Source organism: Aquimarina amphilecti, from assembly GCF_900109375.1.
Classification (GTDB): Bacteria; Bacteroidota; Bacteroidia; order Flavobacteriales; family Flavobacteriaceae; genus Aquimarina; species Aquimarina amphilecti.
In genome coordinates this window covers 57,672-115,342 of record NZ_FOAB01000004.1, presented here as the reverse complement: position 1 = coordinate 115,342, position 57,671 = coordinate 57,672, and the positions used below count along the sequence as shown (strand labels likewise).

Sequence of the window (57,671 nt, the reverse complement as noted above, 5' to 3'; positions counted from 1 at the left end):
CTAAGAGTCACTTTGAAATGTATTTGGATGCAATGAAACAGATTAAAGCTGATACAAATGAAATTAACAATTTTATAAAAAAGATTGAATCAGGACATTCTGTTTTATACGCATTGAATGAAATCAACATTGACAAAAGAGTTACAGATTTTGTAAAATTCTCATTCTCCATTATTCACACCGATAAGCCTCATCTTGTTGCTTCTGCTTTTACATTTGGTCGAGAAGATCTTATCCCAGACATGTTTATAGAAATACTAAAACAGTCTGATTCTGAAAACAAAACGTACAATAAACTTAAATACTATCTTGAACGACATATCGAACTTGATGGCGATGAACATGGGCCTCTATCCCTTCAAATGGTAGAAGAACTATGTGGAACAGATGAGCAAAAATGGAATGAAACATTACTAGTGGCAAAACAATCTCTAGAAAAAAGAATCTCACTTTGGGATGCTATAAGTGATTTAATTACTCAAGAAAAACCTGTTTATACAATTTGAGAAATGGAGATCATACTTGCAAAAGGTAAAAACAGAAATATGCTGACTTGTGTAAGAGAAGATGGAACCTCTACCTCTGTAAATCTTGGTCCAGATATTCCAAATCATGATATAGCTCATTATGTCATTGAAAAAAGATTCAATTTAAGAGATGGGTTTTATGGGAAAGTAAAATCAGGAATGACCATAGAAACATTATCTGATAAAAACGTAATTAAAAATTTAGGCCCAGAAACCTGGTTATCCGAAATTATGGCTAGAAACTTACAGTCAATAGGTTCTGGAGCTGCAAAAACTAAAGAATTCATTGAATTAATAAACTGGGAAGCTGAAAAAATTGATGGAATTAAAATCCCAAAAATGAATCTAACAGATATTGAAAAAATAAAAGAAGATTTTGATCAACTCTGCAAAGAATGGGATTTAATCCCTGAGAACGGCGAATTAAAACTTACATTTAAATAAAAATTTAATTGATTATTTGTATTGAAATTCTTCAAAAACATATCTAAAATTTTCAATAGAAAACTAACCACTAGAAGCTTATTTTGTGGAATAGGGAATTCTGAAATTCAGGAAAACGCTATATGGCTTTACAAATACCCCTTTGAGCCTTCTATTATCTACCCAGAAAAATTAATCCTTGCAGATGAAATCGAATCCATATGTATTGAATTTGGAACTATAAAAGTTATTCTAAAAAATGATATCGTTTTTATATCGGCGGAGAAAAAAAATGAACTAAAAGCATTTGCAGACAGAAATCTCATTTCTCTATCTTCTTATAATTGGAACTGGGATTGGATTCTAGAACCTTATTTAGACACTGAATTAACCAAGGAAAATGAAGAAAGAATCATGATGAGACTTCAAGAAAACGGTTTTGATGAGACTGAAATTATTGAAATACGAAATGAAGTAGAGAAATCAATGTATTCTTATAATTTTGACACTTTACTATGGGAATGGAATAGTTTATCCCTATTAGATGTCCTTTCAGCTATGAGAGTTACTTACAATAAAAAAGACGATTTTAGAAAATTTTATAAAAAAGCAATAGAAATCGAAAACCGTAAAAGGCAAGATTAATTTTCTTAAAAAATCACCAATCATTTGTTTTTATACCTTACCCAAAATATCACGTATAATTTTTAGATGATGTTTGGTATGTATCTTCAAGAAACGTTTTGTTTGTTTTTTGTTTAACTGACCAAAAACAGGATGGACAAAATTGACATTTTGATCTAACTTTTCTAGATCCGACAAGTTCTCTCTAGCTTCTTCTAATTGAGATAATATATCTTCTGTTTTTATTTCTTTTGGAGGTAAAACAGCTGCAGGAGACTTTGCCCTTCCTCTTGGAATATATCCAAAAGTAAATGAAAAGGCGCGTGCGAGACTAAAACGCTTTTCGTATACAGTAGGATCAGAACTTCGCAGTATATTATGAATTCTGTTAACCACCTTAAGAGTATGATCCAAATGCCACGCGACTGGCGATTTAGAAACATTAGCATTTAGACTATCTCTAAACTGAATCAAATATGCGATATCGTATAACTGGCTATCCATAGGACCTTTCTTAACATCATTACTATCTCCTTGTCCATACCCCCCAGAAAGCCAAGTTCCAAATAATAAACAACGTTAATAAAGGTCTCTGCATTGTGTCTACTTTGATTTTTTTATGTTAAAATTCAAAACGATACCCGAAATCAGGAAAAAACCCTATCTGATTTACCTCATCAATATCATTGGTTAATCGATTATAACGTCTCGCAAAAAGATTTTCATTAGCAGTAACATTCTGTAAATCAACATAAAATTGATGCGAGGTTTTCTTTTTGCTACTATTAATTTTATATCCAAATTTAACATCCCATCTAAAATATCCGTCATTTTGTTCACTAAAAGCGAAATCTTCTAGTAGCACTTCAAAACCAGCTGCTTGCGATGCTGTTAAATCGACAGGTGTATAATATCTTCCTCCAGAAAAGGTTACTCTAGTATCGAAAAACAATACGTCTTTTTTGGTTTTACCCATAGCGAATTCTTTCCCAGCCAATAAATTAATCACATATCCATTATTAAATGGAGTATTCCGCTCTATTCCATCACTGCCTTCATATTTACTCTCAAACAAAGATGTCGTAAGTAGTCCATAATATCCTTTGCTAAAAAATCTTTCTAATGTAAGCTCAATTCCTTGATTATAACCAGTCCCTTCATTAAGTAATGAAATACGATCATTATCAAATCCAAAATCTGCTCCTTCTGTTAATGATGAATAACTAGATGGAAATGATTCTACTGCAGCATTATCTATATCCTGATAATAGATTTCTACCTTTCCTCTCCAACTAACACCTAACTTTATATCATATCCTAGCACATAATGATTACTTCTTACAAAATCTAAGTTTTTATTAGTTTGTAGCAGCTCTCCATTTACTTCTTCGTTTAAGAACAACAGAGGTAATGGAATAGGTTGATGATGCAAACCATACCCAAAGCTGAGACGATGGTTTTGAGATATTTTATAATTTAATCCTGCTCTAGGTTCTATTACAAACTGATCATTAAGTGAACTATATTGACCATGAATTCCAGCATTTAAAGTCAATTTTTCGGTTAATCTAAATTGCCCCTGAAGATATGGCTGAATAATAGTAAGATTTTCATCTATATCCCTAAACGTAAATAAATCAGGATCTCCATCAGTATTTAAATCTGGTTGTTCTGTTCTATCACTTAATAATGATGCCACTCCTATATTTTCCAATAGAATTCCAGTTCTTATAGTACTTCTGCTACTAAGCTTAGCATTATAAAGAGTAGAAAAAGTATACCTGTTTTCGGTATTATCTGCTTCTGTATATCGTATGATCCTTTCTTGCTGTGTGTCTTTATCAACAAAACGATCAACTAAGAAATCGTTGCCCGTAAATGATCCTGAGATAATCGTTTTCAAATATGATTTATCTGTAATGTTAATTCTATGCTTTAATCCTATCACTCCAAATCTAGATTCTACAAAAGTGTTTTCATCCTCTGCAGCGAACAAGTCATCTTCATCGATATCATCTCCAAGGAAATCAATATCAGAAACCCCTATAATACCAAATAAAGAAAAATTACCAAGTTTAGTTTTTCCGAAATCCAGATTAAAAGAAATATCGCTATAATTTGGAGCCGCAGAAGTTCCTCCTGCTCCAACTCCTAATAGACCAACAAGTGAATATCTTCCTGCTACTAAAAAAGAACCATTATTCTTTCCTAATGGACCTTCTGCCATTGCTTCTATTCCAGTAAAAATTCCTACTTGAGCAGTGTATTCGTAATCGTCTTTATTTCCATTTCTAAAACCCAGATCGAAAACCCCTCCGATTGCATTACCATATTCTGCAGGAAAAGCTGATGTAATAAAATCTGAATTCTTTAATAAATTAGGGTTTAATGCAGATACAGGACCTCCTGTTGTACCCAATGTACTATAATGATTAGGACTAGGAATGGGAACACCTTCTAATCTCCAAAGTAATCCGGTAGGAGAATTTCCACGAATTACTACATCATTTCTACTATCGTCGGGAGCCGAAACTCCAGCAAAATTAGCTGCTAATCTTCCTACATCACTCCTACCCCCAGAAAAACGAGTTACTTCTTCTAAACTAAATTGTCTTGCAGAGACTGATGTTAACTTATTTATAGATCTTGCTTTATTCGTATCCGAAGTTATAATGACTTCATCTAATCGATCAAAAGCTTCTATCAAAGCCACATTAACCACAGCATCTTTCCCAGACGTAACAACCACATTTGGCAACGTTATAGACTCAAAACCAATGTAACTGACTCTAATTACTTGTCTTCCTAATGGAACTTTATCTAACGTAAAATATCCATCAAGATCTGTAATCACACCATTAGTTTCATTCGCATTTAATAATTCTACTGTAGCACCAACTAAGGGAGTTTCTGATTGTTTATCAATCACAATTCCTTTTATAACACCTGTTTGGGAGTTTCCCATAGCAATACATAAAAGAGCAAATAATAAAGCATATTTTTTCATAACCTATTTGATTTTAATCAAATCTGCCAACTAGATATTAATCTATCAAATCAAAATAGTAGAGTTGTTAATTTACCAATTGAACTGTCTAAAAATTTAATTGAGTCTTTTTTAATAGCAGATTAGAGTACATTCTCAAACTAAATAAGTTTTACAACAATTCAACACTTATTTTGACAGTTCAATCTAAAGTGATCCATAAATTGATCAGTAGTTATGTATCTTTAACAGTACTATTCAATTGTATATGCTAAAAAAAGCTACCATAAAGAAATTAGGAATAAGAATCATTATTATTAATGTGGTTTATTTCCTAATAAAACTAACACTGGTTCACGAAGAAAAGGATTCCATTTTTGATGCACCGGCTCTTTTTTATTACTCTAGTGCTTTTTTCTTATTTATGCTGGCTTGGGAAAGTAATGATTGGTTAGTTAAGCGACAACAATCTAATAATGGCGGTGGTCTTGATCTAACAAAAGGGTTGCAAATATTGCTTATCAATTTAGCCATTTGTCTTCCTGTTTCTGCTTTGGTTTACTATTTAGCCATTTTTCAATTTGATCAAATTTGCCAAATAGATGCAGACGATCCATGGTTACGATTTAGAATTGATTTTTTTAGAGCTGCTATTCTAGGTTTTGCCTTAATCATCTTTAATTTATTCTACCATTCTTTACAACAGAAAAAAGAAATGGAGAATAAGATGAATGATTTACAAAAAGAAATCATGACATCTAAGTACAAATCACTTAAAAATCAAATCAGCCCGCATTTCTTATTTAATAGTTTAAATACATTAACTTCATTAATGTATGAAGACAGAGATCTAGCTTCAGATTTTGTTTCAAGGCTAGCTACGTGTTATCGATATATCTTAGATAATCGCGAGGAAGATTTGGTAAGTTTAGAGAAGGAACTTAGTTTTTTAGATTCTTTCATTTTTATGATGAATGTTAGACATCAAGGAGCATTAAGTATTATAACACATATCTCCGTAAATCCAAAAGATTTTGTAATCCCTACCCTTTCCTTACAAATGCTAGTAGAGAATGCGTTAAAACACAATTATTATTCTAAAGAAAAACCATTAGAGATTTCTATAATCTCAATTAAAGAAAATAGTTTGGTAGTGCAGAACAACCTACATGTAAGAAAACAAAAAGAGGAATCCACAAAACTTGGACTGAAAAATATAGAAAAAAGATATTCCTTTTATACTAATCAAAAAGTAATTATTGAAACCCAAAATGGATACTTTAAGGTTAACATTCCGTTACTTCCTAAAAATATCAAAGATGTTTCCATTATAAAAGTATCCTAAGATGACAGCAGTAATTGTAGAAGATGAAAACTTTGCCTCTAAACGACTGGCGTCTTTAATAGAAGAACTAGCTCCAGAAATAAATATTACTGGACAGATTACATCCGTAGAAAATGGACGTCAATGGTTTGACAATAATCCTAAACCAGATCTAATATTTCTAGATATCCAATTAAATGACGGATATGGATTTGATATTTTAGATATGTTGGAAGACCATCCTCCAGTTATTTTTACTACTGCTTATAACGAATACGCCATTAGAGGTTTTAAATATAACGGATTGGATTATCTATTAAAACCGATAGATAAAAATGATCTTAATATTGCATTAAATAAGTACCGAAAAGCACAATCTAATACTGATACTATTTTTGATGACCGAAAATTAGAGAAAATTAAAAAGCTATTTAATAAAGAGTATAAGAAACGATTCATGATTAAAGTTGGGAATCAGTTTAATACTTTTAGTGTAGAAGATATCGCATATTTTAAGTCTAATGAAGGGCTCATATTTTTGCATTCTCATAATGGCCAACAATATCCCATTGAGTATTCAATTGACCAATTAGAAGAGATTCTGGATCCAGTTCACTTTTTTAGGATTAATAGAAAATTCATGATATCAGTAAAATCAGTTATAGAAATTCACAGTTATTTCAATAGCAGATTATTGCTAAAATTAAAACCTCAAGAAGAAGAACAAATTATTGTTTCTAGAGAAAGAACTTCTAATTTCAAAAAATGGTTAGATCTATAATTTCAAAAACATCATTCCAAGTATGAACAACAAAAAGGTATTATTAACGGGAATTACAGGTTTCTTAGGTTCGCACACAGCAATCCAATTGTTAAATAAAGGATATGAGGTTATTGGTACTTTGAGGAACATGGCTAGAGCCAAAGAAATTAAAGATATTATTGCTAAAAACACATCGAATATAGATAAGCTACATTTTGCAGAGGCAAATTTATTGGATAAAAATATATGGCATGATCTAATCAGTGAAGTTCAGGATGTAATACATATTGCTTCTCCATTCCCAAGAGAGTTACCAAAAAATGAAAATGATCTTATCATACCAGCAAAATCTGGAACGTTACATATTCTAAAAGCTGCTTCCATGCATGGACTAAGAAGAGTGGTTCTCACCTCTTCATCTGGAGCCATTATTTATGGGAAAGATAAATCAAATCGAAAAAGTATTTTTGATGAAAATAATTGGACAGATGTTTCCAACAAATTGGATTCTACTCCATATTTCAGAAGCAAAACAATTGCAGAACAAGCGGCTTGGGATTTTATCAAAACTGATGCGAGTGGATTAGAGTTAACGACTGTTTGTCCAGGAGCAATTTTAGGTCCTATTTTAGAAAAAGATTTTGGAACTTCTGCCAACATCGTTATTAAAGCAATGGATGGTAGTTCTCCAGCAATTCCAAAAATTGGTTTTGATATGGTTGATGTTAGATCCGTAGCCGATCTACATATACGAGCATTAGAAGCTCCAGAAGCTGCTGGCGAAAGGTTTGTTTGTTCTGCCGGCTATGTAACTTTTAAAGAAGTTGCGGATATACTAAGGGAGAACTATCCCAACAAAAAAGTTCCTAAATTTATTTTACCAGATTTTGCGGTACGTTTATTTTCTAATATTGACAAAACAATTAAACCAATCCTAATTGACTTAGGTACTGAGCGGAAAGTAAATAACAATAAAGCCATAAAACTTTTAGACTGGAAACCAATTCCTGTTAAAGATGCCATTCTTGCTTGTGCGGAAAGTGCTATAAAATTAAGTTTAGTTTAATTGTTCAGTTACAACAATTTTAATCTATTACATTTAAAGACAAGGAGTTTATAAGATTTTTCCTTCATTGCACAACGGGGAAATCTCACAAATTTACAATCTAAAATACATACAACTTAACAATTAATTTCTTAAATTCGTAATTCTCACAAATCATCCGAATCATAACTTTTATCGGATTTAGATTCACATTATTTTATTAGGGCTTAAAAGGAGTAGCACAAGTATAATGCTTGTAATACTTATTAATATTATAAAATACGCCCCAAATGAAACTAATTTTATTATCAATATTTACAAGTGTTTTTGCCTTAGGCACTATAAAAACTAGATCAGAAAATAATACTGATGGTATTTTCATAACTTCTACAGACCCCATATCAGGAAGAACATTAATGATAGAAGAAGACGAATACTCCATCTGGGTATATGTATTAAATCCTGATAAACAAGGAATTGACTTTGATGGATTTCTTTGTTCTGTAGTTGATCCAGAGTCCATAACTATGAGTCCTAAAGAAGCTACCAAAAATGGAAATGCACCTCCCCTAACAACGACTTATGCCAATAAATACAGCTACATTAAAAACCTTAAGTCCAATGATATTAAAGTTTACTGGAAGTACAACAGGATAGAGATTAAGTTAAAAAAAGAAACATATCTTATCATGGATTTAGAAAGTAAAACCAGCTATTCCAAAGCACTTTCTAAAGATTGTTATTACGGTAACACATTATAACTTTTTAAACGATTGTTTCTCAAGTTCTATCCTTTAAAAACAATCGTTTATATTTTCTATTTTTTTTCTGGATCTTCGTTCTTTTTTGCCGGTTTTAATCTCTTAGCATCTTTAAGGCTTTTATAAATCATCCATTCTAACTGGCCGTTAACACTACGAAACTCATCATCTGCCCATTTTTCTATTAACTTAAAAGTTTCTGGGGATATCCTAAGGACAAATGATTTTTTCTTACTCATAAATTAAGAATGTAATGTTCCTGTATTAATAACAGGAGTTGCCTCCTTATCACCACACAAAACTACCATTAAATTACTAACCATAGAAGCTTTTTTATCTTCATCGAAATCGATTATCTTATCTTCTGATAATTTCATCAAAGCATCTTCTACCATTCCAACTGCTCCTTCTACTATTTTCTTACGCGCAGCTACTATCGCTACTGCTTGTTGCCTTTTTAACATGGAACTAGCTATCTCCGGCGCATACGCCAAATATCCTATGCGAGCCTCCATAACCTCTATTCCAGCAATAGCCAAACGTTCCGTAATTTCATTTTCTAATGCTTCATTGACTTCATCCATACCAGATAACAAAGTTACTTCTAACTGTCCTTCTGCAAAATTATCGTAAGGATATGAACCAGCCAATTTTCTTACTGCAGCATCTGTTTGCACTCTCACAAAATCCTCATAATGATCAACATCAAAAGCTGCCTTATACGTATCACTTACTTTCCAAACCAAAATTACATTAATCAAAATCGGATTACCTATTTTATCATTAACTTTTACTCGCTCACTATAAAAATTCCTTGCTCTTAATGAAATTCTTTGTTTAGAATAAAAAGGGTTAGCCCATAAAAAGCCGTTTTCTTTTACGGTTCCTTTATAAGCTCCAAAAAGAACCATCACTTTAGAACTATTTGGATTTACGATGAAGAATCCCTTGATCACTAAAATTATAGGTAGTATTAAAATTAAAAATAAAGGGTTCTCCGTTATTACCATACCTGTTATCACACCTACTATTAACAATAGTAATACCATCAACATCACATAACCATTAGCCGCTTTAATATTTTTTTCATGTTTCATAATAATATCATTTTGATATCACAATGATACGAATATTTTTTCAAATTACCCTCTTTTATTAAAATATCAACAAAATTTAGTTGTTTAATATTTCCTTTAAAACATAAAAAACGCCCTTAATAAAAGGGCGTTTTCGTAACATTAACTAACTAACTCAAATCTCAAAAAACAACTTATGAAATTTCTATTGATCTTTTAGGTTGTACCTTCGCTTCTTCTTTTTTAGGAAGTTTTACTAATAACACTCCATTATCGTAAGAAGCTAAGATATCTGTTATGCTTACAGCATCTGGTAGGTTAAATGAACGCTTAAACGTATTATAACTAAATTCTTTTCTTGTATAATTATCTTTTTCTTCCTTTGACTCATTTTTAGCTTCAGAAGAAATGGTTAGCACATCATTATCCAACTCTATATTAAAATCTTCTTTTGCTAATCCAGGTGCTGCCAATTCGATAATAAAATCATTATCACTTTCTTTTACGTTTACTGCTGGAGTATTAAAACCAATTTTATGTTCATTAGTAATTCCACCAAACCAGTCTGTGTTAAAGATATCATCAAAAATAAGTGGCAATCTGTCTGTTCTTTTAATTAAACTCATTGTATTATATTTTTAAAGTTATTCTAGATTTAAATTCAATGAGTATATAGCAATTTGAATTCCATTGTCAATTTAAAGACATTTTGACAGTGTTGTATGATAAATAAGTGACAAAATGTCAATTTTAATGACAAAACCGCACAAAAAAACCTTCAAACACAATTTGAAGGCTCCATACTTTTGATTTTTAGGTCTAATTATAGAACCTAGTAAAAATCGTAATCAATTCTTTTGGTGGAATTACCTTATTAGGATATTTATGCATTTCTCTCAAAACAGTATCTACTGCCTCCTGCCTTAATCCCATATGCAAGCCCATTTCTTTAATTTTATCAACTTCTGATGGTGCAGTTTCCTGATCTACATTCATTAATAAAACTAATCTATGAAACTGAAGTATTCTTTGAGATTCTGGTTGCAAATTTCTTTTCTCTGCACTATTTCTTACTAAATGACCAATTTCTTCTTCTGATATCTCTAGCTGAGTAGCTACCGCTAAAATAAAATTGTACTCTTCGTCTTTAATTTTTTTATCAGCTTTGGCAAAATCAATCATTTCTGATAACAAGCTCAATTTCTCTTCCTTACTATACATATTTTTATCATACAATTTAAGAGTACAAATATCTTATAAACATATTTGTTTTTGAACATAAAGGATATTTTTTTCTTGAAGTCAATTAAAAAAGTACCTTTGCCATATGGGATTGACAAATAACGATATTTTCAAAAAATTACGAGTAGCTCACAAATTACGGGATGACGAAATCGTAAAAATTTGTTCTTTAGTAGATTTTAAAGTAACAAAAAGCGAACTCGGTGCGATTTTTAGAAATGAAAACCATCCTAAATACATGGAGTGTGGAGATCAAATCCTTCGAAACTTCCTCAATGGGCTTGTGATTCATCTAAGAGGTCCTATGCCTCCAAAAAAAGATAACCAGCAAACTGCTAATAAAAAATCCTAAAACAAACTTCGAAAATAAATGCTTAATTTGCTGTAACTAATCAACTCACAACAGCCAATTTAATTAAGTATTTATGTTAACGAAACAGGAAAAACAAATATTCCGAGAAGAGTTATTCAGGCATTTAGACGGAATAGCAGTTGCTCCCGTTGCCTATTCATTATTTAAAAAAGGAATTACTGATTATATAATTTCTAACAAAACTGTATCCGTATCTAAAATAGCGGAACAGTTTGATGGAAATCCGGGATATATCAATGTAGCCCTTAGGATGCTTGGTTCTCAAGGTTGGTTAACATATCAAATTACCCAAAACATAGCTAAAGTATCTACAAACGAACACACAAAAATAGCATTTGATTATTTTCATTTATATGAAGGCGTTGTTGATCTTCTGGAATACTCCGGAAAATTCCATCCCAGAAAATTCGAATTAGAACCATTTCATAAATTAGAAAAGTTAATTACTAAATATCAAGATTCATTAGACATGTCCTTTTCTGAAAATGAAAAGGCGAATATCACACAGCAACAAATACTAAAACATATTGAAGGTATCTTAGTAGGACCAACTATTGTGCACCTCGGAATGGGCGGAATGTTTCATAAATACTTTATGGAAGCATCTTTTAGCGCAGATGAATACCATAAGTTCCCCGCAAGTTTTGACACAATTCTTACTTTTTTAAGCAATTTAGGATGGTTTAGTAAAAGTAACAACAATTATACATTTACTAACAAAGGGTTATTTTTTGCTAAAAGAGCTTCTGCTTATGGCGTGACAGTTTCTTATATCCCAATGTTCAGACAAATGGATCAATTGTTATTCGGAAATCCTAAAATTTTATGGGATACCGAGAAATCTACCGATGAAACTCACGTAGATCGTGAAATGAATGTTTGGGGAAGTGGCGGTGCCCATACTACATATTTTAAAAAAATCGATGAAATTATTATCAGCTTATTCAACAAACCTTTGGATGAACAACCGAAAGGAATTCTCGATATGGGTTGTGGAAATGGCGCCTTTCTAATTCATCTTTTTGAGATCATTGAATCTAAAACATTAAGAGGAAAACACCTCGATGACCATCCCTTATTTTTAGTTGGTGCTGATTACAATAAAGCGGCACTAAAAGTAACAAGAGCAAATTTAATACAAGCTGATATTTGGGCAAAAGTAATTTGGGGAGACATTAGTGATCCGGATCTTTTGGAAAAGGATTTAAAAGAAAATTACAAGATCGAATTGAAAGATCTTTTATCCGTTAGAACTTTTCTAGATCATAATAGAATATGGAGCGAACCTGTAAGTAAACTAAATACCCCAAGTCAATCTACAGGCGCCTTTGCTTATAGAGGAAAGTTATTACAAAATGATGAAGTAGAGCGTAATCTAAAAGATCATTTTAAAAAATGGGAACCACATATTGCAAAATTCGGGTTGATCGTAATAGAGTTACATACTATCCCACCTCATATAGCTTCTAAAAATATAGGAAGTACAGCGGCTACAGCTTATGATGCTACTCATGGATTTTCTGATCAATATATTTTAGAAATTAATTCCTTTCTTAAGGTTATTGAAGAGGTAGGGCTAAAAAGTAATCCAGGGTATTTCTCTAAATTTCCAGATTCTGAATTAGCGACGGTAAGCATACATTATATTACAGGTAAAACAAAAGCATAAAAAAATCCTGGGTGATGAATCCAGGATTTTCTTTTCTCTTTACTCTTTTACTTTAAGAAGCAACTACCCTAACCGGCATAGTATAAAACTTAACACCAGTGCGAGGTTTAGCTTCTATCTTTTGATAATTTAATCTGTTTTTAATATAACCTTTTACCATATCACTATCTGAGTCGATTGAAAGAACTACAATCTCACCTTCATTATTCAAAGTAAAAGTAACACTAGCCTCAATCTCATTTTCTACTTTGAAAGAAGGCTTTTTTAATAATTCCTTAATTTCTTGTGTAAAATTAGTTTCTGACTCTGTTGGTTTTGTACTTGCAGTTGCAACACTACTGATTGCAAATACTGCTGCTAACAGCATAACATTTAATTTTTTCATTCTATTCGTTTTTATTGATTTATGCTTATAAGACGACTAGAAATCAAAGATTGTTACATCTTAAAAACATCTTTAACAGCAGATTAACAAACTAACAAACAATAGTTTGCGGAATTTATAATTAAATAAAATTAGGACTTAATAAGGTTAAACAACTGGTTACACAAGTTTTAAAATTAATATTCACCTATCCATTGATACCACTTAGATTGCCTAAAACTATATTATTTTAAAATATGATTAACAGAATCCAAATCATAAAAACTTAATTTCATTCGCTAGATAAAAAACATAAATCTTCATCAATCAAAAGATCATGAAAAATTTAAACTCCACTCTTTACAGAATACTATTTTTAGCAGCTTTGTATTCTATCAAATCTTATGCTACAGATCCTAGTGACACTAGAATGTTGCATACACCAGCAATAAGCCAATCACATATTGCATTTATTTATGCAGAAGATCTCTGGGTAGCCAAACAAGATGGAACTCAACCTCGCAGATTAACTATAGACGAAGGGATAGAATCTAACCCTGTTTTTTCTCCCGATGGTAAGTTTATTGCTTTTAATGCAGAATATGACGGAAATGTTGATGTCTTTATCATTCCAGTAAAAGGTGGGATTCCTAAAAGACTTACTTGGCATCCAATGAGGGATACTACATTAGGGTTTTCTCCTGATGGTAACTCGGTGCTTTTCAATTCGCAAAGAGCAATTCACACAAATCGATATGCAAAGCTTTATCAGGTTTCTATCAATGGTGGTTTTCCCACCGAATTAGAAATACCAAATGCATGGCATGCTACTTATTCTCCAGATGGAAAGTACATGGCTTACACTCCAATACGAGAACGTTTTCATCAATGGAAAAACTATCGCGGAGGAACAACAGCAAATATATGGTTGTTCTCTTTTGCAGATAAATCCATTGTAAAAATTCCACAACCTAAAGGCGGAAGTAATGATGTACAACCTATGTGGAAAGGTGATACTATATTTTTCTTAAGCGATCGAAATGGAGAATTTAATTTATTTTCCTATGAAGTAAGTTCAAAAACGATAAAACAACTTACTGAATTTGATAAGTTTCCGATTACCAATGCGGATTTGGGAACTAATAAAATAATTTTCGAACATGCTGGTTACCTTCATACATATGATATCAACACAAAAACAAGCACCAAATTAACTATAAGGATCGCTACAGATCTTCTAGAATTACGAGATAGATATGTGAAAAGTCCACGATACATACGCTCTGCTGACATATCCCCTTCAGGAAAAAGAGCTGTTTTTGATTACAGAGGAGAAATTATAACTGTCCCTGAAAACAAAGGAGACTCTAGAAACCTAACACAAAGCCCTGGAAGCCATGAAAAATATCCTGCCTGGTCTCCTGATGGAAAAAACATTGCATATTTCTCCGATGATTCCGGAGAATACGAACTACATATTAAATCTCAAGACGGTAAAGGAGATTCTAAAAAATTTAAAATTTCTGGTACTGGTTTTTACGCTTATACCAGTTGGTCACCCGATAGCAAAAAAATTAGCTTTTCCGATAATGGCAGAAACTTATACCTTTTAGATATAGCTTCTAAAAAAGTTACTAAAATTGCCAATGATGAATACTACGTCCCTGGAGCTTTCAGAAACATTTTTGGAGATTGGTCCAACGATTCTAAATGGATTGTTTATTCGAAAATCATAGATTCTAATTACGAGCAAGTATTTATATATAACATACAGGAATCAAAATCATATCCTATTAGTGATGGACTAATTAATGCAACCAATCCTGTTTTTGATCCTAGTGGTGATTACATCTATTTCTTTGCCTCTACTGATGCCGGACCTGTTGTTAACTGGTTTGATCAGTCTAATCAAGACATGACAGCTACAAGTTCTATCTATCTAGCAACACTTAGAAAAGACATCATTTCTCCTTTTGCCAAAGAAAGTGATGAAGAAGAACTTAAAGAAAAAGATGAACCTTCAGAAGATGAAAATTCCAACAAAAAGTTACAAATTGATATTGATGGGATACAAAATAGAATTATTGACATTCCTATAAAAGCAGGTAGCTATCGTGAATTAAATTCAGGACAAGCTAATAAAATCTTATACATTTCATCGAACCCATTAGATCCTTCAATCCCTTCCTCTCTTCATCAATATGATTTAATTGAACGTAAGGACGCTAAAGTCATGGAATTAGATAATTATGCCGTTTCTGCTAATGGCAAAAAAATGCTTTATCAAAAAAACAGTAGTTGGGGAATTACAGAAACGGGCAAAAAACCAAAACCTGGAAAAGGAATCTTAAACACTAACGAAATAGAAGTAAAAATTAGTCCAACTAAAGAATGGGAAAATATTTTTGAAGAAGCCTGGCGAATCAATCGTGACTATTTTTATGATCCTGGAATGCACGGTTCTGATTGGAAAGGAATGAAAAAGAAATACCAACAATTCTTACCTCATCTTTCTTGTAGAAACGACCTTAATAGAGTTATACAATGGATGTGTAGTGAATTATCTGTAGGACATCATAGACTACAAGGAGGTGGAGAAAAACTGAATACACCAAAAAGAATCCCTGGAGGTCTTCTTGGAGCTGATTATGAAATTACAAATAATAGATATCAATTTAAGAAAATCTACGGTGGATTAAATTGGAATCCGGATTTAAGGTCACCACTAACAGAACCTGGCGTTTTAGTGAATAAAGGAGATTACTTATTGGCTGTAAACGGAAAAAACCTAGAGGGAACTATGAACCTTTATAGTGTGTTTGAGAATACTGCGAATAAGATTACAGAAATTACTGTAGGCCCTACTAACAACTATAAAGATTCTAGAGTTGTAAAAGTGACTCCTGTAACAAGCGAATATCAATTACGCAATCGCGATTGGGTTGAAGGAAATCTAAAAAAGGTTCATGAAGCTACCAATGGAGAAGTTGCATATGTATACGTGCCAAATACTGCTGGTGCTGGTCACGAATACTTTAAACGATATTTCTTTCCGCAAGCCAATAAAAAAGCCATTATAATTGATGAACGTTTTAATGGTGGTGGTCAAATAGCTGATTATTATATCAATTTATTATTAAATCCATATCAATCTCATTGGAATTTCAGGTATGGAAAAGATCTAAAAACACCGAGTGCCTCTATTCAGGGACCTAAAGTTATGATCATTGATGAGACTGCAGGATCCGGAGGAGATATGCTACCATGGATGTTTAGAAAATTTAAAGTAGGACAAATGGTTGGTAAACGAACATGGGGGGGGTTAGTTGGAGTTTTAGGATTTCCAGAATTTATTGATGGTGCTAGCGTTACTGCTCCGAATGTAGCAATTTGGACAGAAGATGGTTTTATCGTAGAAAACGTAGGAGTAGCACCAGATATAGAAGTAGAACAATTACCATCTGAAGTAATTAAAGGAAAGGATCCTCAATTAGAGAAAGCTATAGAAATAGCATTAAAAGAACTAAAAAGCAATCCTCCGAAAGAGCACAAAAGACCTCCATACCCTAAAAGAGCTAGAAACTAAATCTAGTCTTGCTATCTACTAATTAAACTAGAATAGAAATAAACGGCAAGAACAGACTTTATAGAAATTCTAATAATCAATATACAGGAAATATGTATTGAAAATAGTTTTAAAAATTAAAATTCTATTCTCAATACATATTTCTATTAAATAAAATAGAGAACAAAATTATTATATCAAGAATTAATGTTTATTAAACCTTGAAGAATTTAATTAATAAAAAATGTTTTTTTTGTAAAACGAAGTAAGTTATATAAAATACATCTTGTAAGTACACTAAGCTGCCTGCTCGAATGCTATGTAGTTAATTAATTTCCCTTTTTTATCTCTAATCGGAAAACCTTTGATATGACACAGATAAGTTGATCTATCCTTTTTATAATTAACAATAGAAACCTCAAATGGTTCTTGATTATCTATTGCTGCCCTAATAATCTTAGATGTCTTTAAATCTGTCTGCTCACCTTGAAACATTTTTGGAGAGTTTCCAACAATCTCTTCTGGTGTATATCCACTCATTTTTTCTATATTATGGGTAGCATATACTATTTTAAGATCTGTATTAGTAATAAGAATAACAGATTTCTTATGAACTAGCTCATTATGATAGATGTTTTCGAAATCCCATTTCTTGGTAATCTTATTTAAAGAATCAAGATCAGTCTTAAAATTCCCTAAAGACCAATTATGTTCTCCATAAAACTCCCAACAAGATAGCGGAAGTACTAAAGCCGAATTCGAATTATAATATTCAGCCATCATTTTATCGTACCCCTCAAACTCTTTCATAATGTGTGTTTTGAGCAAATTTATAGATTAAAACTAAAACCATAGATTGAACAAAAGTTAATTATACAAGTAAACAAAAGTTAAATTTTATCCTTATTACCACTTAAATTGCAATGTAGCGTACCAAGTTAAAGGATCAGATGGTATAATTCCAGGACCCGGATATCCTGTAGCTCTTTGCGTAAAATAACTTTCATCTAACAGATTATTAACTCCTGTTTCTAATTTAAACTTCTCATAGGTATAAGAAAAAGATACATCTAAAATAGAATAAGATGGTATCTCACCAATGATACCATTTCTATTATCTCCATCTAACGCCACAGAAGCATTAGAAACATCAGTAAATTGTTCCGAAAGATACGTATACTGTATATTTGCTAAGAAGTTTTTATAACCAAATTTAAGCCCTGTTTTTAAGTTAATCTCCGGTATAAACTCTACTTTATTCCCTTCGATTCCAGAAAGATCAGACGACGTATACTCCGAAGTAGTAAAGGAAGTATTAGCAAACAGGTTTAATCTATAATTCTCATTACTTCCAGAGATTGTGTTCCAAATATTCCAATCCACAAAACTCTCCACCCCATATATAAGTGCATTTCCAATATTTCCTCTTACTCGTTCAGCCCTATCATTAAAAACAATACCAATTCGATCATCATATACTAATCCAAAAACACTTATGTCATAAGACAGCATATTATTTAATCGACCACGTACCCCAATATCTGCAGTAAACCCCTCTTCATCTCCGATATCTGGATCAACTCGAAATGTTGGACTCACAACTCTAATATCACTAAAAGTTATAGATCTATAATTTTGTGAAACATTTACATAAGCTTCTAAGGAATTATTTAGTTTATAACTAGATCCTATTCCAAAAAGAAAAAAAGATCGGTCCAATTCCCTATTATCTGTTTCTAAATTATTAGCAATAGGATTACCCGCATTATCAAATACTACATTATTAAAAGTTCCTTCACTTTCTGTTTTAATATATTCAAATCTAAATCCAGGAGTCACTGAAAACTTATCTGATAATTTAAATATATTTTCTCCGAAAACAGCTAGATTAACATTAGGAAAATCAAAAGAAGATTGATTAGGATAATCAGGAAAAGTTTCATCTTGAAAGTTAAAATCTGGACCGGATCCAAGACCTCCAGATCCTTGTCTAGAATCATTAGAAGCCTTATAAAATTTTGAACCAATAAGAAACACCGATTCTTCATTCCATAAATCATACCTAGTAAGCAATCTTGCTTCTGCTCCCCAATTTTTAAAGTTATCCACAATAAGATCCCTTGAATTCACAAAATTACCATCTGCATCTACTTCATCTACATCTGTTATAGGGTTCGTATTAAGGTTTCCAGGAATTCCTCTAAAACCAACAGCAGATCTAGAAGCATCTAATCCAAATAGATTAAGACTAAAATCTGTTTTATCCGAAAACTCGTGTTCTAGTTTTAATGAAAATAATTTCCAGTTTACGTCGAACCAATTTCTAGTTCTATTACTAAATGTAGGATCTATATTAAATTGGGTATCTGTTAAACCACCAGGTTGTTTTGCCAAATAATCTAAATACGTAAACTCTCCTATCAACTTTGTTCTATCAGATAACTGATATCCAAGATGGAAATAAGCATTTTTAGAATCAAATTCGGAGTTAGCTCTAAACCCATCACCTTTCTTATAATTGAAATAGGTATAATAACTAAATTTACCAACGGTACCGCCCAAACTATTGAAACTGGTAAAAAGATTATAAGAACCTAATGTTTGACGAGATACTAATTCTACTTTCTTATTTGGATTTGGTCTCTTCATCTTAAAATTTAACAGACCTCCAAATTGTGTTCCATATTGCAAAGATGCAGCTCCACGTACTACTTGTATTTCTTCAATTGCTTCTGCAGGTGGTGTATAATAACTTTCGGGATACCCTAATACATCGGCACTAATATCATATCCATTTTGACGAGTATTAAAATTTGCCGTACGATTAGGGTCTAAACCTCTACCACCTATATTAAGCTGTAATCCACCTGTACTATTCTCATAAATATTTAATCCAGCTACCTGTGCATAAATCTGTCTTGCATTATTAGAAGCTAAATTACCCTGAACATTACTTAGCAAAACTACCTCACTCTTTTTTCCTGCATATATTGCAGTTCCTTCAACTGGCTTTAACCTTTTAAGTCCAAATACTTTTTCTCTTCTTTGTGTTACAACTACTTCGGATAACTCCTCTCCTAAAGTCTTCAAAACAAAACTTACTTCTATGTCATTATTTACAGTTACTTGTCTCTCTAAAATTTCGTAATCGAAGCTAAAAATAGACAAATAGTAATCACCTAGCTCGATATCAATAAACTCAAAACTACCATCCCCTCTAGTTATAGTTTGCTCTCCATTAGTTCTATTATATACCTCTGCTCCCTGAATCGGCTGATTATTCTCATTTTTCACAATCCCCTTAATACTATATTGCGCCGACACAACTGTAGTTAATAATAAAAAAAAGATAACTACTTTACAATCCCTTAATCTCATCCTTAAATGGAATAATCCACGTTTTATGTTTAAATGACTCTTTTTGTTTCCCAAGATCCACTTTTGGATCAATATACTGACTACTTAATCTACCGTTAAGAGCTACATAACTTTCTACAAATACCTGTACATTTTGATGCCCTTGTTTTTCAAAATGACTCTTCAAATAATTTGCATATTCTAATATAAAATCAGGCTGTGTTGCCATCTGTTTTTGTTGAAAAGGAGTCAAAAAATCATCGTTATCCACATAAAACCGCTGACCCGTTTTTTCATTAACAATCTTAAAATTAGCGTACCCTGCTTTTTCCATTAACATTACTCTCCAAGAAAAACGATACCCTTCTTCTGTCCAAAATAATTCCCCCGGATATAACACATATCGAAACGGCAAAAGTAATTGAATCACAAAAAAAACTCCTAATACTGGTTTAATAATTTTAACTCTCCTTGATTGTATATTTAAAATTTCATTCGTGTCAAAAGTCACTTTTTTAACACCACTTACTCTAGATATAAATTGCAATATCTTATGATGTATATTACTTTCAAAAAATATCAATGCACCAACAATCATTATATAAGGAAACATGCCTATAGGAAAAAGAACTCTAGTTAACACATGGAACACAACCACCATTATAAAAGCAAAAATCCTAGTCTTTCTAAATAATAATAAAAACGGAATGGTTAAATCATAGATAGCTCCTGTATAGCTAAATGCATAATGCACCCATTGTTCTTGCATTAAATCTCCTATTAAAGGAATATCATACTTAGAAGGCAACCATATTTTAAGAGGCATTGCTTTTACAAGCCAATCAGAATTCAACTTGGCTAAACCCGCATAGAAGTACACTATTCCTAGTAGCAGTTTTATAACATCGATTGTCCAAGATGGTATTTTTTGAAAAGACACTCCTTTTAGCTTAGCATCTAAAGAATAGTATGAATTCGCTGGTAAAAAGATTAATAAAAAACTAAGAATACTAATAAAATAGTAATGATTTAGATACGTGGTCTTATCCATTAACTCTATATACGTGAAACTCAAAAAAAATACTATGATCGCCAATCTGTACTTGTATCCTATCATAACAAATATTGCAGAAATAGCACATAAAAGAAAAATCACATATGTATAATTACCAATTGGCTTAATGAAATCAAACCCATAATAGGAGAAGAAAAAAGTAGGTTGAATATATAATTTATCTATCCAACCATAACTCCAAAAACGAATAATACTAATCAACATCATCAAACCAAAAAAAATACGAAAGACTGCAAGTGGTGCAGCCTCTGTATTTTTTTTAAAATATTCGTTTAGTTGAAACTTCATAAGAAAATGAGATTACATTTAATCTCCATCGGCATCTACAAAATCAATATTAATAGCAATAGCCTGGAGCATATCAACTTTTAGAAAAACAACATTTTTTTGAAGTTCATCATATGTGTTAAGCATTAGACTATTATTTGTTCTCACTTGTTCAGAAAAATCTTCGTTCAGGTTAGTCGCTATTGTTCTAGCTGTATTAAATTGATTATTAATTAAATTACTTAAATCTTCACCATCTTTAATAGTATTAAGGAAATCTAGGTATGTCTTTAAACTCTGACCTGTAGTATTACTTGTAAAATGTTTTCCATTAAAGAAATCTTGTAATGCATCAAGATTCGCATTAAAAAGTGTTTTTGACAAATCACCTTTATAAATCGCTTCTACTCTGTCATCTAAAGGAGTTCCTGAAAATACTCCTGCAGGAATACCTATTTTACCTGCTCGTAAATGTTTTTCATAATGAAAGATAAAATCATTAACTAATTTATCTAATGAACTTGTAGCAGAAGAACCACTATTATTTACAAAAGAATCTCTAAAATCACCAGTCCAATCATTCAATACCTCAGACGTCATATCATCCATTCTTGTCACAAGATCTGTAAGATAGTTTTCATAATTTACACCTGTAGTAGCATCCGTATAAAAACCAACAATAGCAGTATCAGAATCAGACAAACCATTAATTAGAAAATCTAATGAACCAAAACCTTGTTCATCCTGCTGAGAAACTGAAGTAAGATCATAAGTACCAGAAGATATATTTGTTTCTATATTAGTACTACTAACTGGATATACATTCATAAAGTTTCTAAAAGATATTTCCTCAGCCTTACCTATCTCGAACATACTAACCGATTGCCAAGAAACAAATGCGGTGGACCAAGCCTGTCTTAACTCCACTAAATTAGACTCGTCTGTTGTACTTACAAAATCCGAAGTTGCCGTTCTTAAAGCCGCCATATCTACAGAAAAACTTTGATACGCAGGAATCACAATATTATCCGCTATATTTTCTAACAATGTCTTTCTATCAAAATTATCCGTTGCCTCTCCACTTTCATCACTAGAAGAACATGCTACCGCAAGAAGAACCAAAACAACAACTGTTAAAAACCGAAACCTCTTCATCTTATTTTTATTTATTCTTAATAAATTTTTGCAAATGTAAAAAAAAGAGGAAGGATTATGACAACTCCCTCCTCTTTTTTTATCATTTTATACTTTGTTTAATTTTTAGCTTCCAGCTTGAGCTACGGTAAAATCAAACTTAGATGCGATAGTTTCTGACATTGCATCTAATGTTTCTGGTGTTACATCCCATAAACCATTTGTTCCTCCCATAAGATCGTCTATCAAGCTTTGCACCTCTGTTCTAGTAAAATAAGGAGTATTACTATCCGATTTTCTTGTAAACTGTAAACTGTAAACAAATCCAAAACCTTCAGAAAGATCATGAAATGCACTTGCATAATCTACAGTACCAGCTTCTAAAGATGCTTTACCTTGTTGTAAATAATAAACCGCTCTTATAGCAATAACTTGCGAGATCTTTTCTCTAAGAATTGCAGCTTGCTCGTCACGTACAGTATAATTTTTAGCAACAATAGCGGCTCTACCTAATTTAAACGCATCATAAATATCAGCAGCAATTCCTGTGAAATCAGTATCATCTTCTACTCTACCAACATATTTATTAAGAAAACTATCATCATCTCCGATAGTAGTATTAGGATTCGTCGGGTTCACTGAAGCTCCGTAAACATAACCATAAGCTTCATCCCATTTATGCTCCATAGTAGTATATGTTTTACCATCAGCTACTACTCCATTATCGTTATTCGCTACATTATCTGCTTCATCAAGAACCGCAGTACCTAAATAATTATTAAGTGCTTGATCTGTCATTAAAGCACCTATCAAACTTTTCGCAAAAGCTTGATTATATTCTAATCCATTAGCATTTACATATCTATTAGATCCTCCGCCAGCTTCTTGAAGAACTCCTGGATTACCAGCTGTTGCAGTTACAGCCCAATTAGGAAAAACGTCATCAACCTGACCTTTAATCCAAGAATCAAAATCTGCTTTGATCGCTGCAGCATCTGTTACATTAGCTGAAAAATAATCAGCACTAGCAGCTGTTTTACTTCTTACACTTTTATCAGAAGCATTTAAATCTGTGTCTTCAAAATCATTGGCATTTTCCTGATGATCAAACATCGCATCTATAATAGCTTCTGTACTTGTATTATCTACAAATTGACCTATAATAACTTCTGCCATTGCTATTCTAGTAGTTTGACCACTAAAACTTACTGTACTTTCTCCTTCACGTTCAAATTCATATGTTGCAGGCGCTTCTACTTGCGCGATTGGAGTTGCATCATCATCAGAAGAGCAAGAACCTAAAACAATAGTTCCCGATACACATATAATTTTGAATACACTTTTAATTTTCATTTCTTTTTATTTAGACTTATTACAAATAATTAATAAAGTGCAAATATATTCAACCAAATATATCTGGCAAATTTTATTTATACTAAATCTAAATAAATTTAATTTTTTAACAATTAGACGAAAAAAACCAAAATTCTTAACGATTATTTAGACGCTCTAATTATAAACACAAATGAAGATTATATAATTCTATAATTAGTTTGTAGCGTATTTCTTTCTGAGTTCTCTTGTCCAATTAATTAGAACTTCCATTTCTTCTTTTTCTAAATCACCATGAACCCAAGTATAAGATGAAAGTGGCATTTCTCCTTTTTCTACTTCTTCAATCAACTCATCTAACTTATGGTCTTTTTTCTTATTAGAATATTGCTCCCAATCAGAAACGTTAAAATGTTCTTTACCTTCCTCTACATGATCCGCTAACCAATAAGAAACTGGTGCTATTTCCGCATACCAAGGGTACACAGTTTGATTACTATGACAATCATAACAATTACTTCTTAAAATTTGTTGTATCTCCTCTGTAGGTTTTGTGTCATTTTCAAAATAAGCAACCGACTCATATCCCAACTCATTTTTATCAGGTCTGATAAATTGCATAATTACGAATGCTAATAATAACAACAGTCCTACTTTTTTTAATATATTTTTCATTTTATTAATCTATCTATTTAATGGTATTTTGTAAATATCTTAGTTGCTTCATTATGCGAAGATTCAAAACTCATAGCCTTTATATTGGTATCAGCTTGAGCAGTCGTAAAATAAGAAAGCATTCTTTCTGTTGGCATATTACCTGTTAATTCGTCTTTTGCCATTGGGCATCCTCCAAATCCTTGTATCGCTCCATCAAACCTTCTACAACCAGCTTTATAAGCTGCATCTACTTTTTCATACCAAGTTGTTGGGGTTGTATGCAGGTGTGCTCCGAATTCTATATCAGGGTATTTTGGAATCAAATTAGCATATAAATATTCTATAATTTCTGGGTTTGAAGTACCTACTGTATCTGAAAGTGATAAAATTTTCACTCCCATATTACTTAACTTCTCGGTCCATTCGCCAACAATTTCCACGTTCCAAGGATCTCCATAAGGATTCCCAAAACCCATTGACAAATAAGCTACTACTTGTTTATTAGATTTATCCGCAATATTAAGAATCTCTTGCAGTGTTTCCACAGATTCTGCAATAGTCTTATGTGTATTACGCATCTGAAAATTTTCAGAAATCGAAAATGGATATCCTAAATAATCAATTTCTTCGTGTTTCACTGCATCATTCGCTCCGCGAACATTTGCTATAATTGCTAGTAATTTACTTTCTGTTACTGAAAGATCTAATTTTGATAAAACCTCTGCTGTATCTACCATCTGCGGGATAGCTTTTGGAGAAACAAAACTACCAAAGTCTATGGTGTCAAATCCACATCGTAATAAGGATTGAATATATTGTACTTTTTTTTCAGTAGGAATAAAGTCCTTAATGCCTTGCATAGCATCTCTGGGACATTCAATGATTTTTACTTTTTCGGTCATTTATTACCTTATGTCTAAAAGAAATTCAATTAAGAGTATAAAAATATGATTATTTTTCAGAAAAAAGGATAAAAAATTTCACTGCAAAGATTACCGTTACTAAACTATTTAAAAAAAGTTTTTTTTGATAGTAACATTTTACTTTTCGTGGAACGTACATATAAAGATTCACTATTTGAATCATTAAAAAAGTATTAATAATTTAAAAACAAAATTATGTTAAAAAACATTTTAAATTTAGAAGGGGTTCAAAAATTAAAAAAAACTGAACAAAAGTCGGTAAGAGGTAACGGATTCCCGCCACTTGCATGTGGTGTCTGCGAAATACGTCTTGGTGGCACTTGCATAAATGTTTGTTTATAATTAAAGGGAAACTAGTTGGCTACCTGTTCATTTATTTTACAGGTAGTTGGCTATTTTCTAGAAAAAAGGATAAAAATTCCTATTCCAACAAAGACTATGATCTGCATCCATTTTAAGAACACCCCAACTTTAGAATTACTCTTAACATAATCAGAAATAAAACCAGCCATAATAGCTATTCCTCCAAAAACAATAAAAGACACTACAATAAATAAAAATCCCAAAACATAAAACTGCGTTACACTACTTAACTCTTTACTAAACAGAAATCCAGGAAAAAAAGCTAGAAAGAATATAGAAACTTTAGGATTCAGTACATTCATTATAAAACCTTGCCTAAACAATTGCCCAACACTCTTTTTTTCGACTGAATCCTCAGAAAGCTGAATAGATCCTTTACTTCTCCATACTTTATATGCCAAAAAAAACAAATACAATGCTCCCATCAATTTTATTGCAAAAAATAACATTTCACTTTTTTGGATAATAACTGAAACTCCAAAGGCTACTAAGGTAGTGTGTACTAGACATCCTGACATCAATCCAGCTACAGTAGCGAGACCATATTTTTTTCCATTAACAATACTTTGCATCAACACATAAATATTATCAGGTCCTGGAGAAATCGATAAAGCTAGGGTAGCCAACACAAAAGTGTATAAAATATCAAAATTCATTTTTTTTGTAAGGTTTTATATAAATAACCGACCGTTCAAAAATATGCATATCATTTTAAAATCAGTTGACAATATATTATTATTAAAAATTAGGGTTAACCCTTAGTAGACTGTTTAAAATATATGTAACACAAACTTAAATAACCAACAACCACACAAATGAAAAAGCTTATACTAAAAACTACATTATTATTCATTTCATTAACTACCTTCGGTCAAACCACAGCTACATATGATATTGTTTTCACTAGTAATTGGGAAGCTCATGGAACTTTGCCTGGTGGAGCTCATTTCACTGAGTTAGTAGGTGCATCTCATAATAACAGTGTTACTTTTTTAGAAATGGGTAGTCTAGCTACTTCTGGAATTGAACAGGTAGCAGAAACTGGTCTTTTTAGTATATTCAATTCCGAAGTTACAACTGCAATAAACGCTAACAATGCAGATCAATTTATTATAGGGCCAGATTTATTTTTTAATGGTCCAGGAAGAACAATTACTATAAATGATCTTACTATTAGTTCTGAGTATCCTCTAATTAGCTTAGCTTCTATGTTAGCACCAAGCCCAGATTGGATGATTGCTGTAAATAGTATATCTTTAATTGATAATAGTGGGCAATGGATCCCCGAAATTACAATGGATCTATTTACCTATGATGCAGGTACCGAAGAAGGAACTGGCTATAGTTTAAATAATGCTGCAACCAGCCCTCACGAACCAATTTCTTTAGTTGAGACTTCTAACTCTCCTCTTAATTCACAAAAGATAGGAACTATCGTTTTTACTCAAAAACAGCTAAGTGTAGAAGAATTTGGTACTCAAAAGGACAAAATCACTATTTCTCCAAATCCTAGTAACGGGAATATATCTATAGCTACAACACAAGCATCTACAGTAAAAGAAATTGAAGTTTATAATGTTTTAGGTAAACAGGTAAGGAAATATAATTTCAAAGAGAGTAACAGCAATATAAACCTTGATCTAACTAATCTAAATTCTGGTATTTATTTAGTACGTCTTTATACAAATGTTGGAAAAACAGAAACTCAAAAAATAATTTTGAGATAGTTTACAATCCTTTTTGAAGAACTTTTTTATTGATAGCTTTTATCAATTTTGGTCCTTCATAAATAAAACCTGTATAAACCTGTACTAAGCTCGCTCCTGCCTCTAATTTCTCTACGGCATCATTTGCAGAATGAATACCTCCTACTCCAATAATCGGAAAGGCTTTATTACTTTTCTCTGATAAATACCTAATCACCTCTGTGCTTTTATTTTTTATTGGCAAACCACTCAAACCACCATTCCCAATAGTTTCTAATCTTTCTTTAGAAGTTTTCAATCCTTCTCTACTCGTAGAAGTATTACTAGCAATTACCCCATCTAACTTGGTTACTTTAACCAATTCAATAATTTCATCTAACTGGATTGTATTAAGATCTGGTGCAATTTTTAGTACAATAGGTTTTGGTTTAGAGAAAGTCATATTGGCTTTTTGTACAGCACCAATTAATTCTTCCAGATATTCTTTATCATTAAGTTTTGCGTGACTTCCTACATTAGGACAACTAACATTTAAAACAAAATAATCAACGTAAGGATGCAGAGCATTAAAACAAGTAAGATAATCCCTTGTGTAATCTTCAGGTGCAGTATCTGTATTTTTCCCAATGTTTCCCCCAATTATAAGCTTACCCTTATTCTTTTTTAATTGAGCAATAGCAGATTCTAACCCTTCATTATTAAATCCCATCCTATTAATAATTCCAGAATCTTCTTTTAATCGAAATAATCTTTTTTTAGGATTACCTTCCTGAGCTTTTGGAGTAACTGTTCCTATTTCTATAAAACCAAATCCAAAATTAGCCAACTCATTATACAAAACAGCATTTTTATCAAAACCTGCTGCTAGACCTACAGGGTTCTTAAACTTTAATCCAAAAACTTCTCTTTCTAACTTAGAATCTTTGACTTGATAGATACTTCTAAAAATACCTGATACAAAAGGAAGTTTCGATACCGTTCTTATCATTTTGAAGGTAAAGTGATGTACTCCTTCTGGATCATATTTAAATAAAATTGGTCGGACTAGGGATTTATACATGTACTATGCTTCTTTTGGTTTGCAAAAATACGTGTTACAAAAATTTTACCATACAAATATTTAATATTTATCCTTACAAAATTTAAAAACAAAACCTTGATAATAACATTTACCTCTAACTTAATAACAATCTATTTTTATCTGCTCATTTTCTATAAATGTATTCAATGACACATTAAGTTGATTTTTTACTGCTTTTTCTAAAACAGAAATTACTCCTTTTAGCATATCATTTGATCCACAGATCATAACAACACCTCCTCTATTAAGAACATTAATAACTGAATCTGTTTCATTACGAATTAGATCCTGAACGTATATATTATTCTCTCTGGAATAAGCAATATGTCTTGTCCCTTCTTTCATTAAACTAAAGTTTATAAAATCGTTATATATATCAATAGATTTTTTTGTTCTTACTCCCCAAAAAAGAGTAACTCTAGTACTCCTATTTTTATTCTTCATCATACCCAAAAACGGAGCAATTCCGGTTCCGTTTGCAATTAAAATTGCATCCTTTGTATTACTAGGGAAATAAAAATTAACGTTATGTTTAATTGCAGCTTTTATAATATCACCTTTACCTACTTTACTTAGGTACGTAGAACAAACACCTAAATCGTGTTTCTTAACACTTAATATAACATCTCCATCTATTCTAGCTATAGAGTAAAGTCTCTCAACCATATTCTCTTCTGGACGTATAGCCAATAAATCTCCAGATCTAAAATCAATAGAAGTATCTCTAGGCTTCAAACGAAGTAAAAACGTATTATCCGTATTTATATAGGTTTTATCAATAATTTTAAAAACATCACGCTTCCAATTTTCATCCTCTATAACAGTTTTGGTATCCAAAGATACCCCTACACTAACACCCCATTTCTGAATCCAATTCTTAAAATCATCTGTGGACTTATTATTGATTTTTTCCAATGATAAGCTTGAAATAAATTTTGAATGTCTTCTAAACATTTCATCTATATCTTCTGCAAATTTGCAAAATTCTGGATATGCTAAAGACCCTAGACCCACAACAGAAAATTGAAGTCTATTTACTGGTTCTATTGTGCTAAATAAGCGATTAAATCTCTTAGCATTCGTTGGTGCTTCTCCATCTCCATAGGTAGCTGTAATAGCAATTATATGTTTTGCTTCTTGATACGTTGTATATGCATTAAGTTCTGCTACAAAAACAGTTTTACCAACGGAAAGAAGTGCACTTCTTAGATAATTAGCAAAAGTATATGTAGAACCATTTTCTGATCCTACTAAAATTATATATTCACTAGCATCTTTATCTTCAATATTATAAATAAGATTACTTCCCTTACGACGCTGAACAGTCATATAGAATCCAGAATACATAAAAAACAAAATAGCTACACAAGTGACTAATAAAACAACAGACCAAAAAACATTACCCTTTCCCGTATGTAATAACAGACTGTAATAAGATACTAGCTTCACAAAAGGATATTGTTGTTCGCTAAGAATATTACCACTAAATTGATGCACAATAAGCTCTTTGTTTATCAATTCTAGTGTAAAATAATCCTCTACATCATCAGAAAACGGAAATTCAATACTCTTAACATTCGTAAGAGTTATCTTCTTGAAAATTGGAAAACTTATACTTGCAATTGTTTCTTTTTTTTGCTCTGTCTGAGCACTGATTCGGTGGGGAACTTCATATTTTGGTAATAATGCAAATTTCTCAAGAGATAAATACACTCCTGTAAAAGCTATAATAATAATCGGAACAAAAAACCATCTACCTATTACTACATGATAAAACTGATTTACATATTCTTTATTTACTTTTGAGAAGAATTTTAAAATCCCTCCTTGTCTTTTACCAATAAGAAGAATACCTGTAATTACAATAAAAATTAATAATAGAGAGATCAAACCAACAAAAAAACGCCCTATTCCTTTTAGAAATAGAGAACGATGAAGATTGGTAGCAAACTTAAAAACACCTGATTTACGTTCGGGAACGCCTAACTTTTCTCCTGTTCTAGGGTTTACATATATTCGTTCATCATTTCCCTCTTTAGTAACCACTGAAGCAATTACAAAATCGTTTTCTTCTACGGTAATTTCAATTATCTCATCATACTCTTTTTGTAATGCAGTAATTGTTTCAGAAATTGTAATATCCTCTATATTGTCAATAGCATATGGTTTAATAACATCAGACATAGGCTCCAAGGCGAGAATAATACCTGTAACGGAAGCAATTAACAAAAAAATAGCAGAAGATATAGCCAAAAGTAGGTGACTATATCTCCATAATGAAATGATCATTTTATTCTACGAATTATTGCGGAAGCATTCTTACATATCGAATGAAGCCTTTTCCTTTTACTTTAGATGCCAAGGTTTCGGAGGTTAACTCAAACTCTACATCTTTCTTGTAATATTCTTGATCCTCAACAGCTGTTTCAAAACGGATTTTATATCCAGCATCAATTCTATCTTTAGGGATTTTAATAATACTTACAGTTCTTTCTCCTCCTGCTATAGTGGCGCCAGAAATCGCATCTATATCTAACCTTCTCTTTCCATAAAACTTCCACCATTCTGTAATATCACTATACCATTCACTATCTTTTCCTTGTACATATAAGGTTTGATTATATTCACCTTCCGGTTTTATAAGAGATATTACTACATAAGCTCCTTCTCCTGTATAATTAACCATTTGTATCATGCATTTTAGACTTGTTGTATTAGGCTCACTCGTAAAGGAAACTAAGGTAAAAACAGCGGATACTGTTAAAAGAACTATTCTAAAAATTGTTTTCATTTATTCTAATATTTTATTTCTTATATCTATTCTTGTAGAAAATCTAATTCAATATTTTGTTTTTGTAATAATTCGTTTTCAGATGCTAAATCAAAAACAGTTTCCTTAAAACTCGTTTGTATATTTTTATCAGCTCCGTTCTCTAAAAGAAATTTTAATACATTAGTTTTATTTGCCTTCATTGCCGCTAAATGTAATGCTGTATTACCTTCATCATTTTTTTCATTTAAAGGAATGTTTAATTTCTCAATTTTTTTTAAAAGCGTTAAGTCATTCTCTTTTGCTGCCAAATGCCATAAAGTTTCACCGTCAGCCTGAGGTTCCTTAAGATTGACCCCTTTTTCTTGAAGCAATACAATTTTCTTATCGAATTCTTCAGGTTTTTCCTTGTTATATGATTTCAATACATAATATGCCAATGAATTCCCTTCAACATCTTTCACCTTCGTATTTGCTCCTTTATCCAATAATAAATTAATCACATCAAACGTATTCCTTTGAACAGCTGTCATTAATGGAGTAATTCCACTTTTATTTGACTGATTTATATCCTTTACATAAGTAATTAAGTATTTAACACTCTCTAAATCATTTCTAGAAACAGCGTTAGCAAAAGGTGTATCTCCTTTTTTATTTGCTTGATTAATGTCTACACCTTTTTCTATAAAATAGTTAAATATCTCCTGTTCTTTATTCTTAAAAGCTATCGCATGCAAAGGATTTATACCATCATCAGTTACAACATCTGGTCGAATTCCTATATTTTCTAAATACTTGTACAGCTCTAAATTATTAACGCTATTTCGAGTACCTTGACTAGCAAATATAAATGCGTTTCCATCTAGATGATTTAGAGTTTTATAAACCACTCCTTTTTTAATAAGTAATTCTAAGACTGTCTTATTTCCTTTTTTTGCTGCATAATTAAAAATACCATTGCCATTGTCGTCTTGGCTATGTAAATCAATCCCTTTACCTGTAAAGTATGTTATTAAAGAATCATCTTCTAAAAATGGTGCTACTAATAATAGTGGGTTAGCTCCATCATTATTTTTCTCGGTTAATACATCTGCTCCATTTTCTATGCAAAAATCATAGAGTTTTGTGTTTTTTTGACCCGTAACCGCACCAAAATTTAATAAAGAATATCCATGACTATCAATAACATCAGTCTTTGCTCCTTTTTTAAGAAGGAATTGCATCATCTCGAGATTATCTCGATAAATAGCCCAAAAAATATATGTACGTCCATCATGAGTTTTTTTATTTACATCATTCCCTTTTTTTCCTAACAGATATTTTATTGTAGAATTATCCACTTTTTCTATAAGTGCATAAGAAACGGCATCAAAAGCAAACTTATTTAATTCTGCAGGGTCATTGCCTGTCGCAATATCTTTATTTATTTGATCTATACTAGGGTTTAATTTCCAATAAGCTCTATCCAAAAAAACATTTTCCTGAGCATTTGTTTTTGCAAAAAATATTACAAAAACAACAATAACCATTAAGTCAAAAACTTTTTTCATATCAAGGTTTTTTTACAAAAGATTCTATAATTGCATTAATATCATTCTGCGCTTGATAATCTTCTGTAAAAAGATGTTTATATAACGCTTTGTTCTCTACTTTCTGCTCCAGAGATAAATCCTTATTTCTAGCAAAAACCTCATCCCACTTACTTCTTACTAAAACCCATTTTTCATTATGCTCTTTCCACCAATTAGATGCTCCTGCACAACGTTTATCATCTACTCTTTTATAAATATTGTGCCCTTTCTCTTTGGCTATGATTATATCTTCCTTACCAGTTTCTCTTATAATTTTATCATTATCTTGATCATGTATCCAACCAGTATTTGTTATTTCCTGACGATTACCTCTCATTGTAATATTATAATCACTCCTAGTAGTATATTCACGTCTTGGTAATGGTGCCGTTGTAGTATTCTCCCAAAAACTCTTTCCATCTACATGAACCCAACTAGCAGAACCTTCATAGCGCGGACTATCATCTACTTGATATACTTTTTGAGACCACTGTCCTTTTATGTCTTCCTCGGATTTATGAATATATTTCCAATTGTTATCTCCGTCATACATATAAAAATTTTGGTTTTCGAATACCCAATCTTGCCTCCAATGTTTTACAATATGAGGTTTGGATGGATCACCAACTTGCAGAATATGTTGAATCACTATATTGTCTTCTTCATTAACTACCAATTGCGCCCACTCTAATGCCTTGCTATCCTTTTTAATTTTAGATGGCTTATATAGAGAATCATTACTATAATTAAAAGTTTCTGCAAAATTAAAAGAGACTTCATAACACCCGCACATGGACTTTATTGCGGCAATATCATTTTCTTTTTTACCCTTTTGTCCTACTACTAGATTAGACATGAACAATGATAAAATAATAACTAACTGACTGATTTTCATCTTTAATGATTATTAAAAAGTTTAAAATATAAAAATTAACTAATCTTATTTAGACTGAATTAAAATAAGATTATATATTTGCCAAAAATAATCATTATTTTTAATTAATCTAAATAAATGAATAAATTCATCGTCATACTTTTATTTTTTTGTTTTAATATCTATTGTCAGAAGAATACTAACCCTAAAGAAAATGATTCTTTAAAAGCTGAAAAATTAGAAGAAGTTATTCTCACGGCTACTAGAACTGAGAGACAACTATCCTCCATACCGCTACCAGTTACTTTGATCTCGGGAAGCACCATAAAAAAATCTGGAAGTGTTCGAATCGATGATATTTTGGCAGAACAAACTGGACTTATTCTAGCTACTGATGAAAGTGGTTTTGAAGGTATCCAAATACAAGGAATAGATTCTGATTACACTTTAATTTTAATGGATGGTGTGCCTCTTGTAGGCAGAAGTTCTGGAAATTTTGATCTTAGTAGACTCACTGTTGGCAACATCAAACAAATTGAAGTGGTAAAAGGTCCAACCAGCAGCCTTTATGGCTCTGAAGCTCTAGCAGGTGTGATAAACATAATCACAGAAAAACCTAAAAATGAAAAATTAACAGGTCGAGCATCTTATCGAATAGGTTCATTTACAGCTCAGGATATGAATTTATCACTTCAACAAAAAAAAGGTAAAATCAGATATGCTTTATTCGGAAATCGTTTTTCTAGGGATAAGTATGTTTTGGAACCTAATGATAGTGATCGTTCTATCACTGTTAACCCAATCGAGAACTACACCCTTAATGGTAAATTTTATTATGACATTAATAACAATATAAAATTAAGCGCTTCTGGAAGGTATTTTGATCAATTACAAAATTCAGGTTTCTCTTTTACCGATACAGATGGAGATGGGCAAGAAATTATAGTAAATGCAGAAGGAGAAGCTTTAGAGAGGGACCTAAATACACTTTTAAAATTAGATCAAAACTGGTCAGAAAAATTTAATACTACCTACGAATTCTATTATACAAATTACATTGCTGAAGACATTAGTCGAGATACTGAAACTAGTGATATTGTATTCAATAATTTATTTGATCAAAAATTACTTAGAGCCGAAATACGTGGTAATAATATAATTAAAGGAATGGGAACTATTACTACAGGAGTTGGCTACCAATACGACTTTCTCGATCGTACTTTATTTGAAAATGAGGTGAGCTTTAATTCTCAGTATGTATACACTCAATTCGACATGATTCCATTAGAAAATTTAAATATTATTATTGGAGTGAGATTCGACAATCATTCTGAGTATAGTAATCAAGTTAGTCCGAAATTTGCTTTTAATTACAAAATCACCGATCAACTTTCTATAAAAGGATCTACTGGCTATGGATTTAAAGCTCCGGATTTTAGACAATTATATTTAAACTTCACAAATCCTTCTGTAGGCTATTCTGTTTTAGGTTATAAAACTGTACCGAAAGAACTACAACTTCTATTTGATCAAGGTCAATTAGCATTTGGAGACAACCTAACACCCGATCAAGGACAAGCCAGAGTAAATGAACTTATTGCAACTTTCGATAACGATCTGGAAGCAGAAAGCTCTATAGGATATAACATTGGTTTAAATTATAGACAATCCAAAAAACTTATTCTAGATATTAATTTCTTCAGAAATGATTTTAGAAACCTAATAGACACATTTGTTTTAGCTAGAAAAACCAATGGACAAAACGTATTCAGTTACCAAAACTTTGATGAAATATATACGGAGGGGATAGAGTTTAGTGCAACCTACAACATTTTTGAAAATTTAGAAATAAGTGGTGGTTACCAGCTCCTTTATGCCTTCAATAAAGATATTAAGAAACAGGTTGAAAATGGAGAATTATTTGTACGAGATGAAAACCTAACATCTATCGTATTATCAAAGGATGATCATTATGGTTTTTTTAATAGATCAAGACACAATGGAAATCTAAAAGTGTTTTGGGATATAAAAAAATGGGATTTAAATGTAAATGCACGAGCTATTTACAGAAGTAAATATGGTTTAGGAGATACCAACGGAAATGGAACATTCGACACATTTGATGATGATGCCGTAGTAGTTGATGGATTTGCCACTCTAAATATAGCCGCGAGCAAAAAACTGTTTAAAAAATTTGAAATACAAGCAGGAGCAGACAATATACTTAATTATCAAAATATTAATATCCCTGGAAATCCAGGAACCAGAGGATATGTAAGAGTTAATTACCAATTTTAATATTTATAAAAATGAAAAAAGGATTCTATTTATTACTAACGTTTAGTCTTATCATTGCTTCATGTGGTAGCGATGACGATTCATGTGCAGAAAGTTTGTTTTTTGAGGATGCAGATGGAGATGGATTAGGTAACTCAGCAACATCACAACTCGCATGTTCTGCTCCAGAAGGGTTTGTTACAAATTCGGATGACAATGATGATACGCAAGCTCTTGCGAATCTTATCTCAGAAACTACCAATAATTTACCGGCACCTCAAGAAGGTGGTCAAGGACAACCAATATCTGGTGACTTTACTTTATTTGATTTAGATACAGGAGCGATCACTACTAATACAGATGATTGGGATATTGCCTTTAGAGCAACAACAATTATTATCAATGGAGGTATCTCTCAGGGAACCACTGATGAGCCAAGTAGAATTGGAGATGCAGCAGCTTATATAGCCACTGGAACAATGGCAGATATCACTTCTGCAGATACTAGTCTATTTGTTCAGGATGCAGCAGATGCACTTGCAATACCATCAGGTAGTGATAATGGTTGGTATAACTATTCTGGATCTCCATTATTCTTAATTACTCCTTTGCCAGGGAAAATATTAGTAATAAAAACAACTGAAGGAAAATATGCTAAAATAGAAATCCTTAGTTATTACAAAGATGCTCCAACAAGCCCTGATGCATTTGTTAACGAGGGTAGATATTTTACATTTAATTATGTATATCAACCGAATAACAATATTTCGACATTTTAAAGCTGTGAATTAGCTTTCAATCTAAATAACCATTAAGAAGTTATAACTATATTACTTCTTTTACAGAAAACCTTGCTTAGCAAGGTTTTCTTATTTTTTAAAAACAACCTATTACAATATACCGTATTTTTGAAATCTTCAGATTAAAAAACATACATCGCTATGATTCCAAAAAAACACATTATTGATCGATTTATCAGCTACGTAACTATAGATACCGAAAGTGACCCTAATAGTGACACTACTCCTAGTTCAGCAAAACAATGGGATCTAGCAAATAAACTAGTTGAAGAATTAAAATCAATAGGGTTACAAGAGGTAACTATTGATGAAAATGCATACATCATGGCAACCTTACCTTCTAATGTAGACCATGAAGTACCTACCATAGGTTTTATTTCACATTTTGATACTACTCCGGATTTTACAGGAGCAAATGTAAATCCTCAAATTATAGAAACCTATGACGGAAAAGATATCGTTCTTAACGAAGAAGAAAATATCGTATTATCTCCTGATTATTTTGAAGATTTAAAACTATATAAAAACCAGACATTAATCACCACAGATGGAACAACGCTATTAGGAGCTGATGACAAAGCTGGTATTGCAGAAATTATTTCTGCTATGGAATACTTGATCCAACATCCTGAGATCAAACATGGAAAAATACGTATTGGATTTACTCCAGACGAAGAAATAGGTAGAGGAGCTCACAAATTTGACGTAGAAAAATTTGGAGCCCAATGGGCATATACTATGGACGGTAGTCAGATAGGAGAATTAGAATATGAAAATTTTAATGCAGCAGGTGCAGTAGTAACTATAAAAGGTAAAATAGTACATCCAGGATATGCTAAAGGAAAAATGATCAACAGCATGTATATCGCTCAAGATTTCATTAATTCTCTACCAAGATTAGAAACTCCAGAACACACAAGTGACCGTGAAGGCTTCTTTCATTTACACACTATGAATGGTGAAGTAGAAGAAACTAAACTACAATATATTATAAGAGATCACGATAAAAAACATTTTGAAGCTCGTAAAGAGGTGATGACAAAACTCGGAGATCAACTAAACAAACAATATGGAAAAGATGTAATTAATGTAGTTATCAATGATCAATATTACAATATGAAAGAAAAGGTAGAGCCTGTAATGCATATTGTAGATATTGCAGAAGAAGCAATGAAAGAGTTAGGTATTACTCCACTCATAAAACCAATCCGTGGCGGAACGGATGGATCTCAGTTAAGTTATATGGGATTGCCATGTCCTAACATATTTGCTGGCGGACATAACTTTCATGGAAGATATGAATATGTTCCTGTAGAAAGTATGATCAAAGCTGTGGAAGTAATTGTAAAGATCGCCGAACTTACAGCAAAAAGGTAATTCGCAATTCATCGAGATTTAATCACTTTTAACGATTTTACATTTTTTTCTGATCTAGAAATAAAAACAATGTACCTACTATAGTAGTAGATTTATGTGATAACTATTTAATCACTTTAAAACATAAATCATGCAAACTACAGACAAGGTCGTAGATACTGCCGTATCTGCGACTACAGAAACAGGAGGTGCAATTATGAGCTCTCTAGGCGGTTTTTTTAATTCTATTCAAGAAGGAGTTGGTCAATATGGACTCAAAATTGTTGGAGGAATTGTTGCATTAATTATCGGACTTTGGATTGTAAAAATGATCATGAAAGCTATAAAAAAAGCTTTCGATAAAAGCAAAGTAGACGGTACCTTAAAACCATTCTTAGTCACTTTAGTAAATTTCTTATTAAAAGTATTATTATTTATTTCTATAGCAGGTATTGTAGGTATCCCAACAGCTACCTTTGCAGCATTATTAGCAGCAGTAGGATTAGCAATTGGAGGAGCCTTTAATGGTTCTTTAGGTCATATGGCAGCAGGTGTGATGTTACTTGTTTTTAGACCATTTAAAGTTGGGGATCTAATCGAAACAGGAGGTAAACTTGGATTTGTAAGAGAAATTTCTGTATTCGTAACAATTTTAGAAACTTTTCAGAATAAAACAGAAATCATTCCGAATGGAGCGATCACAGCTGGAACAATTACGAATTTAACCACAATAGGAAACTTAAGAGTAGATATGCCCTTTGGAATTCAATATGGTACAGATATCGAAAAAGCAAAACAAATTGTAATGGAGGTTATGAAAGCTGATCAAAACGTAATGAAAGATCCAGCTCCAAGAGTTGCCGTAAATAATCTAGGTGCAAATGGTGTAGAATTATTAGCACTACCTTACTCTACCTGTGACGATTACTGGGATGTATACTGGGATACCAGACAAAAAATTGTGGAAGCACTTGGCAAAGCAAATTACGCTGCTCCTTTACCACAACGTATTGTAACTATGAAATCTTAATAACCAAACCTATAAATATATTACACAAAAAAAGCGTCGTATAAATACGACGCTTTTTTTTAATCATTAACTTTTGTTATTTTTTCTTTTCTGCAGGCGGTGCATTTAATTTCTGACTCATTTCTAATGAAATTGCAGATTTATCAAATGTTAACTTACCAGCTCCAGTTTCTATAACAACAGCATTATTTTTTTCGCTGAAATCAAAGACTTTTCCGTGAAGACCACTTTTAGTAACTACACGATCTCCTTTTTTAAGCTCTTCAGCAAATTTCTTCTCCTTTTTAGCCTTTTGCATTTGTGGACGTATCATAAAAAAATACATCACTACAAATATTAAAAGAATAAAAGGTAATTGTCCTCCAAATCCTTCCATAAATATTACTCGCTTACAGGAGTTCCGCTTACTGGTTTAGCTTTTGGAGTTACCATCGCCTTAATCTTAAGGATTTCTTTTCCTGCTTCAGTATTAGCAGTAATAGTAACTTGTTTGTTTTGAGCGTTTGGCTTACCGTTAGAGTTAAATTTCACTAACATTGATCCTGTAGCTCCTGGAGCAACTGGTTCCTTTGTCCACTCAGGAACAGTACATCCACAACTTCCTTTAGCATTTACAATTACTAAAGGTGCTTTACCTGTATTAGTAAATGTAAATGTATGCTCTACTACATCACCTTCATTGATTGTTCCAAAATCGTGCTCTGTTTCAGAGAAATTCATTACAGGAAAATCTGTATTTTTTGCATCACGATCTGCAGCATCTGCTACATTTTCTTCTTTAACTTTTTCTGCTGCATTATCTTTACAAGACATAAATGTCAAAGCAAAAACACCAGCTAAAATCAAGATTCCTTTTTTCATTACTTGGGTTTTTAATTAATTGAGGGTTAAAAATACTATTTTTTTTGAACTACATAAGTCCACGGCCAACTTTATTTAGTTTACCGTTCTCTTGATATTCTTTAGATATTTTATCTAGAATTCCATTGATAAAGATACTACTCTTTGGGGTACTATATTCCTTAGCAATCTCTAAATATTCGTTAATTGTTACTTTTACAGGTATTGACGGAAATTTTTGGAACTCACAAATTGCCATTTTAATTACAGCTTTATCCAATTCTGCTATTCGATCTTTATCCCAATTTGGTGTTTTACCTTCTATTTCTTTTGCAAATTCTACTCCATTAAGTGCTGTTTTCCTAAAAATATCTCTTGCAAACTTCTTATCGTCTGCATCTTTATATAGTTTAGGTAGCGACATATTTTCGTCATGAGTCTGTTTTACCTTTCTAAGCATTTTAATAATACCAGTATTAACTAAAGGCAAATCATCTATCCAGGTAAGCATCTTATCTTCGATATACTCATATAACTTATCATTTGGAGCAATAATCTCTTTAAAAACATCAAGAACAAAATCCTTATCTTCCTTAAAAGAGCTCATCTTAGTGTCCATATAATCTGTATATACTTCACTGGTACTAATCTCTTTCCAAAGAATTTTAACGTATTCATCATCAAGATCCCAACAATTCATTTTCTTGTGATCCATGGCTTCCTTAAGCTCTGTATTATTTTCTAATAATAAGAGAACTTCATTATTAATAAATTTTTGATTTGGGTTTTTCTCTTCTGATGTAGCTAGATACTTTTTTTGACTTTTTTCTAAAAAATCAGCGGCATGCTTTCTTACTTCTACCAAAAGCTGAAGGTTTATAAGAAACAAATCATACATCTGTTCAATACTAAATAAAAGAAACTTTTCTTCTTTATCTAGATTATCACTTTTCGTCTGCTCTAGTGCGTAGAGTGACTGCATTACTTTAACTCGAATATGTCTTCTGGTTAACATAAGAAATTACAAAGAACATTAATAAAATGGGCGAAAGTGAGTTTCACTTTCGCCCTGCAAAAATACTATTATTTTTAATCTACCAATTCTAAAACTCACTTTTTATGTAGTAAATTTTAGATTCTTTTATCTACTGATTTTTTTTAGCCGCAATTCTCTCATCCGCTATACTAACGGCAGCAGAATTAGTCGTCATACCTGTAGCCTTAGCTTTATTTAAAATATCTAAAGTAGTATTATAGATATTTTCGGTTTTATTGATTATCTGATCTCTTCCGTACCCTTCTATCTCAGCATATACATTAATTATACCTCCAGCATTAATCAGAAAATCTGGAGCATATACGATTCCTTTTTCTTGTAAAAGTGATCCATGTATATTTTCTGAAGCTAACTGATTATTTGCAGCTCCAGCAATTACTTTAACCTTCAATTTATTAATAGTTTCATCATTAATTGTGGCTCCCAACGCACAAGGTGCATAAATATCAGCTGTTTCAGCATATAAATCTTTTCCTTTATATACCTCTACTCCATACTTGCTACTTACTGTCTCTAATCTTTCCTGATTGATATCAGTTATAATTACATTAGCTCCTTCTTCTGCGGTTAAGCGTACAAGTTCTTCTCCTACATGACCAATACCTTGAACTAAGATTTTCTTCCCTTCCAGGTTGTCAGTACCATATGAAAATTTAGCAGAAGCTTTCATTCCCATATAAACACCATAAGCTGTAACAGGAGATGGGTTTCCTGCTCCTCCTTTAGATTCTGAAATTCCAGTTACATAAGGTGTAACCTCTCTTACAGTATCCATATCAGAAGTTTCCATACCTACATCTTCTGCAGTGTAGTACTTTCCGCCTAATGTATGAACAAACTCTCCGAATCGTCTCATAAGAGCTGGAGTCTTCATTACTTTTGGGTCTCCAATAATAACAGCTTTTCCTCCTCCAAGATTCAATCCTGTAATCGCTGCTTTATACGTCATCCCCCTAGACAATCTCAATACATCATTAAGAGCATCCCATTCTGTTTGATAATTATACATTCTAGTCCCTCCAAGAGCTGGTCCTAAAATTGTGTTATGCACCCCAATTATTGCCTTTAATCCTGTATCTTTGTCTTGACAAAAAACAACTTGTTCGTGATCGTTAAAAGACAATTGCCCAAACACAGGAGCTTGTTTTTTTAATTGATTTGCGGTAAGCACTTCGGTTATCATTTTTCAGAAATTTTAAAATGTTATAATTATATTATAGTCAAAATAGAAGCGCTAAAATACGGTATTTTTACGAATTTAAAATTTTTTGTTGTTAAACTTTAAGAATTTGTTAATAATTGAGTTTCTAAAAATCAATACTTTATGCGTGCATTACGCCATCTAAACAAGTACTTCCTAAAATATAAATATCGCCTCCTTATTGGATTAGTAATTACGATCATTGCTAGAATTTTTGCGGTTGCGGTTCCTAAATTTGTTGGTGATTCAGTAGAAATTGTAGAACAATACCTTAATAATAGCATTACCAATATAGATGATGTAAAAACGGGACTGATTACCAACATACTCTTTATTTTTGGATCAGTTTTAATTGCCGCTTTTTTTACATTTTTAATGAGACAAACTTTTATTGTCGTATCTAGATTCATTGAGTTTGATTTAAAGAATGAAGTTTTCCAACATTATCAAATACTATCTCTTAACTTTTATAAAAAAAACAGAACTGGTGATTTAATGAGTCGTATTAGCGAAGACGTATCTAAAGTAAGAATGTATGTAGGTCCTGCTATTATGTATAGTGTAAATACCATTACTTTATTTGTTGTTGTGATAGGATATATGATTAGTATTGCACCTCAGCTTACCTTATATACTATTGCACCGCTCCCTATTCTTTCCATTTCGATTTACAAACTAAGTGTCGCCATACATAAACGAAGTACTATTGTACAGCAATATTTATCTAAACTAACCACATTTACGCAGGAATCATTTAGTGGTATCTCTGTTATTAAAGCCTACGGAATAGAACCTCAGACTTTAGAAAATTTCACGGATTTATCAAATACGAGTAAAGAAAAAAACATTGACCTTGTAAAGGTACAAGCACTATTTTTTCCCTTAATGGTTTTGCTAATCGGCGTTAGTAATATCTTGGTAATTTATATTGGGGGTAAACAATATATTGATGGAACCATTCAAGATCTTGGTGTCATCGTAGAGTTTATCATTTTTGTAAATATGCTTACCTGGCCTGTAGCGACAGTAGGCTGGGTTACATCTATAATACAACAGGCGGAAGCTTCGCAAGTGAGAATTAATGAGTTTCTAAGTCAAGAACCAGAAATCACAAATAGCATCACTGAACAAACACCTATTACTGGGAATATTGCTTTTGACAATATTTCTTTTACCTATGATGACACAAATATCACTGCACTAAAAAAGATGAGTTTTGAAATAAATTCAGGTCAAACTATTGCTATTATAGGAAAAACAGGATCAGGAAAATCAACAATCCTAGATTTATTAGGAAGGTTATATGATGTTACGGACGGTGAAATTAGAGTTGATGGAAAACCTATTAGAAAACTAAACTTAGTAAATCTCAGAGAATCGATTGGATATGTGCCTCAAGATGCCTTTTTATTTAGTGATTCAATAAGAAATAACATAAAATTCGGAAAAACTGAAGCCACAGAAGCCGAAGTAATTGAAGCTGCAAAAAATTCTGCAGTACACAAAAATATTATAGGATTTAGTAAAGATTATGATACTGTTTTAGGAGAAAGAGGGATTACTTTATCGGGCGGACAGAAACAACGTGTTTCCATTGCTAGAGCCATTATTAAAAACCCATCTATCCTTCTTTTTGATGATTGTTTATCTGCGGTTGACACCGAAACTGAAGAAGAAATACTGAATAATCTTAATAGAATTTCTAAAAACAAGACTACTTTTATAGTAAGTCATCGCGTTTCTACAGCAAGAAACGCGGATAAAATAATTGTTTTAGACGAAGGGGAAATCATCCAACAAGGCACTCATAATCAACTATTAGACGTGGAAGGATACTACAAAGAACTTTATTTAAAACAGCTAAGCGAAAAAGAAATTTGATATTTTGTTGTACGATTAACAATTTTTTTAGATTTTTGATTCCATCGTAACAGACTAATTAATATAAGAAATAAGGATTATGAGCGATAATGAAATGTTGGAGAAAGAGGAAATTTTCTCAAAAGTTTTAAGAGCAGGAAGAAGAACATATTTCTTTGATGTAAGATCAACAAAAGCTGGAGATTACTATCTTACTATTACAGAAAGTAAAAAATTCACTAATGATGATGGATCTTTTCACTACAAAAAACACAAAATTTACCTATACAAAGAAGACTTTGTTGGTTTTAGTGAAATACTAAGCGAAATGACCGATTTCATAGTTAATGAAAAAGGTGAAGAAGTTATAAGTGAAAGACATCAGAAAGATTACCAAAAATCTTACGAGCAAAATACTGAAGTATCTGCAAAAACAAATGAAGAGGTTACTGCTTCTACAGAAAGTTTTACAGATGTAAGCTTTGATGACATATAAGGCATATTAACTTATGTTAAACTTATGCAAACCGCTTCAATCTCTGAAGCGGTTTTTTTTATTTTCGAAAACTATTAAACTCGACAATCGTACAAACGAACTAAAATGAAGCACTTCCTTACTATCATCTTATCCTTATTATTCTTTTCTTCTTTTGCACAAGACAACCTTTCTTTAGATTATTATCTTCCTAAAGGAGTCTCTTATAATCCAGAAATTCCAACACCCCAAAGTGTTTTAGGCTTTGTTCCTGGAAAATGGCACGTAACACACGACAAATTGGTTGAATACATGAAAGTTTTAGCAAAAGCTTCACCGCGTATTACTATTGAAGATCGAGGAAAGACTTTCGAAGATCGTCCTATTATTCTATTAACTATTACCTCAGAAAAAAATCACCAGAATTTAGAAAAAATCCAAAAACAACATATTCAACTTACTCAGAATAATGCTAGTAGTGTTGATATTGCATCGATACCTGCTGTTGTGTACCAAGGTTTTTCTATACACGGTAATGAGCCAAGTGGATCCAACGCGAGTTTAGTTGCAGCATATTATTTAGCTGCTGGACAAGGAAATCAAATTGATGAATTATTAGACAATGTGGTAATCTTATTTGATCCATCCCTAAATCCTGATGGACTGCAACGGTTTGCTTACTGGGCAAATACCAATAAAAGTAAAAATATAAGTACGGATCCACAAGATAGAGAATATAGTGAGGTTTGGCCCGGAGGTAGAACAAATCACTATTGGTTTGACATGAATCGTGATTGGCTACCGGTACAATTACCAGAATCAAGAGCTAGAATAGAGACTTTTCATAAATGGTATCCAAATGTGCTTACGGATCATCACGAAATGGGCTCTAATAGTAGTTTTTTCTTTCAACCTGGAATACAATCTAGAACGCATCCATTAACCCCTAAATTAAACCAAGAACTCACAAAAAAAATTGCTAACTACCACGCTGATGCCTTTAACAAAATAGGATCTCTATATTTTACAGAAGAGAACTTTGATGATTTCTATTATGGTAAAGGATCTACGTTTCCAGATATTAATGGAGGAATTGGTATTTTATTTGAGCAAGGAAGTTCTCGTGGACATGCTCAAGAGACTGATAATGGTATATTAACATTCCCATTCACTGTAAGAAATCAATTTACAGCTACACTCTCTACTCTAGAGGCTTCAAAATCAATGCGTACAGAGTTACTTAGATATCAAAAGAATTTTTACGCTAATGCTAGAAAAGAGGCACAAAGTGGAGCTTATATTTTTGGTAATGAAAAAGATGCAGCTTCTACGTATCATCTTGCAGAAATTTTGAAGCGTCATAAAATTAAATTTTATGATTTAAAAAGTGATATCACTTCTGATGGTAAAAAATTTAAAAAAGGATATAGCTACATAATACCAAAAAATCAAAAACATAGTCGTTTGATCAAAGCTATGTTCGAGAAAAGAACAAAATTTCAAGACAGCCTATTTTATGATGTGTCCGCATGGACATTCCCATTAGCTTTTAATTTAGATTATACTGAAAAAACAACTACCTCAGATCTGGGAACAGAAATTACTGAATTAGAGTTCAGAAAACCAAAAAGCATTAACAAAAGTAATTATGCGTACCTTATGGAATGGCATGAATATTATACTCCTGCTGTACTATACAAAATTTTAAACAGAGGACTGAGAGCTAAAGTAGGCATGAAGCCTTTTTCTGTGGAGAATAAAAATTATGATTATGGAACAATTATGATTCCTATTCAGAATCAAAGGTTAAACTCGCAAGAAATTCATGCATTTTTACAAAAACTTGCTTCAGAAAATCACGTAAATATTACAGGAGTATCGACTGGTTTAACGACAGGAATTGATTTAGGAAGTAATCAATTTAGAGCATTATCATTGCCCAAAATTGCATTATTAACAGGAAGTGGAATCACACCCTATGATGCAGGTGAAATTTGGCATCTAATGGATCAACGTTATAATATTCCTATTACCAAACTAAACACGGAATACCTCGAAAGAAGAAATTTATCCAGATATACTCATATTGTTTTACCAAACAGCTGGAATCAAACTATGGGTAAAAATGTTATTGACAAAATTAAAACCTGGATTAGAAACGGAGGAACACTAATTGGCTACAGAAACGCAGCTCAATTCTTTAAAAATAATGAGCTTATGAAAATAGAATTTTCTAAACCGGAAAATGATGCTAAAAACATATCTTTTGAAGAAAGAAGAGACTTCTTCGGTGCTCAAGTAATTGGTGGAGCTATTTTTCAAGCTAAAACAGATAGGTCCCATCCGATAAATTTTGGGTACAAAAATGACAAAATATCTCTTTTTAGAAATACAACTTTATTTATAAAAGCAGATAAACAGAGCTATAATAACCCTATTCAATACACAAAATCACCTCTACTAAGTGGATATATTAGTAAAAAGAACTTAGATTCATTATCTAATACTGTACCGTTTAGACATCAAAGCTTAGGAAGAGGAAATACTATATTATTTACAGACAATACTAATTTCAGAGCATTTTGGTATGGTACCAATAAACTATTAATGAATGCCATTTTCTTTAGTGATGAAATGTAAGTAGTGCAGTGTGCTTCATATATTTTAATATATAGCTATAATATTTGTTTTCTAAACTCGGTATAATAATGTAAGACTTTATCCGGAGCTTCTGTTTGTGGATAATGTCCAATTTCATTTAACAGCACAACATCAGCATTTGGCACGATTTCTTTATAGAACTCTGCCATATGCTTACCCGAAATAGGATCAACAGCGCCATCAATTAATCGTTTGGGCATCGCTGTATATTGTATTGCTTCTCTCCAACGAATTTTATAAGTATCTCTCTCATTTAGATACTTTATCAACTTAGGAATTACATTTTTACCAGAATTATAAGCTATCGTTTCCCAAAATTCATCAATCTCTTGTTCGCTAGCCTGCGATTTTTTTCCAAATATTTTCTTGAAATTTTTAGCCAACGTATTTCTACCCATAAAATATTTAAGAATAAAACCTAAAGGTGTTAGCAACATTTTTTGCGTTAATGTAGGCAAATTAGTTTCTGGAAACATTCCTCCATTAAGAAAACAAACAGATTTAATATCGAATTCATATTCTGGATTCTCTTTTAATCTGGCTAACATTTCCTGAACCACCGTATCTCCATAATTATGTGCCAGTATATGAAAAGTGGCAATACCCTTCTCCTTCAAAAAAGTTTCCCATAAATCAACCTGCGATGCAATTGTATAATTAAAATCAGTTGGTTTAGCCGAAAAACCATACCCTAACATATCAATAGCATATACCCTATACTTTTTAGCAAGTGTATTCCATATTTTATTCCAATCCCAAGAACAAGTAGGAAACCCATGAATCAAAATTAATGGTTCTCCTTCTCCACTAACTTTATAGAATATTTTATAATTTTTATAGGAATAATAGGATCCTGAATTTTTCCAATCCTGTAATAGCATATTACTTTTTTCCGAACATTTTCTGGATCACCCAAGCTGGTCCTATTAGTAAAAACTGTAAATCTTGTGCAGCAGAAGGTTTTTTACCTTCTAAGTGGTGTCCATAGAATTGCCCGATCCAAGCTACTACAAAAATAATAAGAGACACCATCCATAATGGTGCATACTGACTGATATAATAATTAGCAATAATACAGAATGCTACAAAAACTAATATTTGCAAAGCCATTTTTACAGATAATCTAACGTAAAAAAGCAAAATAAGTAAAGCAACGACAAAGGCCCAATTTTCTATAAACGGATTATTCCCGGGTATAATCGAAGCTAAAAATCCACTAGGAATACTCATGATTAGACCAACAACAGAAAAAAATATAGCAGGCACACATATAAAATGAATTGCAATATTTGTTTTGTTTTGATGGCTCACGGCATATTCCTGAAACCAGGTCTCTAAAGTTTTCATAATTTTATTTTTTGGAATGTAACTAAGATAACAATTTTTATACTTATAAAGTATAATATCGTAATTTCGAAAATATAAAAATTAAACATTATGGCTCGTACTCCATCAAACATGTTACCACTAGGTACCGTTGCTCCAGATTTCACTTTAGTAGACGCTGTTACTAACAATAAAGTTTCCCTAAATGACATAAAAGGAGAAAAAGGAACTGTAGTTATGTTTATATGTAATCATTGCCCTTTTGTTATTCATGTGAATGAAGAAATATCTAGAGTAGCCAATGATTACAGAGTACAAGGGTTTGGTTTTGTTGCCATTAGCAGTAATGATGTCGAAAATTATCCACAGGATGCACCTAAACATATGTGGAAGACAGCGCAAAAAAACAATTACACATTCCCATATTTATATGATGAAACTCAGGGTGTAGCTAAAGCATATGATGCTGCTTGTACTCCAGATTTTTATCTCTTTGATGGAGAATTAAAACTTATTTATAGAGGGCAATTAGACGATTCCAGGCCAGGAAATGGAATTCCTGTAAATGGAAGAGATCTTCGCCAAGCATTAGATGCAGTACTTAGAAATGCTACAGTTTCTGAAATTCAAAAACCTAGTATCGGATGTAATATAAAATGGAAAGAATAATAGGGTTAAAAAGGATTACTTAAAAGTACCTGCTACAATTTGTAGATGTGCTAAATGATGGTTCCCATGCCAAGCATATATTCCTATATCTTCTGCCAAAGAAATGGAAACATTACCTTCTGGATGAATAAATACTTTCTCTAAATCTTTATCCGATAAACCTTTTAAAAAATACACCCATTTAGCGTGTAGTGCTTTTATCAAATCTAAAGAAAGTTTAATTGGTGCAGATTTAGTATCAAATAATTCAGCCCACCTATCTTCGTAATACGCTTTAATTACAGGTTGCTCTTCAGTAAGCGCCCATTTAAAACGAATATAACCATTATGGTGACTATCATGAATATGATGGATAACTTGTCTTGCTGTCCAACCTTCAGGTCGGTAAGGAGTTTCTAATTGTACTTCGGAGAAACCTGAAACTAGGTTTTCTATTTTTTCGGGTAGATCTTCTATATCTTTAATCCAGGCTTTAATTTGATCTGTAGTAATATTATTTGGGCACTTAAACGTTCCTATTGGATATTGAAGATTCATACTATTTTTTATTCTACTTTTTTATAAAGAACTAAGCTCGAAGATGTATCTTGTAGATCCTTAACCACAAGTTCAAATTCATTTAGAGATTCTATCTTATACTTATATACATATTTATCTTTTGGAGATGAGCAATGCATAATATCATCTTTAATCTTTACTTTTAATCTTTTCAGAAACTTCCCATCACGAAAATTGAATCGTATGGTTTCTTCAAAAATCATATGCTCATCAGGAAATTGAACATTAATCCATTTTCCTTGCAGTGCCTCATAGGTACCTCTATTTTTAAATTTATTATCTAACAGAGATTTCATTCTTAAACTATAAGAGACAAAAGTTTCCTCCGGTTCTATATTAGTAACCGCTTGACCTGAAACTATTTTATAAATCTCATTCCCTTTATCGAAATAATGTTTTGATTCGAATTTGGTAAATGCGTTAGAATAATCCATCACAACAAAGCCATCACTGTTTTTTGTTTCCATATACTGACGTTGCTTATAATTTACATGGATCAATTGATCATTCCAGAAATAAAACACCGTAATTACCATAGCATTTGGCATTCCGATATTTCTTATGATTTTCTTTAAACGTTCGTGCTCATAATATCCATTAAGCTCGGCTCCATGATCGGCAATCTGATCTAGAAATTCTTCTGGATCTAAAGAAAATACATCCGATTCTATATAACTATCAATGATTTCTATTTGATCTTTAATAGCAGTCATTGTAGCTTCATTCTCCTGAGTAAAAGAAAAATTTACCCAAAAAAATGTTAAAAAAACAATTAGTTTCCACTTCATAACCATCAAAAATGGGGTTTCTGTATTGGTTTATTATCCCAACAAGGGGGTGTAAATATCTGCATTATAGACGTAAAAGTCCCCCTTTTTCAGTAAAACTTCTATCTTTTGAAGAATAAATTAACATTTAAAGAGTGATTACAAGTGTTAATTATGAGTTAAAACGGTGTTTTTATTTAGGGTAACCTAAAGTTGTAATCAAAAAAAGCCCCTGAAAATGCATTCCAGAGGCTTTAAAATTATTTTTGTAAAGAGCATTACTTCACTCCAACTAATTCCACATCAAAAACTAATGTAGCATTTGGCGGAATTACTCCTCCAGCTCCATGTTCTCCATATCCTAACGATGGCGGAATCACAAAACGCGCTTTATCTCCTATTTGTAATAAAGCAATACCTTCATCCCATCCAGGAATTACTTGTCCCATTCCTAATGGAAAATCAATCGGTTGATTACGCTTATAAGAAGAATCAAAAACAGTACCATCAGTCAGACTTCCCTTATAATGCACAGAAACAGTTTTTCCCTTTTCTGCTTGAGCACCATCTCCTTTTTGGATGATTTTATATCGTAAGCCACTATCCGTTTTATCAAATCCTGCAGCTAACTCTTCTAATAACTGCTCCGAAGCTTTCTTAGCAGCAGCTTCTCTTTCTGCCTTTGCTCCATTAAACTGTCTAAAAGTTTCTACAGCATTAAAGCTCTCTGCATCCGCTCCTACTCTTAAAATTTCTAAAGAATCAATTGTATCTCCTTGTGCAACTGCATTTACTACATCTAATCCTTCTACCACTTTACCAAAAACAGTATGCTTACCATCTAACCAAGCAGTTTCTACATGAGTAATAAAAAATTGACTTCCATTAGTTCCAGGTCCTGCATTAGCCATAGATAACACTCCTGGACCATCGTGTTTTAAATCAGGGTGAATCTCATCATCAAATTGATAACCTGGACCACCAGCACCAGAACCTTGAGGATCTCCACCTTGAATCATAAAATCTGGAATTACTCTATGAAATTTCAATCCATTGTAATAAGGCTTACCTTGAGAAATGGCTTGATTCTCCATATTCCCTTCTGCTAAACCTACAAAATTACCTACTGTTCCCGGAGTTTTTTGATACTCTAGATTCACTAAAATGCTTCCCTTTGGGGTATTAAATTTTGCGTATAATCCGTCTTGCATAACTGCGTATTTTAAGCTTGTTAAATTTTAAGCTGCAAAGATAGGTAATTGCTTAATGTTTAACACATAAAACCAACGATTGTTTAGCCGTTTTTAGATCATTCAGTTAATAAATAATATTAACTAAAACTTATAAAAACATAACAGGATTAATCAATCTTGGCTAAAAGTTCTTTAGCATTTTGATATTTATAATTATCGCTATCGGACACAATGATTTGTAAAATTTCTTTTAATTTATTTTTATCCTCCTGTTTTAAATAAATCAAAGCTTTATACCAATTGGCTTTTTTAGCTTGTAGTGTGTTAGAATCTCCCAAAAGTTGAAACTGTGATAAAGCTTCATCAAACTTATTAAGTTCTACATATGAGATCCCATTGTAAATATAACTTAAAGGATCAATAGATTTCTCTTTTTGATGATAGGTGGTAAATAACTCTGTAGCTTTTTGATATTTTTGTTCTTCGAATAATAACTGGGCGTCTTCAAGCATCTTATTTGTATCCTCTCCCCTAGTTACTAATGATGGTATTTCATCAAGGTGAACATAAGAAGCATACAATTCATCATAATTAGTATCCTTAAAAACAAATAATGAGACCGTTATCAAAACAGCAATAGACGCGGCAATACCCATAAACCAAAAAGTCTTATCGGTAGAAGTAGCTCGGTTTTCTGAAATTACCTCATCAATTGTAGATTTTAAACTCTTAGCCTCATTACTCTCAAAAAACGATTTTAATTTAACAGCTTTTTCTGTTTTTAAGATTTCTTTATCTTCTTCTAACCATTTTTGATCTTCATAAATCTTCTGCATGTCCTTCTGTAACTTCAATTCTTTTGATAGTTCTATATCTGTAAGCAATCTAGTTTCGAATGCTTCTTTTTCTGATGTTGACATATTACCGCTTAGATAATCATCAATTTCTATTGGGTAATCTTTCATAATTCTTTGATTTGGTTATATCTCGAATCTTTTTTAATCAATTTAGTCAATTGCGACTTACAATTAAAAATACGTTGTCTCACTACATTATCCGTATTATATCCTAGTTTTACCACAATATCTTTATATGGTACTTTCTGGAAAAATAATTGCAATAATTGTTTACAGTTATCAGATAATTCAGCTAATTTTTCCTGAAATAGCTCCCATTTCTCTTGTTCTAGAGTAGCCATTGTTAGATCATCCGCTTCTTTAGCATGTTCAATAACCTCATCATTTGTTACTATACGTTTTTGTTTATTTAGTTCTCTACGCCACAAATTTCTGCAGGCACTATACAAAAACCCATCAAAAGAGCCTTTAAGCGTAAAGGCATTCGATTTATATCTTGCAATAATCTGCATCAACGCTTTCTGAAAAACATCTTCTGAATCCGCCTCATTCCCATTATTATTAAGTATAAAACTTTTGATTTTTGGAAACTCCTTTATATACAAGTCTTGAATAACTTTCTTATCTCCATTAACAAGCCGTTCTAATAGGTCTTTTTCAGGTATTAGCATTAAGATATCTTTAACTATTTATTTTTTTTTACTTTCGCGTGGTAACATTTGTTAGGTTAGGGAAACATACTAATAAATAATGAAAACAAAAAACTATTTAAAAATGAAAAAAATCACGTTACTATTGGTAGCGGCAGTTTTTGCGATTGGAATACAAAGCTGCTCTACAGATGATAAACAAGAACAAATAGGAGATATTATTCCTGAAAACGCATTAAATTCTAATGAATTATTTGGCAAGCAAAACTCTTTAAACAAAGCTTTGGGCTCAGGAAATATAGATGCTACCTGCTTTACTAAGGTTTATGTAGTTTTTCCTAAAAATTCAACCGCGCAAGATCGTATGGATTATTTAGAATTCTCACAGGGTAAAAAAGGAACCTATAGTATTATTTTCGCTTCAACAGTTGCTTATTGCGAAGGAATCTATGAATGGTATATGCCATGTAATGAACTTCCAACATCTTATTGCGATTTTATAAAATGTAAATTAGAGCCATTAAATGCTAAAACAAATGGAGCCGTTGTTCATGAGGCTGAACAAAACAAGATCTTGTTAGAAGAAACAGAGGGAGATCCAGCTTGTTCGGAATGTCCTGAAACGCGCTATACTTGGATATCTACAGAGTCTTGTAATGAAATATGGAGATCAATAAATTACCAATAAATCATTTATATTGTACAAAAAGAAGATAGTATTTATATTATATATTACTTTTTTCCTGACCCTACCAACAAAGGGGCAGGGAATTTCTCCTGAATTAGATTCTATTCATCAGTTAACTGGCTCTAATTTTAATAAATTAGAGCTTTATTATGGTTTAATAAAAACCTACGAAAGAAGCGAAAACTATACCCAGTTGGGCTATGACGCACATCAAATAGCTAAATGGATTCATAAGGAAAAAAAGTGGGAAGAGGCTATAAAAATAGTTGAAATTGCTTATCAAGCAAGAGAAAAAGCTACTCCCTTCAATAAGGAATTGTTAAAAAGAAGTTATTACAATTACGCCATCTACAACCGTAGACATGAAAATTACACTATTGCTATTGAGTACTTTGAAAAACTACTTGCATTAGGAGGAACAAAATTTTTAAGGGGTAAGTCATATGAGTTAATTGGTGAATCTTACGAAATTCTGGGAGACTATTACAAATCCGTTGACTATAGAATAAAATCTTTACAAAATTATTCAAAAAAAGATATCCAAAAAGGTTTTTTAGTATATGGAAACATCAATTTAGCCTATAGTTATCGCTTAATACGATCTGCAGAAAGTTCTAAGAAGGCAATTGAACACCTCCTAAAAGCAGAAAAGCTTTTAGGAGATAGCAGTACCACGGATAAGCAAAAACTATATAACATAAAAAACAATCTTGGAAACTTGTATTGTGAAGGTGTTGGAACCCAAAACATAGACAATTGTATTAAATGTTATGATGAGGCTTTAACAATTTTGAAAGAATTAAAGTTTAAAGAAAAGTATGCTAAATCATATTACAATTTAGGATTGACTTTTATTGAAATTGATTCTATTCGTTCTCAATTCTTTTTTGATAAAGCATTAGAATATGCTTCCTATGCGCCATCCTTTAAACATAAAATTTTCTTCGGATTAGGGATTAAGGAGTTATCAAATGAAAATTATATCGCCGCCCAAGAAAATTTTAGCTCAGTTTTTTCAATCTATTTTGATAAAAAAATAAAAGATATCTACTGGCTTCCTGCAAAAAATGATTTGGAGCAAGTAGTAAACAAAACTTTTTTCCTAGAATTACTAAAAAGAAAATTAAAAGCCTGGATAGAACTAGGGAAAACAAAAAACGACTCATTGTATTTTGAGGAAGCAATTCGCACGGCACATGCAAGTGACCAACTGGTTGATCTGTTATTAAAAGAAAATATATCTACTAGATCTAAATTATTATGGAGAAGCCTTGCTTCGGAAATTTACATTATGGGCTTAGAGGCTTGTTTACAGCTTAAGAAAAATGAGGATTCTTACTATTTCATGGAAAAAAGTAAGGCTTTATTATTATTACAAGAAATTACAAAAGATAAAACAGCCTTATCGCCTAGTATCTTGGAAAAAGAAAAAAAATTAAAAGACGTTATAGTTGGATTAAGATCAAAGCTCAGATTATCAGATCAAAATTCCTCCGATTCAATCCAAAAAGTTTTATTGTCTAAACAAGCGAGACTAAAAAAAATTAGAGATTCATTAGCTCCTATATATCCAACGTATTTTACACATTTTTCTATACCCGAAATTACACCTTTATCTAAACTAGAGCTAAGTCCGAATGAAGTAATTATTGAATACAACATGGCAGAAAGAATCGCTGGTGTAATTCCAGAAGCTTATGGTATGTTTATTACAAAAAATAAAAAAGAAATTTTTAAGATCGAGAATGTAAACAGACTACAAAAAGAAATTTATAGACTCAGAGAGCTACTAAACAAGCCATTTACGACATCATTAGATATTTCAGAATATAGTGAGTTAGCTTACAGCATATACAATTCTTTGATCCCTAAAAATCTGCAAAAGCATTTAGTAAATAATAAAGCTACTTTTATTCCAGATCATATTTTAAATTACATTCCTTTTGAAGCACTCATAACAAACCCTAAAAAAGGAAGTTACTTAATACAGCAGACCGAAATAAATTATGCGTATTCTCTATCCTTTTCTAAAGAAAATGCAAAAATTGATCGTAAGCCAAAAAATGATTATTTGGGCATTGCACCTATAACATTTTCAAATATTTTAACCTCACTTCCTAATAGCAAAAAGGAATTAGTTAATGCCAAACATTATTATTCTGGTGATTTATTACTTAACGAAAAGGCGACTATTCAAAATTTCAAAAAAGTAGCCAACCAATATAAAATATTACATTTAGCTACACACGCTGATGCTTCCGACTCTTTAACCCCTTGGATCGCTTTTCAACGAGAAAAACTTACTGAACTACAACTTTCTACTATTGATAATCAATCAGAACTAGTAGTTCTTAGTGCCTGCAACACTTCCTTGGGCAAAATTAATACAGGCGAAGGTGTATTCAGTCTTGCTCGTGGATTCTTTAAATCCGGAGCTAATACCGTGATTCCAACTTTATGGAACACCAATGATAAAGCCACGGCTACTATTACCTCTGACTTTTACAAAAACCTAAGTAAAGGACAAACCAAATCTGCAGCCCTACGAACAGCAAAACTAAATTATCTTAACAACAATACAGATGCAGAAGCATCTCCTCATTATTGGGCCTCTTTAGTATTGATAGGCGATAGCGGAACGTTGTTGCCACAATCTAACAACTTGTTGTTTTTGTGGATTGGTCTAGGTATTATTTTATTAGTTCTTATTATATATCGTTTCTATTTAATTAAAAAGAAATAGAAAGAACAGATATGCACATAAAAACTAAAGGAAGGTTTACAAATTTATATCAACCTCCTTTGTTTTTCCATATAAATCAATCACTTACAAACTCGCAAAGTTATTTCTTAAAAAAATCAATTTTACATAGTAACATGTAGAAAGCTTCCTGAACGTTCTTATAGACACAAGCTCTGAGTGTCTATAAATGTTCAGGTAATCAAATTTTTAAATTTTAATATATGTTAAAAAACATTTTAAAACTGGAAGGAATTAATTCAATTAATAAAAAACAACAAAAAACAATTAAAGGTGGAATCAGAAATAATGGATTACAAATAGAATGTGAGCCAGAAATGCCTTTTGGATGTCAAAATGGAGTAAAAGCTTATGGCAATAGCGACGTAGTAGGAAATGGATCTACCTGTTATATATGGATATGCCAGGGATCAGGAGATACAGGTCCTGATAGCCCTCATAATCTTTAATATGATAACTGGGAAATAATTTCTGAGTTAGATAAAAAAGATAAGAACCAGTTAAATTGATTTTTAACTGGTTTTTTTATAAAAGTTAATTTTTTCAAAAAAACAGAAAAACCATAGTAACATTTCCCTAACTACCAGAACGATATAACAGACACAACATCTGAGTGTCTCTAAATGTTCAGGATACAAATCAACTTAAATTAAAATCATGAAGAAAAAAAAATTAAATGGTTTATCCTTAAAAAAAAACATTGTCTCTAGACTTGGTAGTCTCCGTATCAAAGGAGGAGATCCTTTAATGTCTAGAGATGATTGCCCAACAGGTAAATTCTATTGTCCCACAG

Annotated in this window: 54 protein-coding genes (2 of these 54 cut by a window edge); 23 read left to right on the top strand and 31 right to left on the bottom strand. The window is 31.9% G+C overall.

Translation table 11 applies throughout. The features are described 5' to 3' along the window. The 3 genes in view from BMY33_RS11195 to BMY33_RS11185 are tightly spaced (at most 21 nt apart) and all read left to right on the top strand, a layout consistent with a single transcriptional unit that may run on beyond the window. Positions 1–506 carry the 3' portion of a DUF3050 domain-containing protein gene (locus BMY33_RS11195; protein WP_091408361.1) on the top strand. Its footprint begins 280 nt before the window's first position, so only the last 506 of its 786 coding nucleotides appear in the window; its start codon lies beyond the left edge, outside the window; its stop codon occupies positions 504–506. 3 nt (positions 507–509) lie between these two features. Further along, complete coding sequence (locus tag BMY33_RS11190; RefSeq protein WP_091408359.1) at positions 510–971, top strand: hypothetical protein; 462 nt, start codon at positions 510–512, stop codon at positions 969–971. Between the two features lie 21 nt (positions 972–992). Further along, entirely contained in the window at positions 993–1,595 is a 603-nt protein-coding gene (locus BMY33_RS11185) for a hypothetical protein (protein WP_091408356.1), read from the top strand. A 30-nt stretch (positions 1,596–1,625) separates the two neighbouring features. Here BMY33_RS11185 and BMY33_RS11180 read toward each other — a convergent pair whose 3' ends face one another. Further along, positions 1,626–2,078 carry a DUF1569 domain-containing protein gene (locus BMY33_RS11180; protein WP_091408353.1) on the bottom strand — a complete coding sequence of 151 codons (453 nt, stop codon included), beginning with the start codon at positions 2,076–2,078 and terminating at the stop codon, positions 1,626–1,628. A gap of 118 nt (positions 2,079–2,196) precedes the next feature. Beyond that, complete coding sequence (locus BMY33_RS11175) at positions 2,197–4,581, bottom strand: TonB-dependent receptor (RefSeq protein ID WP_091408351.1); 2,385 nt, start codon at positions 4,579–4,581, stop codon at positions 2,197–2,199. A gap of 247 nt (positions 4,582–4,828) precedes the next feature. Between BMY33_RS11175 and BMY33_RS11170 the strand changes: the two genes are divergently transcribed. From BMY33_RS11170 to BMY33_RS11155, 4 genes are all read left to right on the top strand, one after another. Then, positions 4,829–5,905, top strand: a complete 1,077-nt coding sequence (locus BMY33_RS11170) for a sensor histidine kinase (RefSeq protein WP_091408349.1) — start codon at positions 4,829–4,831, stop codon at positions 5,903–5,905. 1 nt (position 5,906) lies between these two features. Beyond that, entirely contained in the window at positions 5,907–6,665 is a 759-nt protein-coding gene (locus BMY33_RS11165; RefSeq protein ID WP_091408347.1) for a LytR/AlgR family response regulator transcription factor, read from the top strand. 22 nt (positions 6,666–6,687) lie between these two features. Next, positions 6,688–7,713, top strand: a complete 1,026-nt coding sequence (locus BMY33_RS11160; RefSeq protein ID WP_091408344.1) for an SDR family oxidoreductase — start codon at positions 6,688–6,690, stop codon at positions 7,711–7,713. Positions 7,714–7,982: 269 nt separating this feature from the next. After that, on the top strand, positions 7,983–8,453 hold the full coding sequence (locus BMY33_RS11155) for a hypothetical protein (protein ID WP_091408343.1): 471 nt from the start codon (positions 7,983–7,985) through the stop codon (positions 8,451–8,453). A gap of 56 nt (positions 8,454–8,509) precedes the next feature. On the opposite strand, the gene BMY33_RS11150 is transcribed toward BMY33_RS11155, so the two are convergent. The 4 genes from BMY33_RS11150 to BMY33_RS11135 form a co-directional block, all read right to left on the bottom strand. Further along, positions 8,510–8,692 (bottom strand): type II toxin-antitoxin system antitoxin, encoded by a 183-nt coding sequence (locus BMY33_RS11150; protein ID WP_091408341.1) that lies wholly within the window; start codon positions 8,690–8,692, stop codon positions 8,510–8,512. Between the two features lie 3 nt (positions 8,693–8,695). Next, positions 8,696–9,550, bottom strand: a complete 855-nt coding sequence (locus BMY33_RS11145; RefSeq protein ID WP_091408340.1) for an SPFH domain-containing protein — start codon at positions 9,548–9,550, stop codon at positions 8,696–8,698. Positions 9,551–9,723: 173 nt separating this feature from the next. Next, positions 9,724–10,155 carry an Hsp20/alpha crystallin family protein gene (locus tag BMY33_RS11140; protein ID WP_091408338.1) on the bottom strand — a complete coding sequence of 144 codons (432 nt, stop codon included), beginning with the start codon at positions 10,153–10,155 and terminating at the stop codon, positions 9,724–9,726. A 193-nt stretch (positions 10,156–10,348) separates the two neighbouring features. Continuing rightward, positions 10,349–10,750, bottom strand: a complete 402-nt coding sequence (locus BMY33_RS11135; protein ID WP_091408336.1) for a hypothetical protein — start codon at positions 10,748–10,750, stop codon at positions 10,349–10,351. Between the two features lie 106 nt (positions 10,751–10,856). Here BMY33_RS11135 and BMY33_RS11130 point away from each other — a divergent pair, with 106 nt between their 5' ends. Further along, positions 10,857–11,123 carry a DUF1456 family protein gene (locus BMY33_RS11130; RefSeq protein ID WP_091408334.1) on the top strand — a complete coding sequence of 89 codons (267 nt, stop codon included), beginning with the start codon at positions 10,857–10,859 and terminating at the stop codon, positions 11,121–11,123. A 73-nt stretch (positions 11,124–11,196) separates the two neighbouring features. After that, on the top strand, positions 11,197–12,813 hold the full coding sequence (locus BMY33_RS11125; protein WP_091408333.1) for a class I SAM-dependent methyltransferase: 1,617 nt from the start codon (positions 11,197–11,199) through the stop codon (positions 12,811–12,813). 52 nt (positions 12,814–12,865) lie between these two features. Here BMY33_RS11125 and BMY33_RS11120 read toward each other — a convergent pair whose 3' ends face one another. Beyond that, on the bottom strand, positions 12,866–13,198 hold the full coding sequence (locus tag BMY33_RS11120) for a hypothetical protein (RefSeq protein ID WP_091408331.1): 333 nt from the start codon (positions 13,196–13,198) through the stop codon (positions 12,866–12,868). A 316-nt stretch (positions 13,199–13,514) separates the two neighbouring features. Between BMY33_RS11120 and BMY33_RS11115 the strand changes: the two genes are divergently transcribed. Next, positions 13,515–16,763 (top strand): S41 family peptidase, encoded by a 3,249-nt coding sequence (locus tag BMY33_RS11115; RefSeq protein ID WP_091408330.1) that lies wholly within the window; start codon positions 13,515–13,517, stop codon positions 16,761–16,763. A 276-nt stretch (positions 16,764–17,039) separates the two neighbouring features. Here BMY33_RS11115 and BMY33_RS11110 read toward each other — a convergent pair whose 3' ends face one another. The 8 genes from BMY33_RS11110 to BMY33_RS11075 all read right to left on the bottom strand — a co-directional run bounded on the left by BMY33_RS11110 (position 17,040) and on the right by BMY33_RS11075 (position 26,506). Next, positions 17,040–17,552, bottom strand: a complete 513-nt coding sequence (locus BMY33_RS11110; RefSeq protein WP_091408328.1) for a PAS domain-containing protein — start codon at positions 17,550–17,552, stop codon at positions 17,040–17,042. 96 nt (positions 17,553–17,648) lie between these two features. Further along, complete coding sequence (locus BMY33_RS11105) at positions 17,649–20,120, bottom strand: TonB-dependent receptor domain-containing protein (RefSeq protein ID WP_091408327.1); 2,472 nt, start codon at positions 20,118–20,120, stop codon at positions 17,649–17,651. Further along, positions 20,101–21,462, bottom strand: coding sequence for an HTTM domain-containing protein (locus BMY33_RS11100; protein ID WP_091408325.1), 1,362 nt, complete (start codon positions 21,460–21,462; stop codon positions 20,101–20,103). The genes BMY33_RS11105 and BMY33_RS11100 overlap by 20 nt, the downstream gene beginning before the upstream one ends. Positions 21,463–21,480: 18 nt before the next feature. Continuing rightward, entirely contained in the window at positions 21,481–22,596 is a 1,116-nt protein-coding gene (locus tag BMY33_RS11095; RefSeq protein ID WP_091408323.1) for an imelysin family protein, read from the bottom strand. Positions 22,597–22,701: 105 nt separating this feature from the next. Next, positions 22,702–23,928 carry a DUF4856 domain-containing protein gene (locus BMY33_RS11090; protein WP_091408322.1) on the bottom strand — a complete coding sequence of 409 codons (1,227 nt, stop codon included), beginning with the start codon at positions 23,926–23,928 and terminating at the stop codon, positions 22,702–22,704. Between the two features lie 195 nt (positions 23,929–24,123). Beyond that, positions 24,124–24,582 carry a heme-binding domain-containing protein gene (locus BMY33_RS11085; protein WP_091408320.1) on the bottom strand — a complete coding sequence of 153 codons (459 nt, stop codon included), beginning with the start codon at positions 24,580–24,582 and terminating at the stop codon, positions 24,124–24,126. A gap of 17 nt (positions 24,583–24,599) precedes the next feature. Next, positions 24,600–25,466: a hydroxymethylglutaryl-CoA lyase gene (locus BMY33_RS11080; protein WP_091408318.1), complete on the bottom strand. Its 867-nt coding sequence runs from the start codon at positions 25,464–25,466 to the stop codon at positions 24,600–24,602. Positions 25,467–25,879: 413 nt separating this feature from the next. Then, the gene (locus BMY33_RS11075) at positions 25,880–26,506 is read right to left on the bottom strand and encodes a LysE family translocator (RefSeq protein WP_091408317.1); all 627 of its coding nucleotides are present in this window, start codon (positions 26,504–26,506) and stop codon (positions 25,880–25,882) included. Between the two features lie 159 nt (positions 26,507–26,665). On the opposite strand from BMY33_RS11075, the gene BMY33_RS11070 reads away from it, so the two are divergent. Continuing rightward, positions 26,666–27,577 (top strand): T9SS type A sorting domain-containing protein, encoded by a 912-nt coding sequence (locus BMY33_RS11070; RefSeq protein ID WP_091408315.1) that lies wholly within the window; start codon positions 26,666–26,668, stop codon positions 27,575–27,577. A gap of 1 nt (position 27,578) precedes the next feature. Here the strand turns inward: BMY33_RS11070 and BMY33_RS11065 are convergent, their stop codons facing one another. From BMY33_RS11065 to BMY33_RS11045, 5 genes are all read right to left on the bottom strand, one after another. Further along, positions 27,579–28,616, bottom strand: a complete 1,038-nt coding sequence (locus tag BMY33_RS11065) for a quinone-dependent dihydroorotate dehydrogenase (RefSeq protein WP_091408314.1) — start codon at positions 28,614–28,616, stop codon at positions 27,579–27,581. A 120-nt stretch (positions 28,617–28,736) separates the two neighbouring features. Next, positions 28,737–30,926, bottom strand: a complete 2,190-nt coding sequence (locus tag BMY33_RS11060; RefSeq protein ID WP_091408312.1) for a PepSY domain-containing protein — start codon at positions 30,924–30,926, stop codon at positions 28,737–28,739. A gap of 13 nt (positions 30,927–30,939) precedes the next feature. Next, a complete protein-coding gene (locus BMY33_RS11055) occupies positions 30,940–31,428 on the bottom strand; it encodes a DUF2271 domain-containing protein (RefSeq protein WP_091408311.1) in 489 nt (162 codons plus the stop codon). A 26-nt stretch (positions 31,429–31,454) separates the two neighbouring features. Beyond that, the gene (locus BMY33_RS11050) at positions 31,455–32,957 is read right to left on the bottom strand and encodes an ankyrin repeat domain-containing protein (RefSeq protein ID WP_244543007.1); all 1,503 of its coding nucleotides are present in this window, start codon (positions 32,955–32,957) and stop codon (positions 31,455–31,457) included. Position 32,958: 1 nt separating this feature from the next. After that, a complete protein-coding gene (locus tag BMY33_RS11045; RefSeq protein ID WP_091408309.1) occupies positions 32,959–33,873 on the bottom strand; it encodes a DUF6607 family protein in 915 nt (304 codons plus the stop codon). A 117-nt stretch (positions 33,874–33,990) separates the two neighbouring features. Here BMY33_RS11045 and BMY33_RS11040 point away from each other — a divergent pair, with 117 nt between their 5' ends. From BMY33_RS11040 to BMY33_RS11025, 4 genes are all read left to right on the top strand, one after another. Beyond that, positions 33,991–36,150: a TonB-dependent receptor plug domain-containing protein gene (locus BMY33_RS11040; RefSeq protein ID WP_091408308.1), complete on the top strand. Its 2,160-nt coding sequence runs from the start codon at positions 33,991–33,993 to the stop codon at positions 36,148–36,150. Positions 36,151–36,161: 11 nt separating this feature from the next. After that, a complete protein-coding gene (locus BMY33_RS11035) occupies positions 36,162–36,908 on the top strand; it encodes an HmuY family protein (protein WP_091408306.1) in 747 nt (248 codons plus the stop codon). 162 nt (positions 36,909–37,070) lie between these two features. Next, positions 37,071–38,306: a peptidase T gene (gene pepT, locus BMY33_RS11030; RefSeq protein ID WP_091408305.1), complete on the top strand. Its 1,236-nt coding sequence runs from the start codon at positions 37,071–37,073 to the stop codon at positions 38,304–38,306. A 130-nt stretch (positions 38,307–38,436) separates the two neighbouring features. Then, positions 38,437–39,315, top strand: a complete 879-nt coding sequence (locus tag BMY33_RS11025; protein ID WP_091408303.1) for a mechanosensitive ion channel family protein — start codon at positions 38,437–38,439, stop codon at positions 39,313–39,315. A gap of 76 nt (positions 39,316–39,391) precedes the next feature. Here BMY33_RS11025 and yajC read toward each other — a convergent pair whose 3' ends face one another. From yajC to BMY33_RS11005, 4 genes are all read right to left on the bottom strand, one after another. Beyond that, positions 39,392–39,691, bottom strand: coding sequence for a preprotein translocase subunit YajC (gene yajC / locus BMY33_RS11020; protein WP_027392289.1), 300 nt, complete (start codon positions 39,689–39,691; stop codon positions 39,392–39,394). 5 nt (positions 39,692–39,696) lie between these two features. Beyond that, positions 39,697–40,176, bottom strand: coding sequence for a DUF1573 domain-containing protein (locus BMY33_RS11015; RefSeq protein WP_091408301.1), 480 nt, complete (start codon positions 40,174–40,176; stop codon positions 39,697–39,699). Positions 40,177–40,225: 49 nt separating this feature from the next. After that, positions 40,226–41,170 (bottom strand): transcription antitermination factor NusB, encoded by a 945-nt coding sequence (gene nusB / locus BMY33_RS11010; protein WP_091408300.1) that lies wholly within the window; start codon positions 41,168–41,170, stop codon positions 40,226–40,228. Between the two features lie 130 nt (positions 41,171–41,300). Further along, complete coding sequence (locus BMY33_RS11005; protein ID WP_091408298.1) at positions 41,301–42,395, bottom strand: Leu/Phe/Val dehydrogenase; 1,095 nt, start codon at positions 42,393–42,395, stop codon at positions 41,301–41,303. Positions 42,396–42,536: 141 nt separating this feature from the next. Between BMY33_RS11005 and BMY33_RS11000 the strand changes: the two genes are divergently transcribed. The 3 genes from BMY33_RS11000 to BMY33_RS10990 all read left to right on the top strand — a co-directional run bounded on the left by BMY33_RS11000 (position 42,537) and on the right by BMY33_RS10990 (position 47,388). After that, complete coding sequence (locus BMY33_RS11000; RefSeq protein ID WP_091408297.1) at positions 42,537–44,294, top strand: ABC transporter ATP-binding protein; 1,758 nt, start codon at positions 42,537–42,539, stop codon at positions 44,292–44,294. Between the two features lie 79 nt (positions 44,295–44,373). Next, positions 44,374–44,769 (top strand): PUR family DNA/RNA-binding protein, encoded by a 396-nt coding sequence (locus BMY33_RS10995; RefSeq protein ID WP_091408295.1) that lies wholly within the window; start codon positions 44,374–44,376, stop codon positions 44,767–44,769. 105 nt (positions 44,770–44,874) lie between these two features. Further along, positions 44,875–47,388 carry a M14 family metallopeptidase gene (locus BMY33_RS10990; RefSeq protein WP_091408294.1) on the top strand — a complete coding sequence of 838 codons (2,514 nt, stop codon included), beginning with the start codon at positions 44,875–44,877 and terminating at the stop codon, positions 47,386–47,388. 35 nt (positions 47,389–47,423) lie between these two features. Here the strand turns inward: BMY33_RS10990 and BMY33_RS10985 are convergent, their stop codons facing one another. Beyond that, positions 47,424–48,290, bottom strand: coding sequence for an alpha/beta fold hydrolase (locus tag BMY33_RS10985; RefSeq protein WP_091408292.1), 867 nt, complete (start codon positions 48,288–48,290; stop codon positions 47,424–47,426). Between the two features lies 1 nt (position 48,291). Then, entirely contained in the window at positions 48,292–48,756 is a 465-nt protein-coding gene (locus BMY33_RS10980; protein WP_091408290.1) for an Mpo1 family 2-hydroxy fatty acid dioxygenase, read from the bottom strand. Between the two features lie 90 nt (positions 48,757–48,846). On the opposite strand from BMY33_RS10980, the gene BMY33_RS10975 reads away from it, so the two are divergent. Further along, complete coding sequence (locus tag BMY33_RS10975) at positions 48,847–49,404, top strand: thioredoxin family protein (RefSeq protein ID WP_091408288.1); 558 nt, start codon at positions 48,847–48,849, stop codon at positions 49,402–49,404. A gap of 15 nt (positions 49,405–49,419) precedes the next feature. Here the strand turns inward: BMY33_RS10975 and BMY33_RS10970 are convergent, their stop codons facing one another. The 5 genes from BMY33_RS10970 to BMY33_RS10950 form a co-directional block, all read right to left on the bottom strand. Further along, complete coding sequence (locus BMY33_RS10970; protein ID WP_091408287.1) at positions 49,420–49,941, bottom strand: YfiT family bacillithiol transferase; 522 nt, start codon at positions 49,939–49,941, stop codon at positions 49,420–49,422. An 8-nt stretch (positions 49,942–49,949) separates the two neighbouring features. Next, the gene (locus BMY33_RS10965; RefSeq protein ID WP_139195639.1) at positions 49,950–50,750 is read right to left on the bottom strand and encodes a hypothetical protein; all 801 of its coding nucleotides are present in this window, start codon (positions 50,748–50,750) and stop codon (positions 49,950–49,952) included. Between the two features lie 257 nt (positions 50,751–51,007). Next, a complete protein-coding gene (locus BMY33_RS10960; RefSeq protein ID WP_091408283.1) occupies positions 51,008–51,940 on the bottom strand; it encodes a peptidylprolyl isomerase in 933 nt (310 codons plus the stop codon). Positions 51,941–52,089: 149 nt separating this feature from the next. Further along, positions 52,090–52,887 (bottom strand): tetratricopeptide repeat protein, encoded by a 798-nt coding sequence (locus tag BMY33_RS10955; RefSeq protein WP_091408282.1) that lies wholly within the window; start codon positions 52,885–52,887, stop codon positions 52,090–52,092. Continuing rightward, entirely contained in the window at positions 52,884–53,450 is a 567-nt protein-coding gene (locus tag BMY33_RS10950; RefSeq protein WP_091408280.1) for an RNA polymerase sigma factor, read from the bottom strand. Before BMY33_RS10950 ends, BMY33_RS10955 begins: the two co-directional genes overlap by 4 nt. Positions 53,451–53,553: 103 nt before the next feature. Between BMY33_RS10950 and BMY33_RS10945 the strand changes: the two genes are divergently transcribed. From BMY33_RS10945 to BMY33_RS10930, 4 genes are all read left to right on the top strand, one after another. Continuing rightward, a complete protein-coding gene (locus BMY33_RS10945; RefSeq protein ID WP_139195638.1) occupies positions 53,554–54,117 on the top strand; it encodes a hypothetical protein in 564 nt (187 codons plus the stop codon). Positions 54,118–54,127: 10 nt separating this feature from the next. Further along, positions 54,128–56,860, top strand: coding sequence for a CHAT domain-containing protein (locus BMY33_RS10940; protein ID WP_091408276.1), 2,733 nt, complete (start codon positions 54,128–54,130; stop codon positions 56,858–56,860). Positions 56,861–57,081: 221 nt separating this feature from the next. Next, on the top strand, positions 57,082–57,327 hold the full coding sequence (locus BMY33_RS10935; protein ID WP_091408275.1) for a hypothetical protein: 246 nt from the start codon (positions 57,082–57,084) through the stop codon (positions 57,325–57,327). 208 nt (positions 57,328–57,535) lie between these two features. Next, positions 57,536–57,671, top strand: the 5' portion of a protein-coding gene (locus BMY33_RS10930; RefSeq protein ID WP_091408273.1) for a hypothetical protein. 95 nt of this gene lie beyond the right edge of the window; the window shows 136 of its 231 coding nt (coding positions 1–136); the start codon lies at positions 57,536–57,538; its stop codon lies beyond the right edge, outside the window.

Coding starts and splice junctions, on each gene's coding strand:
- BMY33_RS11190 (WP_091408359.1), top strand. CDS start 510: ATGGAGATCATACTTGCAAAAGGTAAAAACAGAAATATGCTGACTTGT.
- BMY33_RS11180 (WP_091408353.1), bottom strand. CDS start 2,078: ATGGATAGCCAGTTATACGATATCGCATATTTGATTCAGTTTAGAGAT.
- BMY33_RS11175 (WP_091408351.1), bottom strand. CDS start 4,581: ATGAAAAAATATGCTTTATTATTTGCTCTTTTATGTATTGCTATGGGA.
- BMY33_RS11170 (WP_091408349.1), top strand. CDS start 4,829: ATGCTAAAAAAAGCTACCATAAAGAAATTAGGAATAAGAATCATTATT.
- BMY33_RS11165 (WP_091408347.1), top strand. CDS start 5,907: ATGACAGCAGTAATTGTAGAAGATGAAAACTTTGCCTCTAAACGACTG.
- BMY33_RS11160 (WP_091408344.1), top strand. CDS start 6,688: ATGAACAACAAAAAGGTATTATTAACGGGAATTACAGGTTTCTTAGGT.
- BMY33_RS11155 (WP_091408343.1), top strand. CDS start 7,983: ATGAAACTAATTTTATTATCAATATTTACAAGTGTTTTTGCCTTAGGC.
- BMY33_RS11150 (WP_091408341.1), bottom strand. CDS start 8,692: ATGAGTAAGAAAAAATCATTTGTCCTTAGGATATCCCCAGAAACTTTT.
- BMY33_RS11145 (WP_091408340.1), bottom strand. CDS start 9,550: ATGAAACATGAAAAAAATATTAAAGCGGCTAATGGTTATGTGATGTTG.
- BMY33_RS11140 (WP_091408338.1), bottom strand. CDS start 10,155: ATGAGTTTAATTAAAAGAACAGACAGATTGCCACTTATTTTTGATGAT.
- BMY33_RS11135 (WP_091408336.1), bottom strand. CDS start 10,750: ATGTATAGTAAGGAAGAGAAATTGAGCTTGTTATCAGAAATGATTGAT.
- BMY33_RS11130 (WP_091408334.1), top strand. CDS start 10,857: ATGGGATTGACAAATAACGATATTTTCAAAAAATTACGAGTAGCTCAC.
- BMY33_RS11125 (WP_091408333.1), top strand. CDS start 11,197: ATGTTAACGAAACAGGAAAAACAAATATTCCGAGAAGAGTTATTCAGG.
- BMY33_RS11120 (WP_091408331.1), bottom strand. CDS start 13,198: ATGAAAAAATTAAATGTTATGCTGTTAGCAGCAGTATTTGCAATCAGT.
- BMY33_RS11115 (WP_091408330.1), top strand. CDS start 13,515: ATGAAAAATTTAAACTCCACTCTTTACAGAATACTATTTTTAGCAGCT.
- BMY33_RS11110 (WP_091408328.1), bottom strand. CDS start 17,552: ATGAAAGAGTTTGAGGGGTACGATAAAATGATGGCTGAATATTATAAT.
- BMY33_RS11105 (WP_091408327.1), bottom strand. CDS start 20,120: ATGAGATTAAGGGATTGTAAAGTAGTTATCTTTTTTTTATTATTAACT.
- BMY33_RS11100 (WP_091408325.1), bottom strand. CDS start 21,462: ATGAAGTTTCAACTAAACGAATATTTTAAAAAAAATACAGAGGCTGCA.
- BMY33_RS11095 (WP_091408323.1), bottom strand. CDS start 22,596: ATGAAGAGGTTTCGGTTTTTAACAGTTGTTGTTTTGGTTCTTCTTGCG.
- BMY33_RS11090 (WP_091408322.1), bottom strand. CDS start 23,928: ATGAAAATTAAAAGTGTATTCAAAATTATATGTGTATCGGGAACTATT.
- BMY33_RS11085 (WP_091408320.1), bottom strand. CDS start 24,582: ATGAAAAATATATTAAAAAAAGTAGGACTGTTGTTATTATTAGCATTC.
- BMY33_RS11080 (WP_091408318.1), bottom strand. CDS start 25,466: ATGACCGAAAAAGTAAAAATCATTGAATGTCCCAGAGATGCTATGCAA.
- BMY33_RS11075 (WP_091408317.1), bottom strand. CDS start 26,506: ATGAATTTTGATATTTTATACACTTTTGTGTTGGCTACCCTAGCTTTA.
- BMY33_RS11070 (WP_091408315.1), top strand. CDS start 26,666: ATGAAAAAGCTTATACTAAAAACTACATTATTATTCATTTCATTAACT.
- BMY33_RS11065 (WP_091408314.1), bottom strand. CDS start 28,616: ATGTATAAATCCCTAGTCCGACCAATTTTATTTAAATATGATCCAGAA.
- BMY33_RS11060 (WP_091408312.1), bottom strand. CDS start 30,926: ATGATCATTTCATTATGGAGATATAGTCACCTACTTTTGGCTATATCT.
- BMY33_RS11055 (WP_091408311.1), bottom strand. CDS start 31,428: ATGAAAACAATTTTTAGAATAGTTCTTTTAACAGTATCCGCTGTTTTT.
- BMY33_RS11050 (WP_244543007.1), bottom strand. CDS start 32,957: ATGAAAAAAGTTTTTGACTTAATGGTTATTGTTGTTTTTGTAATATTT.
- BMY33_RS11045 (WP_091408309.1), bottom strand. CDS start 33,873: ATGAAAATCAGTCAGTTAGTTATTATTTTATCATTGTTCATGTCTAAT.
- BMY33_RS11040 (WP_091408308.1), top strand. CDS start 33,991: ATGAATAAATTCATCGTCATACTTTTATTTTTTTGTTTTAATATCTAT.
- BMY33_RS11035 (WP_091408306.1), top strand. CDS start 36,162: ATGAAAAAAGGATTCTATTTATTACTAACGTTTAGTCTTATCATTGCT.
- pepT (WP_091408305.1), top strand. CDS start 37,071: ATGATTCCAAAAAAACACATTATTGATCGATTTATCAGCTACGTAACT.
- BMY33_RS11025 (WP_091408303.1), top strand. CDS start 38,437: ATGCAAACTACAGACAAGGTCGTAGATACTGCCGTATCTGCGACTACA.
- yajC (WP_027392289.1), bottom strand. CDS start 39,691: ATGGAAGGATTTGGAGGACAATTACCTTTTATTCTTTTAATATTTGTA.
- BMY33_RS11015 (WP_091408301.1), bottom strand. CDS start 40,176: ATGAAAAAAGGAATCTTGATTTTAGCTGGTGTTTTTGCTTTGACATTT.
- nusB (WP_091408300.1), bottom strand. CDS start 41,170: ATGTTAACCAGAAGACATATTCGAGTTAAAGTAATGCAGTCACTCTAC.
- BMY33_RS11005 (WP_091408298.1), bottom strand. CDS start 42,395: ATGATAACCGAAGTGCTTACCGCAAATCAATTAAAAAAACAAGCTCCT.
- BMY33_RS11000 (WP_091408297.1), top strand. CDS start 42,537: ATGCGTGCATTACGCCATCTAAACAAGTACTTCCTAAAATATAAATAT.
- BMY33_RS10995 (WP_091408295.1), top strand. CDS start 44,374: ATGAGCGATAATGAAATGTTGGAGAAAGAGGAAATTTTCTCAAAAGTT.
- BMY33_RS10990 (WP_091408294.1), top strand. CDS start 44,875: ATGAAGCACTTCCTTACTATCATCTTATCCTTATTATTCTTTTCTTCT.
- BMY33_RS10985 (WP_091408292.1), bottom strand. CDS start 48,290: ATGCTATTACAGGATTGGAAAAATTCAGGATCCTATTATTCCTATAAA.
- BMY33_RS10980 (WP_091408290.1), bottom strand. CDS start 48,756: ATGAAAACTTTAGAGACCTGGTTTCAGGAATATGCCGTGAGCCATCAA.
- BMY33_RS10975 (WP_091408288.1), top strand. CDS start 48,847: ATGGCTCGTACTCCATCAAACATGTTACCACTAGGTACCGTTGCTCCA.
- BMY33_RS10970 (WP_091408287.1), bottom strand. CDS start 49,941: ATGAATCTTCAATATCCAATAGGAACGTTTAAGTGCCCAAATAATATT.
- BMY33_RS10965 (WP_139195639.1), bottom strand. CDS start 50,750: ATGAAGTGGAAACTAATTGTTTTTTTAACATTTTTTTGGGTAAATTTT.
- BMY33_RS10960 (WP_091408283.1), bottom strand. CDS start 51,940: ATGCAAGACGGATTATACGCAAAATTTAATACCCCAAAGGGAAGCATT.
- BMY33_RS10955 (WP_091408282.1), bottom strand. CDS start 52,887: ATGAAAGATTACCCAATAGAAATTGATGATTATCTAAGCGGTAATATG.
- BMY33_RS10950 (WP_091408280.1), bottom strand. CDS start 53,450: ATGCTAATACCTGAAAAAGACCTATTAGAACGGCTTGTTAATGGAGAT.
- BMY33_RS10945 (WP_139195638.1), top strand. CDS start 53,554: ATGAAAAAAATCACGTTACTATTGGTAGCGGCAGTTTTTGCGATTGGA.
- BMY33_RS10935 (WP_091408275.1), top strand. CDS start 57,082: ATGTTAAAAAACATTTTAAAACTGGAAGGAATTAATTCAATTAATAAA.